General features: G+C 65.3%; 62 protein-coding genes (2 of these 62 running past the window's edge). 55 read left to right on the top strand and 7 right to left on the bottom strand.

Features of this window, described 5'->3' with window-relative positions:
* The 28 genes from J3A75_RS33570 to J3A75_RS33435 all read left to right on the top strand — a co-directional run.
* Positions 1 to 4,245, top strand: partial view of a phage tail protein gene (locus J3A75_RS33570; RefSeq protein WP_209651207.1) — the 3' portion only. The gene continues 1,650 nt to the left of window position 1, outside the view; the window shows 4,245 of its 5,895 coding nt (coding positions 1,651-5,895); its start codon lies beyond the left edge, outside the window; it ends in the stop codon at positions 4,243 to 4,245.
* A complete protein-coding gene (locus J3A75_RS33565; protein ID WP_209651206.1) occupies positions 4,242 to 4,688 on the top strand; it encodes a hypothetical protein in 447 nt (148 codons plus the stop codon). The genes J3A75_RS33570 and J3A75_RS33565 overlap by 4 nt, the downstream gene beginning before the upstream one ends.
* 63 nt (positions 4,689 to 4,751) lie before the next feature.
* Positions 4,752 to 5,219 carry a hypothetical protein gene (locus J3A75_RS33560; RefSeq protein ID WP_209651205.1) on the top strand — a complete coding sequence of 156 codons (468 nt, stop codon included), beginning with the start codon at positions 4,752 to 4,754 and terminating at the stop codon, positions 5,217 to 5,219.
* A 3-nt stretch (positions 5,220 to 5,222) separates the two neighbouring features.
* Entirely contained in the window at positions 5,223 to 5,582 is a 360-nt protein-coding gene (locus tag J3A75_RS33555) for a hypothetical protein (protein ID WP_209651204.1), read from the top strand.
* A gap of 79 nt (positions 5,583 to 5,661) precedes the next feature.
* Positions 5,662 to 6,009 carry a coiled-coil domain-containing protein gene (locus J3A75_RS33550; protein WP_209651203.1) on the top strand — a complete coding sequence of 116 codons (348 nt, stop codon included), beginning with the start codon at positions 5,662 to 5,664 and terminating at the stop codon, positions 6,007 to 6,009.
* A gap of 46 nt (positions 6,010 to 6,055) precedes the next feature.
* Positions 6,056 to 6,361 carry a hypothetical protein gene (locus tag J3A75_RS33545; protein ID WP_209651202.1) on the top strand — a complete coding sequence of 102 codons (306 nt, stop codon included), beginning with the start codon at positions 6,056 to 6,058 and terminating at the stop codon, positions 6,359 to 6,361.
* The gene (locus J3A75_RS33540) at positions 6,358 to 6,822 is read left to right on the top strand and encodes a lysozyme (RefSeq protein WP_209651201.1); all 465 of its coding nucleotides are present in this window, start codon (positions 6,358 to 6,360) and stop codon (positions 6,820 to 6,822) included. Before J3A75_RS33545 ends, J3A75_RS33540 begins: the two co-directional genes overlap by 4 nt.
* On the top strand, positions 6,819 to 7,259 hold the full coding sequence (locus J3A75_RS33535) for a hypothetical protein (protein ID WP_209651200.1): 441 nt from the start codon (positions 6,819 to 6,821) through the stop codon (positions 7,257 to 7,259). Before J3A75_RS33540 ends, J3A75_RS33535 begins: the two co-directional genes overlap by 4 nt.
* A 34-nt stretch (positions 7,260 to 7,293) precedes the next feature.
* Complete coding sequence (locus J3A75_RS33530) at positions 7,294 to 7,491, top strand: hypothetical protein (RefSeq protein ID WP_209651199.1); 198 nt, start codon at positions 7,294 to 7,296, stop codon at positions 7,489 to 7,491.
* Positions 7,492 to 7,689: 198 nt separating this feature from the next.
* Positions 7,690 to 8,085: a hypothetical protein gene (locus tag J3A75_RS33525; RefSeq protein ID WP_209651198.1), complete on the top strand. Its 396-nt coding sequence runs from the start codon at positions 7,690 to 7,692 to the stop codon at positions 8,083 to 8,085.
* 12 nt (positions 8,086 to 8,097) lie between these two features.
* The gene (locus tag J3A75_RS33520) at positions 8,098 to 8,979 is read left to right on the top strand and encodes a hypothetical protein (protein ID WP_209651197.1); all 882 of its coding nucleotides are present in this window, start codon (positions 8,098 to 8,100) and stop codon (positions 8,977 to 8,979) included.
* Positions 8,980 to 9,001: 22 nt separating this feature from the next.
* On the top strand, positions 9,002 to 11,320 hold the full coding sequence (locus J3A75_RS33515) for a hypothetical protein (protein ID WP_209651196.1): 2,319 nt from the start codon (positions 9,002 to 9,004) through the stop codon (positions 11,318 to 11,320).
* A 14-nt stretch (positions 11,321 to 11,334) separates the two neighbouring features.
* Positions 11,335 to 11,931 carry a hypothetical protein gene (locus J3A75_RS33510; RefSeq protein WP_209651195.1) on the top strand — a complete coding sequence of 199 codons (597 nt, stop codon included), beginning with the start codon at positions 11,335 to 11,337 and terminating at the stop codon, positions 11,929 to 11,931.
* Positions 11,931 to 12,131, top strand: a complete 201-nt coding sequence (locus tag J3A75_RS33505; protein WP_209651194.1) for a hypothetical protein — start codon at positions 11,931 to 11,933, stop codon at positions 12,129 to 12,131. The genes J3A75_RS33510 and J3A75_RS33505 overlap by 1 nt, the downstream gene beginning before the upstream one ends.
* Before the next feature lie 75 nt (positions 12,132 to 12,206).
* A complete protein-coding gene (locus tag J3A75_RS33500; RefSeq protein ID WP_209651193.1) occupies positions 12,207 to 13,049 on the top strand; it encodes a PhoH family protein in 843 nt (280 codons plus the stop codon).
* A gap of 84 nt (positions 13,050 to 13,133) precedes the next feature.
* Positions 13,134 to 13,856 (top strand): hypothetical protein, encoded by a 723-nt coding sequence (locus J3A75_RS33495; protein WP_209651192.1) that lies wholly within the window; start codon positions 13,134 to 13,136, stop codon positions 13,854 to 13,856.
* Positions 13,857 to 13,921: 65 nt separating this feature from the next.
* On the top strand, positions 13,922 to 14,182 hold the full coding sequence (locus J3A75_RS33490) for a hypothetical protein (RefSeq protein ID WP_209651191.1): 261 nt from the start codon (positions 13,922 to 13,924) through the stop codon (positions 14,180 to 14,182).
* A 3-nt stretch (positions 14,183 to 14,185) separates the two neighbouring features.
* Positions 14,186 to 15,544, top strand: a complete 1,359-nt coding sequence (locus J3A75_RS33485; protein WP_209651190.1) for a DnaB-like helicase C-terminal domain-containing protein — start codon at positions 14,186 to 14,188, stop codon at positions 15,542 to 15,544.
* Positions 15,544 to 15,858: a hypothetical protein gene (locus J3A75_RS33480; RefSeq protein WP_209651189.1), complete on the top strand. Its 315-nt coding sequence runs from the start codon at positions 15,544 to 15,546 to the stop codon at positions 15,856 to 15,858. Before J3A75_RS33485 ends, J3A75_RS33480 begins: the two co-directional genes overlap by 1 nt.
* Positions 15,855 to 16,049, top strand: coding sequence for a hypothetical protein (locus tag J3A75_RS33475; RefSeq protein ID WP_209651188.1), 195 nt, complete (start codon positions 15,855 to 15,857; stop codon positions 16,047 to 16,049). Before J3A75_RS33480 ends, J3A75_RS33475 begins: the two co-directional genes overlap by 4 nt.
* The gene (locus J3A75_RS33470; protein WP_209651187.1) at positions 16,046 to 16,267 is read left to right on the top strand and encodes a hypothetical protein; all 222 of its coding nucleotides are present in this window, start codon (positions 16,046 to 16,048) and stop codon (positions 16,265 to 16,267) included. The genes J3A75_RS33475 and J3A75_RS33470 overlap by 4 nt, the downstream gene beginning before the upstream one ends.
* Positions 16,264 to 17,397 (top strand): hypothetical protein, encoded by a 1,134-nt coding sequence (locus J3A75_RS33465; RefSeq protein ID WP_209651186.1) that lies wholly within the window; start codon positions 16,264 to 16,266, stop codon positions 17,395 to 17,397. Before J3A75_RS33470 ends, J3A75_RS33465 begins: the two co-directional genes overlap by 4 nt.
* A gap of 90 nt (positions 17,398 to 17,487) precedes the next feature.
* Entirely contained in the window at positions 17,488 to 18,009 is a 522-nt protein-coding gene (locus J3A75_RS33460; protein WP_209651185.1) for a WGR domain-containing protein, read from the top strand.
* A complete protein-coding gene (locus tag J3A75_RS33455) occupies positions 18,010 to 18,714 on the top strand; it encodes a hypothetical protein (RefSeq protein WP_209651184.1) in 705 nt (234 codons plus the stop codon).
* A complete protein-coding gene (locus J3A75_RS33450; protein ID WP_209651183.1) occupies positions 18,711 to 20,069 on the top strand; it encodes a hypothetical protein in 1,359 nt (452 codons plus the stop codon). Before J3A75_RS33455 ends, J3A75_RS33450 begins: the two co-directional genes overlap by 4 nt.
* 31 nt (positions 20,070 to 20,100) lie before the next feature.
* Positions 20,101 to 20,676: a hypothetical protein gene (locus J3A75_RS33445; protein WP_209651182.1), complete on the top strand. Its 576-nt coding sequence runs from the start codon at positions 20,101 to 20,103 to the stop codon at positions 20,674 to 20,676.
* Between the two features lie 309 nt (positions 20,677 to 20,985).
* A complete protein-coding gene (locus J3A75_RS33440; RefSeq protein WP_209651181.1) occupies positions 20,986 to 21,897 on the top strand; it encodes a bifunctional 2-polyprenyl-6-hydroxyphenol methylase/3-demethylubiquinol 3-O-methyltransferase UbiG in 912 nt (303 codons plus the stop codon).
* Between the two features lie 2 nt (positions 21,898 to 21,899).
* A complete protein-coding gene (locus J3A75_RS33435) occupies positions 21,900 to 22,793 on the top strand; it encodes a methyltransferase domain-containing protein (RefSeq protein WP_209651180.1) in 894 nt (297 codons plus the stop codon).
* Between the two features lie 89 nt (positions 22,794 to 22,882).
* Here J3A75_RS33435 and J3A75_RS33430 read toward each other — a convergent pair whose 3' ends face one another.
* From J3A75_RS33430 to J3A75_RS33420, 3 genes are all read right to left on the bottom strand, one after another.
* The gene (locus J3A75_RS33430) at positions 22,883 to 23,068 is read right to left on the bottom strand and encodes a hypothetical protein (protein ID WP_209651179.1); all 186 of its coding nucleotides are present in this window, start codon (positions 23,066 to 23,068) and stop codon (positions 22,883 to 22,885) included.
* Between the two features lie 9 nt (positions 23,069 to 23,077).
* Positions 23,078 to 24,208 (bottom strand): plasmid replication protein RepC, encoded by a 1,131-nt coding sequence (gene repC / locus J3A75_RS37145; protein WP_209651178.1) that lies wholly within the window; start codon positions 24,206 to 24,208, stop codon positions 23,078 to 23,080.
* A gap of 175 nt (positions 24,209 to 24,383) precedes the next feature.
* Positions 24,384 to 24,587: a hypothetical protein gene (locus J3A75_RS33420; protein WP_209651177.1), complete on the bottom strand. Its 204-nt coding sequence runs from the start codon at positions 24,585 to 24,587 to the stop codon at positions 24,384 to 24,386.
* A 1,195-nt stretch (positions 24,588 to 25,782) separates the two neighbouring features.
* Between J3A75_RS33420 and J3A75_RS33415 the strand changes: the two genes are divergently transcribed.
* The 17 genes from J3A75_RS33415 (at position 25,783) to J3A75_RS33335 (ending at position 42,601) form a co-directional block, all read left to right on the top strand.
* Positions 25,783 to 26,238, top strand: coding sequence for a helix-turn-helix domain-containing protein (locus tag J3A75_RS33415; RefSeq protein ID WP_209651176.1), 456 nt, complete (start codon positions 25,783 to 25,785; stop codon positions 26,236 to 26,238).
* A 131-nt stretch (positions 26,239 to 26,369) separates the two neighbouring features.
* Complete coding sequence (locus J3A75_RS33410; protein WP_209651175.1) at positions 26,370 to 26,618, top strand: hypothetical protein; 249 nt, start codon at positions 26,370 to 26,372, stop codon at positions 26,616 to 26,618.
* A gap of 55 nt (positions 26,619 to 26,673) precedes the next feature.
* Positions 26,674 to 29,064, top strand: a complete 2,391-nt coding sequence (locus J3A75_RS33405; protein ID WP_209651174.1) for a cobaltochelatase CobT-related protein — start codon at positions 26,674 to 26,676, stop codon at positions 29,062 to 29,064.
* 126 nt (positions 29,065 to 29,190) lie between these two features.
* On the top strand, positions 29,191 to 30,417 hold the full coding sequence (locus J3A75_RS33400) for a MoxR family ATPase (RefSeq protein ID WP_209651173.1): 1,227 nt from the start codon (positions 29,191 to 29,193) through the stop codon (positions 30,415 to 30,417).
* A gap of 4 nt (positions 30,418 to 30,421) precedes the next feature.
* Positions 30,422 to 31,048, top strand: coding sequence for a sigma factor (locus tag J3A75_RS33395; protein ID WP_209651172.1), 627 nt, complete (start codon positions 30,422 to 30,424; stop codon positions 31,046 to 31,048).
* A 12-nt stretch (positions 31,049 to 31,060) separates the two neighbouring features.
* Entirely contained in the window at positions 31,061 to 31,597 is a 537-nt protein-coding gene (locus J3A75_RS33390; protein WP_209651171.1) for a hypothetical protein, read from the top strand.
* A complete protein-coding gene (locus J3A75_RS33385; protein ID WP_209651170.1) occupies positions 31,594 to 32,088 on the top strand; it encodes a hypothetical protein in 495 nt (164 codons plus the stop codon). Before J3A75_RS33390 ends, J3A75_RS33385 begins: the two co-directional genes overlap by 4 nt.
* Entirely contained in the window at positions 32,073 to 35,480 is a 3,408-nt protein-coding gene (gene dnaE / locus J3A75_RS33380) for a DNA polymerase III subunit alpha (protein WP_209651169.1), read from the top strand. Before J3A75_RS33385 ends, dnaE begins: the two co-directional genes overlap by 16 nt.
* 578 nt (positions 35,481 to 36,058) lie before the next feature.
* Positions 36,059 to 36,307 carry a hypothetical protein gene (locus J3A75_RS33375; RefSeq protein WP_209651168.1) on the top strand — a complete coding sequence of 83 codons (249 nt, stop codon included), beginning with the start codon at positions 36,059 to 36,061 and terminating at the stop codon, positions 36,305 to 36,307.
* Positions 36,308 to 36,310: 3 nt separating this feature from the next.
* Entirely contained in the window at positions 36,311 to 36,901 is a 591-nt protein-coding gene (locus tag J3A75_RS33370; protein WP_209651167.1) for a hypothetical protein, read from the top strand.
* Positions 36,902 to 37,171: 270 nt separating this feature from the next.
* Entirely contained in the window at positions 37,172 to 38,101 is a 930-nt protein-coding gene (locus J3A75_RS33365) for a hypothetical protein (protein ID WP_209651166.1), read from the top strand.
* Positions 38,102 to 38,191: 90 nt separating this feature from the next.
* Entirely contained in the window at positions 38,192 to 38,710 is a 519-nt protein-coding gene (locus J3A75_RS33360; protein WP_209651165.1) for an NUMOD4 domain-containing protein, read from the top strand.
* Entirely contained in the window at positions 38,707 to 39,738 is a 1,032-nt protein-coding gene (locus J3A75_RS33355; protein ID WP_209651164.1) for a 5'-3' exonuclease H3TH domain-containing protein, read from the top strand. The genes J3A75_RS33360 and J3A75_RS33355 overlap by 4 nt, the downstream gene beginning before the upstream one ends.
* Positions 39,735 to 40,247 (top strand): hypothetical protein, encoded by a 513-nt coding sequence (locus J3A75_RS33350; protein ID WP_209651163.1) that lies wholly within the window; start codon positions 39,735 to 39,737, stop codon positions 40,245 to 40,247. The genes J3A75_RS33355 and J3A75_RS33350 overlap by 4 nt, the downstream gene beginning before the upstream one ends.
* Before the next feature lie 5 nt (positions 40,248 to 40,252).
* The gene (locus J3A75_RS33345) at positions 40,253 to 41,359 is read left to right on the top strand and encodes a hypothetical protein (protein ID WP_209651162.1); all 1,107 of its coding nucleotides are present in this window, start codon (positions 40,253 to 40,255) and stop codon (positions 41,357 to 41,359) included.
* Between the two features lie 96 nt (positions 41,360 to 41,455).
* Positions 41,456 to 41,917 (top strand): ASCH domain-containing protein, encoded by a 462-nt coding sequence (locus J3A75_RS33340; protein WP_209651161.1) that lies wholly within the window; start codon positions 41,456 to 41,458, stop codon positions 41,915 to 41,917.
* Positions 41,918 to 42,193: 276 nt separating this feature from the next.
* Positions 42,194 to 42,601, top strand: coding sequence for a hypothetical protein (locus tag J3A75_RS33335; RefSeq protein WP_209651160.1), 408 nt, complete (start codon positions 42,194 to 42,196; stop codon positions 42,599 to 42,601).
* Between the two features lies 1 nt (position 42,602).
* Here the strand turns inward: J3A75_RS33335 and J3A75_RS37310 are convergent, their stop codons facing one another.
* Positions 42,603 to 44,318, bottom strand: a complete 1,716-nt coding sequence (locus tag J3A75_RS37310) for an AIPR family protein (RefSeq protein WP_209651159.1) — start codon at positions 44,316 to 44,318, stop codon at positions 42,603 to 42,605.
* A gap of 156 nt (positions 44,319 to 44,474) precedes the next feature.
* Here J3A75_RS37310 and J3A75_RS33325 point away from each other — a divergent pair, with 156 nt between their 5' ends.
* The 5 genes from J3A75_RS33325 to J3A75_RS33305 all read left to right on the top strand — a co-directional run bounded on the left by J3A75_RS33325 (position 44,475) and on the right by J3A75_RS33305 (position 49,660).
* Entirely contained in the window at positions 44,475 to 45,542 is a 1,068-nt protein-coding gene (locus J3A75_RS33325) for a metallophosphoesterase (protein ID WP_209651158.1), read from the top strand.
* 63 nt (positions 45,543 to 45,605) lie between these two features.
* Positions 45,606 to 46,004, top strand: coding sequence for a hypothetical protein (locus J3A75_RS33320; RefSeq protein ID WP_209651157.1), 399 nt, complete (start codon positions 45,606 to 45,608; stop codon positions 46,002 to 46,004).
* A complete protein-coding gene (locus J3A75_RS33315) occupies positions 46,004 to 46,327 on the top strand; it encodes a hypothetical protein (protein WP_209651156.1) in 324 nt (107 codons plus the stop codon). Before J3A75_RS33320 ends, J3A75_RS33315 begins: the two co-directional genes overlap by 1 nt.
* Entirely contained in the window at positions 46,324 to 48,264 is a 1,941-nt protein-coding gene (locus tag J3A75_RS33310) for an AAA family ATPase (protein WP_209651155.1), read from the top strand. Before J3A75_RS33315 ends, J3A75_RS33310 begins: the two co-directional genes overlap by 4 nt.
* A gap of 118 nt (positions 48,265 to 48,382) precedes the next feature.
* Positions 48,383 to 49,660: a three-Cys-motif partner protein TcmP gene (locus J3A75_RS33305; protein ID WP_209651154.1), complete on the top strand. Its 1,278-nt coding sequence runs from the start codon at positions 48,383 to 48,385 to the stop codon at positions 49,658 to 49,660.
* Here the strand turns inward: J3A75_RS33305 and J3A75_RS33300 are convergent.
* On the bottom strand, positions 49,657 to 50,226 hold the full coding sequence (locus tag J3A75_RS33300; protein ID WP_209651153.1) for a hypothetical protein: 570 nt from the start codon (positions 50,224 to 50,226) through the stop codon (positions 49,657 to 49,659). The two genes, J3A75_RS33305 and J3A75_RS33300, sit on opposite strands and share 4 nt — an antisense overlap.
* A 24-nt stretch (positions 50,227 to 50,250) precedes the next feature.
* On the bottom strand, positions 50,251 to 51,069 hold the full coding sequence (locus tag J3A75_RS33295; RefSeq protein WP_209651152.1) for a DUF5131 family protein: 819 nt from the start codon (positions 51,067 to 51,069) through the stop codon (positions 50,251 to 50,253).
* Positions 51,070 to 51,275: 206 nt separating this feature from the next.
* On the opposite strand from J3A75_RS33295, the gene J3A75_RS33290 reads away from it, so the two are divergent.
* The 5 genes from J3A75_RS33290 (at position 51,276) to J3A75_RS33270 (ending at position 55,686) form a co-directional block, all read left to right on the top strand.
* Positions 51,276 to 51,800, top strand: coding sequence for a hypothetical protein (locus J3A75_RS33290; protein ID WP_209651151.1), 525 nt, complete (start codon positions 51,276 to 51,278; stop codon positions 51,798 to 51,800).
* A 45-nt stretch (positions 51,801 to 51,845) separates the two neighbouring features.
* The gene (locus J3A75_RS33285; RefSeq protein ID WP_209651150.1) at positions 51,846 to 52,406 is read left to right on the top strand and encodes a hypothetical protein; all 561 of its coding nucleotides are present in this window, start codon (positions 51,846 to 51,848) and stop codon (positions 52,404 to 52,406) included.
* 78 nt (positions 52,407 to 52,484) lie between these two features.
* Positions 52,485 to 55,001, top strand: coding sequence for a ribonucleoside-diphosphate reductase (locus tag J3A75_RS33280; RefSeq protein ID WP_209651149.1), 2,517 nt, complete (start codon positions 52,485 to 52,487; stop codon positions 54,999 to 55,001).
* Positions 55,001 to 55,159 (top strand): hypothetical protein, encoded by a 159-nt coding sequence (locus tag J3A75_RS33275; protein WP_209651148.1) that lies wholly within the window; start codon positions 55,001 to 55,003, stop codon positions 55,157 to 55,159. Before J3A75_RS33280 ends, J3A75_RS33275 begins: the two co-directional genes overlap by 1 nt.
* Before the next feature lie 101 nt (positions 55,160 to 55,260).
* Positions 55,261 to 55,686, top strand: a complete 426-nt coding sequence (locus tag J3A75_RS33270) for a hypothetical protein (protein ID WP_209651147.1) — start codon at positions 55,261 to 55,263, stop codon at positions 55,684 to 55,686.
* A 73-nt stretch (positions 55,687 to 55,759) separates the two neighbouring features.
* Here the strand turns inward: J3A75_RS33270 and J3A75_RS33265 are convergent, their stop codons facing one another.
* Positions 55,760 to 56,096: the 3' portion of a hypothetical protein gene (locus J3A75_RS33265; RefSeq protein ID WP_209651146.1), read on the bottom strand. 65 nt of this gene lie beyond the right edge of the window; 337 of the gene's 402 nt are visible here — the last part of the coding sequence; the start codon falls outside the window, past its right edge; the stop codon is at positions 55,760 to 55,762.

Below are 56,096 nucleotides of genomic sequence, written 5' to 3'. Positions count from 1 at the left end.
GTGAACAAGGCCGGCGTCATCGAGACCCGGGGTGTGATCGGCTGGGAGCAGGGCAACGTCACGGCCGTCCTCGACGCCGAGCTCGAGGGCGAGATCGCGCCCGGCGCCATGTGGGCGATCTCGAGCACGGATGTGGCCCCGCGCCAGTATCGCGTGCTCTCGGTCACGGAGCCGAAGAAGAACACCTTCAAGGTCGCGGCCCTGTTCCACGACCCGACGAAGTATGCCCGCATCGAGCAGAACGTCTTCCTCGCGCCGCCGAGCTACGTGCGGCCGTCGACCAAGATCCTGCCGCCGGTGAACCTGAAGGCGACCGAGACCCAGACGTTCCGGGACGGCCTGCCGCACATCGAGGTGCTCCTGTCCTGGACGCCGGCCTCCGACTGGATGAGCAACGCCTACAGCGTGCTCCTGTCCGGCCCGGACGGCGACGTCGACATGGGCGTCACCTCGAACCCCTCGATCACGCTGCCCGACCTCAAGGCTGGCGACTGGACGGCCTCCGTGACCGGCCAGGGCCAGGGGAAGCGCTCGGCGCCGGCCTCGCTCGCCTTCACGGTCGCGGGCTGGGAAGGCCAGCCCGGGCCGGCCGTCGCGAACCTGCGCGTGCGCGGGCAGGACGCCGGCGACGGCGCCTTCGCCGGCAAGGACCTGGTGCTCGACTGGGACGTCACCTGGCCGGACGCCGTGATCCCCTACGCGATCGACTTCGTGGTGCGCATCCTCGACGTCGACACGCAGGAGCTCGTGTCCGACTGGGTCGCGCCCGGCGCCACCTTCACCTACGGCCTCGACGCCAACGCGGCCGACGGCGGCCCGCGCCGCAAGTTCTGGGTCCAGGTCCGGGCCCGGGACGTGCTCGGCCGCGAGAGCGCGCCGGCCACGCTCGTGTGCGAGAACGCCGCCCCGGACGTGATCTCGCCCTCGATCACCACGACGACCGAGAGCCTATTCGTGTCCTTCGACCGGCCGGCCGACCCGGACTTCGCGGGCGTGCTCGTGTGGCTCGAGCAGGCCTCGGGCTTCGACCCCGCGGCGACCAAGCCGGCCTACGACGGCAACTCCACCCTCGTCTCGTTCAAGGTGACGCCCGAGACCTTCTACTTCGTCCGGGTCGCCGCCTACGACCAGTTCGGCAAGCAGGGCCTGAACGTCGGCCCCGAGCAGAAGGTGTGGGTGTCGAACCGGATCATCGACACCGACGTGCCGGGCGCGCCGACGGGGCTGAAGCTCGAGACCGCGGCCGAGACCGCGATCGACGGCACCCTGACGGCCGTGGTGCGCGCGAGCTGGGACAAGAGCGGGTCCGAGAACCTCGCGGGCTACGAGGTCGAGGTCGCGGTCGAGGGCGGCACCTGGGTGCGCGAGCGCGTCACCGACCCGGCCTGGGAGCGGCACGGCCTGGCGCCCGGGCAGACCTACGCGGTGCGGGTGCGGGCCTACAACGGCTCGGACACGGTCGGCACCTGGTCGGACCCGGTCGCGATCGTCGCCGCGGTGAACGAGACCGCCCCGGACCCGGTCACGGGCCTCGCGGTCGTCGCCGCCTTCGAGACGGCCGTGCTGAGCTGGGTCGACCCGGCCCAGGCCGATCTTGCGTATGTCGAGCTGTTCGCGGCTGCTGCCCAGAATGCGCAGCGCGCGTCGCTGGGGCGCGCCGTCGCGGGCGCGCAGACCTTCATCGACAAGACGCTGCCGGCCGGCCAGACGCGCTTCTACTGGGCGCGCACGGTCAACACGTCCGGCACCCAGAGCGAGGTGTTCGCTGGCCCGGTGCAGGCGGTCTCGCCGGTCATCACCAAGGAGCAGATCGCCGGCCAGATCCTGGACCAGACCTCGTTCGCCGACGGGCTGACGGCGATCGGCGTGGTCGACACGCTGCCGGCGCTCGCCGACTACGACGGCCCGCTCGTGCTGCTGCTCAAGACCGACGGCAAGCTCTACCAGATCGAGGACGGCAAATGGGAGCCGGTCGTGGGCAACACCACGGCAGGCGGCATCGTCGGGCAGATCAAGGGCACGCAGATCGAGGACGGCGCCATCTCGACCGAGAAGATGGCCGCCAACTCGATCGACGCCGACCGCCTGGTCGCGAACTCGATCACGGCCGGGCTGATCGCCGCCGGCGCCATCAAGGCCGAGGCCCTGGCCGCGGGCGCGATCACGGCCGACAAGATCGCCGTCGGGCTGTCCTCGGGCAACCTGCTGTTCAACGCCGACTTCCTGGGCGGCGTCTCGGGCTTCGCGCTGCACGGCGCCTCCGACGGCGTGGCCCCGGCGATCACCGCCTCGACCACCTTCGCCCCGCCCGGGATGGGTGCCGCGCTGGTCGCGCGCGCCGACACGCCGGCTGCCGGCGCCTACGCGGACCTGGTGCTGGAGCGCCGGCTCCCGGCCGGCTGGGACGAAGCCTACCCGGTCGCGCCCGGCCAGCGCTACGAGCTGTCGGTCTACGCCTCGATCACCCGCGCGCAGGCGCAGGTCATCCTCCTGTTCCTCGACGCCTCGCGCCAGCCGCTCGCCGCCGCCTCGGGCGACGTGCATGCGGCCGCCCCTGGTGTCGGTCCGCTGGAGACGATGGCGCGCGTGGGCGTGTTCGGGACCGCGCCGGCCGGCGCCGCCTTCGTGGTGCCGGTGCAGCGCGCGATCTGGATCGGACAGGCCGCTCCGCAGGTCGCTTGGACGGGCCTCTACCTGGGCAAGGCGCTGGCGAACCAGACCGCGTTCGCCCCGTGGGTCGCCAACGCCTCGACCGTGATCGACGGCGGCTCGATCGCCACCAACTCGCTGTCGGCCGACCGCATCGTCGCCGGCACGATCACCGCGGACCAGATCAAGGGCGGGACGATCACCGGCGACCGCATCGCCGCCGGGACCATCACGGGCGACAACATCAAGGCCGGCTCGATCCAGGCCGACCGGATCCGCATCGGCGGCGAGGTCTCGCTCGCCTCGTGGCTCGGCGGCCCGGACGCGACGCAGATCGACGGCGGCCACATCGCGGCCAACTCGATCGCCGCCAACACCCTGAAGATCGGCGCGCGCGGGCTCCAGACGGTCGGGCTCGACTTCTCGGCCGACAAGGAGGACGCCACGCTCTCCTGGAGCGCCGGCACGATCCTGTTCACGGGCGACGACGGCCATGCGGTCGCCGCGGCCGTGGCCTCGGGCAGCATCGCCACGGGCGGCAAGCACGCCTTCGCCTGGTGGAGCCGGGCCCAGCAGGGCGTGGTCCAGGCCGGGCTGGAGAACTATGCGGCCATCCTGGCAGACCCAGATGCTGTGCTCCTGTGCTCCTATGACGGCTTCGCCGGCCTCAACCCGATCTACGGCGGCACGATCATCGACGGCTCGCGCATCAACACGGGCTCGATCACGGCCGACCAGATCAAGGCGGGTGCCATCCAGGCGTCGCACATCGCGGCTGGGGCGATCACGGCCGAGAAGATCGCCGCGGGCGAGGTGACGGCCGACAAGCTCGGCGCCGGCACCATCACCGCGGACCTGATCTTCCTCGGCTCGGCCAACTTCCAGCTCGACGCCCGCAACAAGCTCATGCGGATCGTCGCCAACAACGGGGTCGAGCAGGTCTCCATCGGCAACGTCGGCGTCTTCGAGGGCGACGGCAAGACCGAGATCTTCGGCATGGAGGTCCGGGACAAGAACGGCCAGGCCGTCCTGAAGATCACCGACGACGAGACCTCGCTGGACGGCAGCTACATCCGTAAGGCGACCATCGACGGTGCCTCGATCAAGGACGCCTCGATCCAGTCGGCTCAGATCGGGAACGCGGCGATCACCAACGCCAAGATCGGCGATCTTCAGGTCGATACGGTCAAGATCGCCGGCAAGGCGGTCTCCCAGACCGTCGCGAACGCAGACCCGGGCAAGGTCACGTCGGTGCCCATCGCCGCCCGCGAGCTGACCAGCATCTTCCAGATCCTCGCCTACCGGAAGGGCGATGGCGGCACCCCGCACCCGCAGAACGCGTCGACCGGAGCGCTGACGGTCGATTACTCGGCCGACGGCGGCCAGACCTGGACGGTCCTGCGGGGCGTCGTGAACAGCTTTTCCTACCTCTACTCCGTCTCAGCGGGCGGAAGCTTCCAGTTCATGACGCCGACTGTGCTGGTGTTTTCCTGGGAGCCCAAGCAGATCGGCAACCTCATTCTGCGCGTCACCGACAGTAACGGCGAGCCGAATGTTGGCGACGTCTATCTTTCAGTCACGGAGCTTGCACGATGACCGAGAAGCGCGACTACATCACGCCGGCCGAGGCCGTGCCCTACGACGAGACCGGGCGCATCGTCGGCTACCGCTTTCAGGGGGTCGGCTTCACCGAGGACGAGCAGGAGCGTGGCATCCGCATCCTGTTCGGGGACGGCGGCTGGTGCATGCAGACGTTCACCTCCCGACGCTACGTGGATCTCTCGGGCGCCAAGCCAGTGATCCAGGACCGCCCGGAGTTCGAGGGCCGCTTCGACCGCCCGATCCTGCCGGCCGGCGAGGAGGCGACGCTCCCGGATGTTCCGGCCTGCACCATCACATTCGCCGGCCCGGTCTCGGGCACGCACGAGCACGAAGGCGGCGACCTGAAGATCGGGTTCACCGTGCCCGGCACCTACGCGATCCTGTTCGAGGCGTTCCCGGTGCTGCCGGCCGCCCTCACCCTCACCGTCACGGACTAGAGCCGGCGGCAACCAGGCGTCGCCCGCTGTGGGCGCCGTATTCGAGAAGTGGATGATCCTGAAATGACCAGTCCGAATGATTATGTGAGCTATTACACCTACGATCTCACCGGCAAGATCCACGCGACCGGCAGCACGCTACGCTCTCAATACGATGAGATGGTTGCGAGCGGCATGCTCGTTGGGATCGGAGTGCCCAAGCACATCCCTGTTTCGGGCTACTTCCCCAACAACGAGGTTTCGCAGATGGTCGACCTGTCGGGCCCTGAGCCCGTTCTCGTCGATCGCCCGACCTACGACGGTCAGTTCGAGCCCGAGACGCTGAAGCGCGGGGAGACGGCGACCCTTCGTGATGTGCCGCCAGGGTTCGCCACCTATCGGACGGCCGACTACTCCGATTTCGACTACGGCAGCACCTTCGCAGGCGGCGATTACGTCCTCACCGCGCGGGTCGTGGGTCGCTATGCGGTGATCGTCAGCGACACCTTCCCGATCCTGCCATTCGTCCGCTTCGTCGACGTCACGGAGTAAGCCATGATCCACGGACCCGCCCTCCCGGACGCGCGCGAGCGCGCCAAGGCCATCGTCGCCGCCCACTACGAGGGGCTCGCGCATCAGGACGTGCCGGCTGGCCGGCGCGCCATGTATGTCCGCAAGGCCGAGCAGGCGCGCTTGGTCGTTGAGGGCGGGTCCTCGCCACTGATCGAACAGGAGGCTCGACTGCGGCGCATCGACTCGGCGACCCTCGCCCAGTCCATCCTCGACCGCGCGAACGGTGCCGGTGACGCCCTGGAGCTCCAGCGGATCGCCCTCAACGTCGAGATCGAGCAGTGCGAAAGCCACGCTGCCATCGTTCGGCTGCTCGCCCGACACGGAATGGCCTTCGCCTCATAACCGGGGGAGGGGTGTTCAGAACGGGGCGCTTCGGGCATAATAAGTCACTGCTTACTCACCCCGTTCGGGAGATCTCGCAATGCCTGAAATCCCTGACAGCGGGCTAGCCGTGCTGATCGCCAAGATAGAAGTCCTCACCGAGAAGGTGACGGAGGCACGCGACGAGCTGAAGGAGACGAGCCGGGAGCTGACCAAGGTCAAGGAGCAGCTCCAGGCCACCTCCTTCGAGCTCCAGCAGACCAAGAACGAGCTGGCCTCGACCAAGACCGAGCTGACCACGGCGAAGGTCGAGATCGAGGCTCTCAAGAAGATGATCTCGAATTACCGCGCCGGCGCTGCCGCGATCCTGGGCCTGGGTGGGCTCATCGGCTGGCTGCTCGCCACCGTCACGGGCGTCACCGGCATGGTCAAGACCTGGGTCCATTGACCCGGATAGTCAGTCAGCACTGACTTATCACATGAGAGAGGAAGCTATGTCCCTGTCCCCGTCCGCCGTCTGGTCCTGGCTCAAGGCCCAGTTCGCCAAGGTCCCGCTCGCCGTCCAGCTCCGCGACGACTGGGTGAACCTCATCAAGAAGACCTGGAGCGTCCGGTTCTCGCTGCTCGCGTCGCTGCTCGCGGCCGTCCAGCTCGGCATGCAGGCGCTCCTCGAGAACCCGCCGATCGACAACAAGGTCTTCGTCGCCCTCTACATCCTGGTCAGCGCGGCCGCCGGCTACTCGCGCCTCGTGACGCAGGACGGGATCACCCCGTCCTCGGTCTCGGGCGGCGAGCAGTGAGCCGCCTGACGAAGCGCACCGTGCTCGGTGGTCTGGTCGCCACGGCCCTCGGGGTCGCGGCGATCAGCCAGGTGGGCACCGAGGAGGGTCTGCGGCTGCGGACCTACAAGGACACGGTCGGGGTCAACACCTACTGCTACGGTGAGACCAAGGGTGCCGTGTGGGGCGCGACCTACACCAAGGCGCAGTGCGACGCGCTGCTGCTCAAGCGGATCGACGAGTTCGCCAACAAGGTCGAGAGCTGCGTCAAGCAGCCGATGACGGACAAGACGGAGATCGCCTTCGTCTCGTTCGCCTACAACATCGGGCAGGCCGGCTTCTGCAAGTCGACCACCGTCCGGCTCTACAACCAGGGCCGCAAGGTCGAAGCCTGCAACGCCATGATGGCGTGGACGAAGCAGAAGGAGCTGATCGGGCGGCGCACGCGCGAGAAGAACCTCTGCCTCGAGGGGGTGAAATGAGCAGTCTGCTCCTCACCCTCGCCAACGGCTGGACCGCCTTCTCGATCCTCGCGACGCTCTCGGGCATCGCGGGGATCGCGCTCATCGCGCTCGCGGTGTTCGGCACGACCTTCCTGCCGAGCTTCATCAAGCAGCCGCTCATCATCGCCGGCATCTGCCTGATCGTGGGCGGCGCCCTCTACCAGGCCGGGCAGGCGAAGGGTGCGCACCTCGCCTTCGAGCAGGAGGCCAGCCGCGCGCTCGACGCCGAGACCAAGCGGGCCGACCTCGCGGAGGCCCAGAACAAGCAGCAGGCGGCGCAGGCCGCGAAGGACCTCGCCGCCGAGAAGGCGGACAACGCCAAGCTGAAGGAGCTGAACGATGTTCTGGCCAAGGACAAGGACCGTGATCGCGAGTGCGTTGATGGCGACGTCGCTCGGCGCCTGCGTAACCTCTAACGCGCCGGCCCCGCTCACCGGGACCAGCATCCGCGTGACGCTGCCCGCGGCGCCCGACGGCGTCCAGGGCTGCCTCGCGCGGGCCTTCCCCGACATCCCGGACCGGGCCCTCTCCAAGGCCGACGTGGTGCGGATCATCGGGGAGGCGAAGGTCCTCGACCGGGCCAAGACCGCTTGCGGTCAGCGCGCCGTGGACTGGATCAACGCCGTGCGCCGGGATTATGCCCGGTAGCCAAGACTTCCCGGTGCCATCGGCCTGTATTTAGATATTAGTATTAGACTACTACTGATTATCTACATACAGGGCGATGGCGTTGGGCATCCGGGGTAGGAAGCGCTCCCGAGCCTCTGGATCGCCGGCTCCTCCTCGGCTATGATAAGTCACCACTGACTTACCGATGCCGGCTCTGCCCGGCCACAGGAGCCCCGAATGGCCGGCAAGAGCACCTACCTCGAGAACGCCCTCCTCAACTGGCTGCGCGGCACCGCCTTCCCGGCCCCGCCCGCTGGCCTGTTCATCGCCCTGTTCAACGGCGACCCGACCGACGCCGGCACCGGCGGCCAGGAGGTCACGACCGCGGTTCGTCCCGACGGGCGCGTCGCCGCGCCGTTCGGCGAGCCGGCCAACAAGACCATCTCCAACTCGGCCATCGTGGACTTCGGCAACGCCGCGGGCGGCACCGATGTGACCCACTTCGCCGTGTTCTCGGCCGCGGCCGGCGGCACCATGCTGGAGTCGGCCCCGCTGACCGGCGGCAAGCAGACGATCAACCCCGGCAACCCGGTGAGCTTCCCGGTCGGCGCCCTCGCCATCACCGAAGACTAAGGTCTCCGGCTCGTGCTCCCCAGCGCCTACACGGCTGCCGCAAGCCGTCGCTACTACGGTGGCGACCGCTTTGCGCTGTCCGGGTCCGCGCTGGGCCGGGCGAGCCTCACCGGCCGCCTCTCGATCACCAGCCGGGCCGACAACCTCGCGGGCGTCGCCGCCGGCCGCACGAGCATCCGGGCGAACCTCTTGACCATCGCGCCGCTGCACGGGACCGCCTCGGGCCGCAGCACGATCACCGGCCGGCTGCGCTCCTCGCTCAGCGACGACATGCACGGGCAGGCCGCGGGGCGCACGAGCGTCGCCGGCTCCCTCGTCGTCGGCAAGCGCCTGGTCGGCTGGGCTTCGAGCCGGTCGAGCGGGGAGGGGACGCTCCACATCGGCAAGCCGCTCAGCGCCACGAGCGCCGGCAAGAGCCAGGCGGCCGGCGCGCCCAGCATCGGGCGGCTGCTCGCGGGCGAGACCGCCCAGGGCACCGGCTCCGCGACGGGCCGGCTTCTGGTCGAGCAGCTCCTCGCCGGCACGATCGTCGGCACGGGTGCGGCCTCGGGCGAGCTGCGCACCGATACGGCGCTCAAGGGCACGCTGCGCGGCTCCAGCACGGCCGCCGGCGCCCTGGCAGTGGGCAAGCCCCTCGCGGGCGCGACGCACGGCTCTACGAGCCCCGCTGGCGCGCTGCGGGTGGCGAAGGTTCTGGGCGGCCACCCCGCGGGCGCGGGCCGCCTGACGGGCCACGAGATCATCGCGAAGGCGCTGAAGGGCAAGGCCGCCGGCAAGGCGACCGTCACCGGTCAGCTCGGCGCACTGGCGACCTACAGGCTCACCGAGGACGGCGACATCCGCCTGACCGAGGCTGGCGACCTTCAGCAGGTCGAGAACGACGACAGCAACTAGGCTCCAGGCAGAGGATCGAACGGTGGCAAACCGCAAGGCGAGTGAGGAGCCGCAGGCAACCGCCCTGGGCTCGGCGGACTTCTGGGCCGCGGTCCAGAGCGGCCGGGACGTGCAGATCAGCGTGGGCCAGATCCTGGCCTACCTGCGCACGGTCCTGGTCACGGCCGACATCACCGACCTGGCCGGCAAGCTCCAGGCGATCAGCGACACCGCTGCCGGCGACACGGCTGCGGCCAAGGCTGCCATCGAGGCCGAGCTGGGCACGGCCGCGCGTCTCGCCGCCGGCACGGGTGCCGGCCAGGTGCCGGTGCTCGACGCCAACTCGAAGCTCGACGCCTCGATCATCCCGGCTGTCGCGATCACCGACACGTTCCCGGTGGCGTCCGAGGCCGAGATGCTCGCGCTCACGGCCGAGCGCGGCGACATCGCGATCCGCTCCGACCTCAACAAGTGCTTCATCCTGAAGGTCGAGCCGGCGACGACGCTCGCCAACTGGAAGGAGCTGCTGACGCCGACCGACGCCGTGCTCTCGGTGGCTGGGCTCAAGGGGGCGATCACGGCCGCGGCCCTGAAGACGGCGCTCGCCATCGCGGTCGCCGATGTGTCCGGGCTCCAGGCCGCGCTCGACAGCGTGCGCACCGACTTCGCCGCGGCCGACACGGCGATCCGCTCGGACATGGCGACCGCGCTGGCCGGCAAGTTCGACAAGGCCGGCGGCAACGTCACGGGCGCGACCGACTTCGGCACCCGGCCTACCGTCAACGGAAAGGCCGTCTGGGACGCCGGCAACTTCGACCCGACCGCGAAGGCCGGGCTGGGCGGGGCCGCCTTCACAGGCGCGATCAGCGCGCCGTCGGTCTCCTCGGCGTCCGGCGCCTTCGACGCGCTCACGGTCGGCAACAAGGCTGTCTGGCACGCGGGCAACTTCGATCCGTCCACCAAGGCGAGCCTGAACTCCAACGTCAGCTTCTCGGCGCTCACGGTCTCGGGCGCGACCTCGGTCGCCGACCTGTCGGCCTCGGGGACCGGCACGTTCGCGGCCCTGAAGGTCGGCACCAGCGCGGTCTGGCACGCGGGGAACTTCGACCCCTCGACCAAGGCGAACCTGGCGAGCCCGGCCTTCACCGGCGAGGTGACGGCGCCCAAGGTCACGGTGGCCGGCGCCGGCTCTTTCGGCTCGCTCTCGGTCCAGAACCGCCCGAGCTGGGGCGGTCTGACCCCGTGGGACAGCGGCAACTTCGACCCCTCGAGCAAGGCGACGCTCGGCGGCGACGCGAGCTTCGCGTCCGTGGCTGTGGGCGGGAAGGCTGTGTGGCACGCCGGGAACTTCGACCCGGGCACCAAGGCGACCCTGGGTGGCGCGGCGAGCTTCGCCTCGCTCGCCGTCTCCGCGCGCCCGAGCTGGGCGAACCTGACGCCGTGGGACAACGGGAACTTCGACCCGAACGCCAAGGCGAGCCTCGGCGCGGGCGTCAACTTCGCCTCGCTCCAGTTCTCGGGCCGGCAGACCTACCTCTACACGGACGCGGGCACCGAAAACCTGGTCGTGCGCACGGGCGCGGCCAACGCCTACCGCTACTCGGTGTTCGGCGCCGACGGCTCGTTCACGGCTCCGGGCACAGTCCTGAGCCCGCTCCTGCGCGCCACGGGCGCCGCGGCGGCGCTCCAGCTCGACGACCGGGCCGGCGGCACGGCCGCGACGCTCTACCAGAACGCCAACGTGTTCGGTCTCTTCATGGGTGCCGACGTGTTCCGCGTGGGCAAGGACGGCTCGGTGTGGTCGTCGGCGATCGGCGACTTCGCGAGCGCGCTGCGCAACGCCGGCCCGGACATCTCGGGCAAGTTCGACAAGGTCGGCGGCCAGCTCACCGGCGACATCACGCTGGCCAAGGTGAACCCGCGGATCACCTTCGGCTACACGGCCGGCTTCCAGGGTTACTGGCGCCTCGAGGCCGACGGCTACCTCTACTGGCGCAGCGCGGCCGACGACTCGGTCATCTTCTGGATCGGGCAGGGCGGCGACTTCGGCTCGAAGCAGTTCGGCACAGGCCCGGCGTCGGGTGGCCTGAACTCCCGCATCGAGGACCGGGCGACCGCCTGGGCCCGCTACTACAACTCGATCAAGAACGTCCGTCTCGTGAAGGCCGGCGACAAGACCGCGGTCGACCTGCTTAACGCCACCGGCAACGCCAACGGCACGATCTACGAGCCCTTCGCCGGCGCCGTGGTCACGGGTCTCGCCGCCGACAACTCCTGGAAGCTGCTGAGCAACGCCCGCTGGCGCTACGTCCAGGTCACGGACCCGGACCAGAACTGGGTCACGGTCGCCTACATCAACTGATCCCGAGAAGAAGCATGTCCTACTCAGTCATCGACCACGGCGCGTTCGAGATCTACCAGCCGACCGAGCCGCCGGATGGCATGTTCGTGCCGCCCGGCACCCTGTTCAGCCGCCGCATCAGCGATGGCCTCGACTGGTATAGCTTCTCGCGGAAGGCCGAGAACTGGACCGAGGGCACGGTCCGGGCGATCCTGGTGCCGACGCCGGCCGGCGACATGGTGCTGTCCGCGGTGCGCGACGAGCACGCGATGTTCCCGGGCAACGGGCGCGTGGTCGAGATCAGCGGCGTCGACCTCGACATCGTCGACGTGGACGGCCTGTTCGCCAACAAGGTCTGCAACCTGGCGACCGGCGAGTTCGTCGATCCGCCCAAGCCGCCCGTCACGAAGGTCTCGGCCGCCCAGGCGGTGACGGCGCTGTTCAACCGCGGGCTGCTGCCCCTGGTCGAGAGCATCGCGCTCAACCACCCCTACCCGCCGGTGAAGATCTTCTTCCAGCGGGCCAACGACTGGGAGATCGCCAACCCCTACGTGCAGGCGATCGGCCAGGAGCTCGGGATGGACGCCACCCAGCTCCAGGTCCTGTTCGACGACGCGGCGAAGATCGTCTGATGCGCCGGATCATCGACAGCTTCCGCTACACGGGGCAGCCCCCGTCGGCGTGGCCGGCCTGGCTCGTGTTCCGCAACTACGCCCGGAGCACCGACGGCGGCCTGCTCATCATCCACGGCTTCGACTCCGAGCTGCGGGTCCTGCCCGGGCAGACGCTCGCACTGACGGCCACCCAGGAGATCGCGCTCCTGGCCGAATGACCGCTTGCGTCCTGAAGTAAGTCAGTGCTTACTTATGTGCGCTCGCTCTCTTTCCCCACCGACCCTGGAGTCGACATGAGCACCGCGACCAACACCGCCGAGAAGGCGATCCGCCGTAAGCAGCGCCGCGACGCCAAGCGTCAGGGGAAGGGCACTCAGCACGGTCCGCTCCTTCAACTCGTCGCCGAGAACCGGCGCCCGCAGGCGCCGGCCAAGCCCCGGCAGGCGCCCGTAAAGCCGCTCAACGCCGCCCAGGCGCGCTTCGACGTCTCGATGAGCTCCAACACGCTCACGATCGCCCTGGGCTCGGCCGGCACCGGCAAGACCTGGTTCGCCGCCGCCCGCATGGCCGAGCGCCTGCGCGACGGCGAGATCGAGCGGGTGGTCATCACCCGGCCCGCGGTCGAGGCCGGCGAGAGCCTCGGCTTCCTGCCCGGCGAGCTGGACGAGAAGTTCGAGCCCTACTTCCGGCCGGTGCGCGAGGCGTTCGAGGACGTCCTGGGCAAGGGCTTCACCGAATACCTCATCAAGGAAGGGCGGATCGAGGCGCGCCCGCTGGCGCTGCTGCGCGGCTCCACGCTCAAGGACGCCGACGTGCTGCTCGACGAGGCGCAGAACACCACGCCCGGCCAGATGAAGATGTTCCTCACCCGCATCGGCGAGAACACCCGCGTGGTGGTCAACGGCGACCCGGCCCAGAAGGACATCCCGGGCCCGTCGGGGCTCATGGACGCCGTCTCGCGCCTGGAGCGCGTGCGCAGCGTCGGGATCATCCGGTTCGGCCGCGAGGACGTCGTGCGCTCGGGCTTCTGCCAGGACGTGCTGGAGGCCTACGAGACGCCCGTGGCCGTCGAGCCGGTCAACGACGACGAGCCCGACCACGCCGGCCTGCGGCGCTTCATCGGCGCCGAGGTCTAGGTCAGAAGACCCGACGCTGCGCGACTATAGCGTGAGCAGCACAGCAACGCGCCCGGCCTCGGGCAGCTCACGCGAAGGTCGACGATGACACCGGGACAGGACACGGCAGGGGAGGGGGAGAGACACGTCTTCGGGACGGACCTCCCCCTCGAGGCCTGCCACGACATCATGCACGCGCTGCCCGACGAGTGGGTCGAGCCCGAGCGCTGGCTCATGGCCTCGAAGTGGTTCGACTACCGCTTCATGCACCCGGTCCACGCGACCTACCTGTTCACGGACGCCTACCGCCGGGTCTACCGGCAGATGTATGCCTCGACCTTCGACCGGGCCAAGGCCGACTACGTGAAGGGGATCAAGGCCGAGGATCCGTTCGACCTGGCCAAGCGCAACACCGACCGGGCCGGACTGTGGAAGGCGCGCCAGATGGCCGACGGGCTGTGCATGCCCTACGACCTCTACATCGGCATCGCCATGCACTGGTCCCTGCGCAAGTGCCGCAAGGAATACCTGCCGCGGCCGACGCACCTCTACAACTTCGACCTGCTCACGGCCGTGTCCGACACCTGGACCGACCGGCAGAGCGGCATCCTCTACGTGGCCAAGGACGAGCGCTTCAAGAACGAGCGCTACCAGGCCTCGCCGATCCAGGACGCGCACCACGAGTGGCTGCTCGCCCAGGTGTCGAAGCGCTCCAACATCGTCCACGCCCTCAAGGGCCTGATCTACGACGAGCAGGTGCTCCCGGAGGAGAAGGCCCGGGCGCGCTGGGGCGATGTGGTGATGTCGCGGATCGACGACGTCCGCTGAGAAACCCCGACCTGCGCTCGCTATAGACGACGCGACGCAACACAACACGAGCGAGAGAACGCGAGATGAAGCCCCAGACCCGCCCCGTGATCGAGCGTCGTGGTCCGAGCGCGCCTCGGCAGCCGATGAAGCCGCGCACCTGGAACCACCAGGACGACCTGAAGGCGGCGATCGGCCGGCAGATCACCGTGCATTTCGGCGCGACCACCCGGACCGGGCGGCTCGTCGCCGCCGACCAGTTCACCATCAAGGTCGCCCGCGGAGATCAGTCAGCGATGACTTACTTTAAGGGCAACCTGACGGGCTACGAAATCCTCGAGGCCTGATCCATGACCGCGTACGTCACGGTCGAGGAAGACGACGCGGTCCCCGCGAACCCGGGCGCCTTCCAGTTCGACGCCGAGTTTCAGAGCAAGGTCGCCGCGCTCCAGGTGCGCGACCCGGTCTTCGCGCAGCGCACGGACGGGCTGATCCAGCCCTTCTACTTCGTCAACGAGTCCGAAGCCGTCCTGGTCAAGCTGACCGGGGAATACTTCGCCAAGTATAAGATGCTGCCCGACAAGGTCACACTTGTCAGGCTCATCGCCAATGGCATCGCGAACAAGACCATCCGCAAGGACATGGTCGCCGATGTCAAGGAGAAGGTGAAGGAACTCCTCACCGCCGACATCTCGGACCGCGATTTCGTGGTCGACGAGGTCGCGAGCTTCGCCAAGCACCGGGCGCTGGAGGAGGCGATCCTGGCCTCGGTCGGGGACCTCGACCGGGGCGACTTCGCCAAGATCGCCCAGCGCATCTCGGCGGCGCAGCTCGTGGGCGTGGCCGACGACGCCAGCGGCATCAACTACTTCGACCACATCCAGGAGCGCACCGAGCGGCGCAAGATGATCGCGGCCGGGCTCTACAAGCCCGACGGCATCACCACCGGCATCAAGGAGATCGACGACCTCCTCTACCACAAGGGCTGGGGCCGCAAGGAGCTCTCGGCGCTGATGGCGCCGGCCAAGGGCGGCAAGTCGATGGGCTTGGCCGACTTCGGCAAGTATGCGGCCTTCGCCGGCTTCAACGTCCTCTACGTCTCCCTCGAGGTCGCCTCGCGCATCATCGCGGATCGTCTCGACGCGAACGTGTCGGACACCCTGATGAAGGGCCTTAACGACAACCCGTTCAAGGTGCAGGAGGCCGTCGAGCTCGCGGCCAAGAAGTCGGGCCAGTTCTACATCCACGAGTTCCCGACGGGGACGATGAAGGGCAGCCAGCTCCGGCGGCTGATCGAGCGCTACCGGGCGCGCGGGGTCATCTTCGACCTCATCATCGTCGACTACGCGGACATCATGGCCGCGGAGCACCGCAACGACAATCCGATCCAGGAGAGCAAGTCGATCTGGGTCGATCTGCGCGCGATCGCCTTCGAGCAGAACGCCGCGGTGCTCACGGCCACGCAGACGAACCGCGACGGCGCCAAGGCGACCAGCGTCAAGGCGACCGACGTGGCCGAGGACTTCAACAAGATCCGCATCGCCGACGTGGTGATCGCGATCTCGGCGACGTCCGAGGAGAAGCAGGTCTCGGAAGCCCGCATCGAGTTCGTCGCGCACCGCAACGGCGAAGAGGGCGTCGTGATCCGCATCCAGCAGGACCGGGCCCGCATGAAGTTCCTCTCGAAGGTCCTGGGGGTGAGCCGCTGATGGCCAAGATCACCGTGCTCTGGCGCGAATGCCCGCGCCAGAAGATCAAGATGGACCGGCGCTACCAGCCGCCCGAGCCCTACGAGAGCCAGGCCGAGGTGGATCTGCCCGAGTTCGTGCGCGGGTCCGACGTCGCCGAGATGCTGATCGAGGCCAACGTCGAGAACGATCCCGAGAGCTGGGACGCCTTCGACTACGTGGTCGAGATCCTGGCGCCGGCCCGGATCGCCGGCCGCTACGCCGTCGAGGTGGTGATGGAGCCGCGCTGCGTGGCGATCGAGCTCAACGACGAGGACGAGAGGAGGGCGGCATGAGGACGGGTCGTTTCAGGTTCGTCGAGCGGCGCCGGTTCTGGCTGCCGCCGATCCAGGTGCTCGAGGTCGAGGTCCGCTACCCGGCCGACATCTGGGCCAGCTCCTTCATCCGGGCCTGGATCCTGGCCTCCGGCAGCGACGCGCACGCGATCCAGGCGGCCACGCGCGGCGAGATCCGAGGCACCGCATGATCGACCGCTCGGGCAAGGACTGCATGGGCTACCCGCTGGAGCAGCAGCTCGACGGGTTCACCGACGAGGACATCGGCGCGGCGCGCGTGCTGGCGCGCAACGCCAACTTCCAGTGGGACTGCGTGCTCGAGGATCCGAAGGTCACGGGCCGGCGCTTCCTCGAGCAGGCCCGGACCGTGCGCGAGACCCTCGAGTCCCTCGGCTGGAGGCGCCCGTGAGCGATTTTCAGGAGCTGTCCGAGGAGCTCGACCTGGAGCAGTGGTTCGACCGCGAGGGCCTGGCCTACAAGGGGCCCACGCGCGGCTCGTCGGGCATGCAGATCAACGTGAAGGACTGCCCGCAGGACCACTGCCGGGACGGGCGCTACCGGGTCTACCTCAACGCCGAGTCCGGGATCGGCAACTGCTTCGTGTGCGAGACCCGCTTCAACAAGCTGTCCTTCGTCAACGCCTTCCTGCACGGCGACAAGGACGCGAAGAAGTGGGGCGAGACCCTCAAGCACGTCAAGGCGGCCTGCGTGGAGCAGGGCTGGCGCCCGAAGCGCACGATCACGGCCGCCGTCGAGGTGCCCGACGAGATCAAGCTCCCCGACAGCTTCGCGCTGCCGACGGCTGACGGCCAGAACCTGAAATACCTCGAGAGCCGCGGGATCGGCGTGGAGCTCGCGGCCTACTTCCGGCTGCGCTACTGCGACAGCGGCTGGTGGAACTGGACGAAGGACGACGGCAGCCGGGGCGGCCAGAAGTGGGAGCAGCGGCTGCTGATCCCGGTCTACGACCTCGACGGCAAGCTCGTGACCTTCCAGGGCCGGGACATCATCGGCGACCAGGACGCGAAATACCTGTTCCCGCCCGCGCTGCCCGGCACCGGTCGCTTCCTCTACAACGGCCACAACGCCGTGCGGGCGCGCCGGATCGCGATGGGGGAGGGCGCCTTCGACGTGTTCTCGCTCAAGGCGGCGATCGACGGTGAGAGCGAGCTGCGCGACATCGTCCCGGTCGGCTCCTTCGGCAAGCACCTGTCGACCGGCGATCTCGAGGGCCGCGACCAGCTCGGTCAGCTCCTCGTGCTCAAGGGCTACGGGCTCCAGGAGGTCATCATCTGCTGGGACGGGACGCCCGACGCGCTCGCCGCCGCGGTGAAGGCGGCCGAGTCGATCCGCAAGATCGGGCTGAAGGCCCGCATCGCCCTGCTGCCGCTCGACCAGGACCCGAACGAGGCCAAGCCCGAGGTCGTGCGCAAGGCGCTCTGGCAGGCCCAGGAATACAGCCCGCGGCTGGCCGTCGAATGGCGCCTGCGCAACCCCTACACGGCGCTGCGCCGGGCGAAGGCGCCGCTCACTGCCTGACGCAATAAGTCAGTGGTGACACGAAACACCGACGCACGCTCGCTATAGTCAGCGAGCGAGACACAGACACACGCACAGCAGAGAGGAGCCATGCCGGTCTACCCGATCGCCCTGCGCAAGAAGTCGATGCTGCATCGACAGGGCACCAAGGAATATCACCAAGTGCTGATCGTGAACGGCGAGGGCCGCGCGATCGTCATCCAGCGCTGGGGCAAGAAGAACGCCGAAGGCCAGATGCGGGTGGATGCGTTCCACCACTCTGACGCGGCCGTCGCTGAGTTTGAGAGCAAGGACCGCGACAAGAAGCGGAACGGCTACGAGCACGACCCGGCCCGGGACACCATCGTGCAGTGCGATGACGAGGCCGATTTCCGCAAGAAGCTCGGCATCCTCTACCTGTCCAAGCTCGGCCCGGACAACCTCGAGCACATCGCGCCCGGCGCCGACACGACCGGCGTGCGCACTCCCGATCCGCAACCCGAGTTCGACCGCGACGGGAAGATCGTCCGCAAGGGCTACCAGCCCCGGCACAAGTTCACCGACTTCGTGGAGCCGGCCGGGCCGTCCGTCGCCGACGAGGTCGCCCACAACGAGAACTGGGGGACCTGGTAGATGACGCTCATCAAGACCTACTCGCCGAAGAACGAGGCCCTGATCGTCTGCCCGATCTTCGGGGCCGAGACGCGGCTCGCCGACTGCCTGGAGCTCGAGCAGCAGGTGGCTCGCGGCCGCAAGCCCGACGAGCGGCGCGGCTGCCAGGCCTGCCTGATGTCCTCGAAGTGCCCGGTCTACTGGATCAACCGGGCGATCATCCGCACGGGCGAGGATCCCTACTTCTCGGCCGAGCCGAAGGTGCTCCCGCTCAAGGGTGAGATCCTCGAGGCGGTGCGCCCGATCCTGGTGCGCGACGACGCGGTCAACCGCTACGCGGTCGAGGGCGCCGAAGCCGATGCGATCCGGGCGGCGAACGAGGCGGCCAGTGCCGGCAAGCCCCGGGCGGCCAAGAAGACCGCGGGCGTGAAGCTCGCCGCGGTGAAGCGCGAGGAGTCGGCGCCGGCCGCTGACGACGGGCTGAAGGCGGCCGCGCTGTCGGGCGACCTGTCGGCTGCCGTGACCCGCGCCGTCGCCAGGGCCAGCGAGGCGCCAGCTCCCGCGCCCGCGCCCAAGGCTGTCGCACCGGCACCGAAGCCGCCTGCGGCCGCCCCTGCGCAGCCCAAGCCCACCCCGAAGCCCGCACCGGCTCCGGCCGGCAAGGGCATGTCGCTCCTCGAGATGGCCCGCGCCCGGGCCGCAGCACAGAAGGACCAGGCCGCGTGAACTCGATCGACGTCTACCGCCTCCTCCAGGAGATCGGCGCCACCACCTCGCGCAACGCGAAGGAGGACCTGCTCCGGTCCAAGATCGAGGACCCGACCGTCCAGCGCGTCGTGCAGCTCGCCTACGACCCGTTCATCACCTTCGGCATCACGCCGCCCCAGGTGAAGGGCGCCGGCCGGCTCAGCTTCGACCACACCAGCCCGCAGCCCTGGGTGATGCTGCACCAGCTTTCCAAGCGCGAGCTGACCGGCAACGCCGCCAAGGTCGCGGTCGAGCGCATGCTCGTCGACCTGGAGCCGGCCTCCTGCGAGGTCCTGCGCCGGATCCTGGCCAAGGACCTGCGCTGCGGCATCTCCGAGAAGACCATCAACCTGGTCTTGCCGAATACGGTGCCGACCTTCGACCTGATGCTGTCCAAGGCCTACGAGGAGAAGCGCATCAAGACGTTCCCGGTCCCGATCGAGCCCAAGCTCGACGGCTTCCGGGGCATGAGCCTGGTCTCGGCCGGGGTCTCGAAGGCGTTCTCGCGCGTGGGCAACCACTTCCCGCAGCTCGACTGGGCCGGCCCCTACCTGGTCCAGATGGTCGAGAACGCCCGGGCCAAGGTCCAGAACGCCGAGAGCTGCCCGGGGATGACCGACAAGGTGCGCCGCTTCATCTGGGACGTCCTGGGCGGCGACGCTGGTCCGTCGGCGGCGATCGACGGCGAGGCGGTGTCCGGCTCCTACAAGACGACCTCGGGCGATCTGCGCCGCAAGGACGAGGAGGCGACCGATACGATCCTGAACGTGTTCGACATCGTGCCCTACGCCATCATGCGCGACACCGGCCAGATCGAGTGGAAGGTCCCGCTCAAGATCCGGCGCAAGGTGCTGGAGTTCGTGGTGCGCTGCGCGCCCGAGGGCGCCCCGATCCAGGTGACAGACCTACGCGAGGCGAACTCCCACGAGGAGATCCAGGCCATCTACGCCGAGCACCGGGCCAACGGCCTTGAGGGTGCGATGGTGAAGCCCTGGGACGGCCACTACGTGAAGAAGAAGGGCCACCTCTGGATGAAGATCAAGGGGCAGGAAACGGAGGATCTCCGGATCACCGGCCACTACACCGGGAAGGCCGGCACCCGCCTGGAAGGGAAGTTCGCGGGCTTCGTGGTCGACCGGGCCGGGGTCAGCGTCAGCGTGGGCGGCGGTTTCTCGCACGAGCTGCTGGAGACGATCGACAAGGACCCGGACAGCTACATCGGGCGGCTGATCGAGGTGGAGTATCACGAGGTGACACCGGATGGATCGCTTCGTCATCCCCGCTTCGTAAGGTTCCGGGACGATAAGGACTCGGCTCTGAAGGTCGCCGCTTGACGGTAAGTCAGCACTGACCTACGAAGACAGGATGAAACACTGCTCGAAGTGCCAGTGCTCGAAGCCATTGTCCGAGTTCAACTCGGACAAGTCCACCAAGGACGGCTTCGGGCACTGGTGCGCATCCTGTGTGCGCGAGAAAAACCGGACCAACTACCAGAAGAACAGGGCGGCCAGGATCGCGAAGGCGAAGGCTCGGCACCAGGCTGATCCCGAGGCACACAAGGCCGGGTGCAAGGCGCGCTACCGGGAGAACCGCGAGGAGCGGATCGCCCAGGCCATCGCGGTGCAGAAGGCTGACCCGGAGCGGCGCAAGCGCTACGCTCAGCAGACCTACCGCAACAACCCGGGCTACTACGCCGCCAAGTCCATCTGGCGCTGGGACGCCATCAAGCAGGCCACCCCGCCCTGGGCCGACCGCAAGGCGATCGAGGCCGTCTACGCCGAGGCCCGGCGCATGACCGACGTGACGGGGATCCCGCACGAAGTCGACCACATCGAGCCGCTCCAGCACGAGCTGCTCTGCGGGCTCCACGTCCCCTGGAACCTCCAGGTGAAGACCCGCGACGCGAACAGGAGGAAGGGCAACCGCCTCCTCGAGAAATAGGCAAGTCAGCGTTGACTTACCGTTAGGAGACCCGTAGAACCGTCGGGTGGGACCGACGTGTTCGGGTTTCCTTTCTGTGTGTGTGCGGGGCGGCCTCTCCTGGGGTCGCCCCTTTTTGCAACTTCCGGGAGAAAATTCCAAAATCTTGATCGATTTTCCAACATCCCAGGAAATACGCCAAATTTAGTTGTGGTGTTTCATTTTATACCGAGCGATGCCCTAGCACACCTATCGGTTGAGGCGAGACAATAATTTTTTTACGTTTTATCTACTTGTTTGCAGACAAAACGCAGGCAGGAGGATTAAACCATGAGTGGAGACGTGCCGCGCTATGAGACACCGCGCCCGTTTGACCCGACCGCCCGGTGCTACTGGTATCACTCGATGGTCTTCCCGGGCCTCGAGCGCGTCAAAGGTTCCTGGACGATCGATAATTTCGCCACATACATCGGCGGCTATGACCTAAAAAGTAAGTCAGTGCTTGATGTTGGCACGGCCTCTGGCTACCTCGCGTTCCACGCCGAGCTGGCAGGCGCGACGGTCACAGGCCTCGACGCCTCCTCGACCCACGAGTTCCGGCACTTCCCGTTCGCCGATAGCCTCTCCTACAAGGACATTCGCGGCTACCGGGCGATGTGGGAGCGCGAGAACCTCGTGCCCATCAAGAACTCCTGGTGGCACGCCTGGCACAAGTTCGGCAGCCGGGCGCGCTGCGTCTACGCGCCGATGGCCGAGCTCTACGAGTGGCCCGAGCAGATGTTCGACGTCGTGATGGCCGGCGCCATCGTCGAGCACCTGTCTGACCCGGTCTACGCGATCGGCGCCTGGGCCCGGCTCGCCAGGGAGGCGGTGCTCATCCCCTTCACGGACGTCACACCGCTGGACGACCTGACGATGCGGCCGATCACGCCGCTCGACAACCCGCAGATCAACTACGTCTGGTGGCACCTCTCGCGCGGGCTCTACAACAAGATCTTCGACAACCTGGGCTTTGACGTCCACTACACCCTGGCCCACGCCGACCACCACGACGACGCCTCCGGCACCGTGACCGCGACCCGGCCCTCGATCATCGCGATCAGGCGCGGGACCGAGGCCGCGCGCACCTTCGATGCCTCCTCGCTCGTCGACCCCTGGCGCCAGAACTACGCCGCGGATCCTGAGCCGGCAGCACCCACGCCGCGCCCCCAGAGCCTTCTCAGTCGGCTGCGCCGGAGGTGAGCATGGATGGGCACGAGAAATACGAGCGGTTCCGGCGCATCTTCCAGGCGCCGCTCGACGAGCACCCGAGTGGCGCCTTCCCGATCATCGCCGGCGATCGGCACTTCGATCTGAGTCAGTATCAGTCCGAGAGCGCTGGCGCGAACGTCGCTCAGTTCGACCACATGATCCAACAGCACCCGGACGAGCTGTTCCTGGATCTCGGTTGCGGCCTGCGGGAGAAGACCTACGACAACTGCCTCTACCTCGAGGTCTACCCGTCCAACTCGGCCGACCTGATCGTCGACCCGACGGGCTTCTACCCGATCAAGGACCAGTCGCTCTACGGCATCGGTTGTTTCGCGGTCCTCGAGCACGTCCCCGAGCCCTGGCAGGTGATTCAGGAGATGCACCGGATGCTCAAGCCGGGCGGCTGGGTCATGATCGACTGGCCGTTCCTCCAGCCGGTCCACGGCTACCCGAGCCACTTCTTCAATGCGACGCGCGAGGGCCTGACCTCGATCTTTCAGGACAAGGGCTTCGAGGTCGTCGATGCCTTCACCGGAGATCACCAGACGGCGGCATTCACGGTGCGCTGGATCCTCCAGATGCTCCTCTACCGGCTGCCCGAGACCGAGCGTAAGCGCGTCGCCAAGATGAAGATCCACGAGATCGTGTCGCTCGATCCGCAGGGGCCCGAGTGGACTCACATCGTGAAGGCGCTGCCGCCGGCCGCCCAGTCCGAGCTCGCCTGCGGCAACTTCCTGATCGGCCGCAAGCCCGGCGAGATCGCCGAGGCCATGCACCGGGATGATCCGCCGATCCTGCCGGACGTGCCGCTTCCGGAGTCCGAGCAGGCATGGTCGGGCCGGCGCCAAGGTCTCCTCCAGAGGATCAACCGAGTGCTGGGTCGCTGACCCGAACTGATGCGAATCTCAAGGCGGCCCTCGGGCCGCCTTTTTGCTGTCGAACGCTCGCGACTACGACTCCTTGCCGGGCTCCTCGGTCAAGTAGTGCTTGGCCGCGCGATGATGTCGGCGCCGACATCATCGTGTTCCTCAAGAGGCTTGAGCTTCTTGAACGCCTCTTCGATCATCTCGTGGTAGTCCTCTGGCGCCTTCTCACGCAGATGGGTGGCGAGCACCATGACGCTGATCTGGAGCGCCAGATCTTCTTTCTTTCGCTCCTTCATACCTAGCCCTCAAGTCATTTTCCTGCGACGCATCGCCATGAGCTCGGCCTCGAGCCCGTAGCGACCGTTTACGGCTAAACGCACGAGCTGCCGGAAGTAGCCGCCCGGGTTCTTGATGCGAATCTCACCGCGGCGCGTCTCGTCGTCGTGGAGCTGGGCGACGATCAGCACCAGGCAGGCGGCGCGGAACGCGCCGAGAGATTCGCACGCCTCCGACCAGGCCGACGGGTGCGCCCCGATCCCGCCCCGCATCAGGCGCCCGGCCTCGATGACGTCCGCCGCGGTCTTGAGATTCGCAACCATCTCGGCCGCGACAGGGCAGGCGGCCGCGACGAGCTCGGCGTCGGGCAGACGGATCGGCCCAGGCTCCTCTTGAGAGCCGTTTGCACAAGGATCGGTAGGAGCATCGGGGTCTTGTTCTATGTGCCGGCCGGAATTGCCGGCAGAGGCGGCTTGATAGAAGCGTTCCTCTGCCATGACCTGCAGCTCTCCCCAGGCCTCGAGCACCAGGTCCGGGTCGGTGCCGGCCGCTCGCCGCCTGGGTGTGTCGAACTCCAGGGACTCGCGCGCCGCGAGCAGATCGGAGACCTCAATCTGAGGAAATCGCATTAGAAGCCCGTGGAGCGCCTCGGCCACCGCCCGGCGTCGGACGGTCAAAATCTCGAACGAACGCCGCCGGTGGTCATCTCTCACGGTCGCTTCCATGAGAGCATTCGCCCATTCGCCCTTTCGCGCCACGATCGGGGTCAGGTCGAACCCGAAAGCGTCGATGATCGCCCCACCCGGGGCGCGCACAGCGAAGCGCTTCCCGTTCGCGCTGTCGCGGGGCGTGACGAGCTCCAGGGCGACCAGGTCGCGCAGCCCGTAGCGCAGCGCGCGCTCGGACAGGCCTGTCATCCCGCACAGGTGCTCGTTCGAGGGCCACACCACCAGGCGCTCCCACTCCTGCTCGCCCCACACGGCACAGAGCGCCGACAGGATCGCGCGCAGGGCAGGGCGCAGGCGCAAGGCCTTGGCCGCATCCCGGCCGGCGGCCGCGAGCTCCTTGCGGGAGATCGTTCGCCCGTCCTCGAGCGCACGTCTCCGACCGGCGAGCGCGGCGCGCGTGAGCGGCCGGCCACCGGAATGAACCGTCTCCACCTTCCACCTCCTCCTGGAGGCAAAGCGGGATCGTTCACCCGAGAGGGTGTCATTGACGGCGATCTGGGGGAGGGCTACAAAGAGGTGCGAATCACTTTGTGGCGGCCCTTCCCCGGACCGGTATGAAGATCCAAGGCCTCGGAGCTCCCCAGCTCCGGGGCCTTTGCTTTGCCGGTTACATCTGCTTGGTCTCCGAGAACGTCGCTTCGAGCGCGTGGACGATCGCCAGACGCCGGTTCGGGAACTTGCCCGCCTCGACGGCGCGGTCGATCGCCGATCGCAGGTGTGCCGGCACCCACACGTTCGTCTCGACCTCGCCGGAGGCCTTTCGCTGCTCGCGCAAGCGTTTGACCCGGGCTTGAGACGCCATGTTGGGCATCAGCATCCTCCTGTGTGGCGCGACTCGTAGCGCGTTACGAGTCGTGGACCGATTCTCTCGGCTGACGCAAGGGCTACCGGAAAATGGACCGGGGACGCAAGAGAAGTCAGCGGTGATTTATCTACCGGCGCCTTTTGGAACCCCCGGCCGGAGCGGGTGTTCGCGCAGGTGAACGCCATGCCGCAGGCCTGGACAAGCTATGCGGTATCGTGGTTCTCTAAGGCCGTTCGGGCTCTTCGACCGTGCCCAGAACGCTTCAGGAAGGCCGGCTGCGATGGGTGCCCCTCACTCGCAGCCGGCCTTTCGTGTTTCAGGGCCTGCCATTCGCATAAGCTAAATTATGGAACCTAACGCCCCTTCCGCACTGTGTGACTGAGATTGCGATTACAGAGAGCGCCAGGGAATATCGAACCTCTCACCCGGAAAACGGGTTCCATAACGCGAAGCGAACGATTTTTAGGACTGTGTGCCAAGGCGTTAACGTTTCGGTCCGAACTTCGACGGAGGTTTCGGTCTGGGCAGCGGCGGCCATGGTAGTTTCGCCCCACCGGCATCGGGATCCCCTTCCCGCGCAATTAGCGCATGAACCTCGGGGCGGTCGCCCATCTCGGGGTTCCAGTCCAGAATGCAGCCCGGTCCCCATTGTCGACCACGGCCTTCCATGAACCGCACCCCGCGGTCGTTCAGCGCCTTGCCGATCAGTCCGAGGGAATGGTCCGCGACCGGCGGCTGGCCGTCTACTGCTTCACATCGTCGTATGGTCTTTTCGCTGACACCTGAGCACTCGGCCAATTCAGTAAGCGATAACCGCAGCGCGGCGCGCGCCATGCGGATCTGACAACCTTGCAGCCGCAAGCAGATCAACCTTCAGTAAAATTCTAACAACCCCAGGTGGCAATTTGATTCGGGGCCTTCGCTAGGCCACCTTAACACCACCGGGCGCTACGAGTCGCATACCCGAAGCGTCAGGCTAGGGCTACAGATGGCATGACACAGAAATTTTATTAGGCACAACCTAAGTCAGTGTTGACTTATCCGTGAAATTCAGGCTTGTAGACTCCGGCGCGATACCTGCATCGCAACCCGAGCTCGAGCTGCTATATCGAGATCGCAAGAGCATCGAGAAAATCGAAACCGAAGCGATCATACAATGGTGATCAACCGAGCAACCATAGCAGTTCAGGAGACAAAAAATTTGACGACGAAGCCAGTTCAGCGCCCGTATGAAAACACGACGATGGCTGTGTATCTGCGAAATCAGATCGACAGCCTCGGTGATCTTGGCATAAATCAGCGGGAGATCGCACTCGCCGCCGGCTACGACAAGCCGAACATTCTTTCCATGTTTAAGCGCGGCGAAACGAAGGTGCCGCTGAATAAGACCCTCGTGCTGGCCAAGGCGCTACGCTGCGACCCGAGCTTCTTCTTCCGTCTAGCCGCTCAGCAGCCCGATATGCCGATAAGCGCGGCTGAAATCGACAAGATTTTCCCTAACTTGGTCTCGGCCGGGGAGATGAAGGTCGTGAGCGCGATCCGGCAGGCGACCGGCGGCGCGGACGTTGATCCGACCGAGGAGCAGCTCGAGGCCGTCGGAGACCTGTTCCGAGTTAAAGACCGCCGGGGCGTCTCCCCAGTGCCGAAGTCGCTCTAAACCATATACGCAACCGCGCCCGGTCCGGGCGCGACATCGGAATGCCAGCCAGCCGCCCAAAAGGGTGGCTCAATTTTTGACGCGTATAGCAAGTCAGCAATGACTCATGTCCCTGGGAATAGGCGGAAGCGATGAAGACGTCCAACGAGATCCTGAACCTCATCCCGACGCCTCCGGCGATCGAGATCCTGGCCGAGGAGTTCAACCCGGTGATCCACAAAGTGGATCAGATTGACGCCCTCGAGCAGGTTGCACTCCTGCGGGAACAGAATTTCACCAACGTCGGCCAGACCGAACTCCACAGCGGTGTTCATCCAGTCTACGGCCGCTGTATCATCATGATCTCGGACGCATCTGCGTCTATCATTCCATTCGCGTAACCAATTTACGTCGTCTATACAGTAGTAAGTCACTACTGACTTGGAGAGACAACTTATGAATGACGAGGTGCGGATCCTGCGAGAGGTTGTGGTGAAAGTCACCCAGCTCCTCGCCGGGATGGGTCTCAAGGTAACGCAGCGGGGCACCAAGGCGTTCGTCGGCACCAACCGGGCCACCCACAAGCCCGAGGTGGTCAACATCCCCTACCTGCCGGACAACGCGAGCAAGGAGCTGATCCTCGCGATCCAAGGCTTCATCGACCACGAGGTCGCCCACATCCTCGAGACCGACTTCTCGGTGCATGCCGCGATTGACAAGGCGCAGAGGGACTTCCCCCACCTGCGCGCGATCTGGAACACCCTTGAGGACACCTTCATCGAGCGCCAGATGTCCCGGCGCTTCGCGGGCTCGGGCTTTAACCTCCAGCAGCTCCACCGCTTCTTCATCTCCGACATTACCACGCCGGTCTACACGGCAGCGCTCGCCAAGGGCGACGTCGACACCGCGTTCTCGGCGCTGTTCGTTCCCGCCTTCCGCGCCTACTCCGGCCAGCGGCTGTTCCAGGAGTTCATGGAGGCCGGCGCCTTCGAGGCTCACCCGGAGCTCGGGCCGAAGTTCAAGCGCCTCGCGCCGTTCGTCGCCGAGGTCGCCAAGCTCAAGAGCACCTGGGAGTGCTTCGAGCTCGCCAAGCGCATCAGCGAGGCCCTGAAGGCGCCGCCGCCCCCGCCCGCTCCCAAGATGCCCGCGCCGCCCCCTCCCCCGCCCTCGAGCGAGGATGAGGAGCAGCCCGAGGAGCAGCCCGAGAACGAGCCGCAGGGTGGGAACGGCGGCGAGGGTGACACGCCCGAGGACGAGGGTAAGGGTCCGGCCGAGGAGCCGAAGGACGAGCAGTCGGACGCTGGCAAGCCCGGTGAGAGCGACGACGCTGGCGAGGAGGACAAGGACGAGGATGCTGACGCTTCGGGCGATGAGGCTGGTGGAGACGAGGCACCCGAGACCGAGGACGACGAACCCGGCGAAGGGGCGGCTGGCGAAGGCGAGCTCGAGGGCCAGGACGATACCGGCGAGCCGAGCGATGGCGCCGCCGATGATGGCGATGATGCCGATAAGGGCGAGGAACCTGCGTCTGAGGACGATGGTGCCGGTTCGCCCGTGGAAGATGGCGACGATCAGGAAGGAGATCGTGGCGAGGAGGAAGGCGAGGTCGGAGCCTCTGGCGCTTCCGGTGAGCACGATGATGAGGACGATCACGGCGACGATGAGCCTAGTGAGACCGCTGACGCCGACGGCGAGGGCGGCGACGGATCGGACGAGGCTGATGGGGAGGCTGCGGACGGTGAAGGCGATGCAGCGGGCGGCGCTGATGCGGGCGAGGAAGACACGGCCGGCGACCAGGGTCCGGTAGAGCAGCACGACGAGGACGCCGAGGGCGAGGGCAACGACGACCCGAACGCCGGCGGCCCGGTCCTGCTGGTTGGTGGCGCTGTCGACTACGACGACGCGATCGCCGCCAAGATCGGCGAGGAGGCCCGCGACATGACCGCGAGCGCCGCCTACCGTATCTACACCAAGGACTTCGACGTCATCGAGCCATTCCCAACAGACATGGAGAACTACCAGGACGCCTGGCTGACGGCGCTCGACGACCGCACGCGCCAGTCGGTCGGCGTGATGCAGAAGGAGATCCAGCGCATGATGGCCGCGCGCTCTCAGAGCGTGAAGGTCCCGGGCTTCCGCTCGGGCCGCCTGCACACGGCCGGCCTGCACCGCCTGGCCGCGGGCGACGACCGCGTGTTCCGCCGGCTCCACGTCAACGTGAGCAAGGACGTCGCCGTCGGCCTCCTGATCGACAACTCCGGGTCGATGGAAGGCATCAAGGTCCAGACCGCGATGGAGGCGGGCTACGCGCTCTCGACCACCCTCGAGCGGGTCGGGATCCAGCACGAGGTGCTCGGCTTCACCACGAAGTGGCACCCCTGGGGCAAGGAGATCAAGGAGGCGCACGAGGCCGCGATCGCCGCCGGGATCCCCTACACCCGCTACGAGCCGATCTACATGCCCGTCTACAAGGGCTTCGACGAACGGCTGACCTCCGAGATCAAGCGCCGGTTCGCGGCCGCCCCGCACCAGGACTTCATGGGCTCGAACGTCGACGGCGAGAGCCTCGAATACGCCGCCTACCGCCTGCTGCGGCGCAAGGAGACCCGCAAGGTCCTCCTGGTGCTGTCCGACGGCAACCCGGTCGCCGACGGCGACGTGCCCGCGCTGCGCAAGCACCTCAAGGAGACGGTGAAGGCGGTCGAGGCGCGCGGCATCGAGACCGTCGGCATCGGCATCCTGACCGACGCGCCGCGGCACTACTTCCCCAAGTTCGCGCTCCTGAACAACGCGGCCGACCTGCCGAAGTGCGTGATGGGCGAGCTCAAGCGGATCCTGCTGAGCTGACAGCCGGATCGTCGCGGGACCCCGAAATGTAAGTCAGGACTGACTTGTGTCCCTCGACGAGATCAGCGATAACTGACTCGCACACAGAGAGCGCACCCAGCGCACAACCCAGGAGAGTTCCACCCGATGAACACGCCCGCCCCCGCAGCCCTGTCCGACGGCAAGATCGAGTGCCTGCTCGACGGGGCCCGCGTCCATGTCATCCAGGCGCACCTGAAGACGCACCACCCCGAATGGACGGTGGAGCGCTACCGCGCCACCTACCCCGACGCGCCGCTGCTGTCGCCGGCCGCCGAGAAGCGTCAGAAGGAGCGCCTCGTGGAGCAGAAGAAGGCCGCCGAGGACGGCACCGTCACACAGCTCGTGGACAAAATGCCGCTGGCGGCCGTGTTCGAGACCGGCGACGTGCCCGCGACCAAGAACAAGCGCGGCGAGCCGATCCTGATCTCGGTGATGAAGGGCCACGACGCCGAGGCGCTCGCCCTCGTGCCGGACGTCGACCCGAACTACGTGTTCAACCTCGACCTGGTGAAGACGGCGCTCATGGGCCTCGAGATGGGCATGAACGTCTACTTCTGGGGCTTTCACGGCACCGGCAAGACCACCGCCTTCGAGCAAGTCTGCGCCCGCACCAAGCGGCCGTTCATGCGGGTCCAGCACACCGCCAACACCGAAGAGGCGCACATCGTCGGGCAGTATGTCGTCCAGGCGGTCGAGCGCGTCACGAAGAACCAGGCGACCGGCGAGGACATCGCGGTGCTCTCCACCGAGACCGTGTTTCAGCCCGGCCCGCTCACGATCGCCATGCTCAACGGCTACGTCTACTGCGCCGACGAGTATGACTTCGCCCTCCCCTCGGTCCTGTCGGTCTACCAGCCGATCCTCGAGGGCAAGCCGCTGTTCATCAAGGACGCGCCGCCCGACATGCGGGTGATCCGCCCGCACAAGAACTTCCGCTTCGTGGCGACCGGCAACACCAACGGTGGCGGAGACGAAACGGGTCTCTACCAGGGCACCCAGATCCAGAACGCCGCGAACTACTCCCGCATGCACATCGTCGAGGAGGTTCCCTACATGGAGCCCGACGTGGAGACGGCCGTCATCGTCAGCCAGGCGCGCGTGAAGAAGGACGATGCCGCCAAGCTGGTGAAGTTCGCCAACGACATCCGCGAGGCGTTCAAGGGCGGCCGGATCGGCATGACGATCTCGCCCCGCGAGCTCATCACCGCGGGCCGGCTCGGCGTGATGCGCGGCGCCGACTACTCGGCCGGCCTGCGCCAGGGCTTCATGAACCGCATGAGCCGGGTCGACCGCGAGGCCGCCTCCCAGCTCGCGCAGCGCTACTTCGGGTAACGCCATGCGCGACACCCACCCGATCCAATGGGGCGACTGGAGCAAGGTCGTCGAGCGGTCCGCCTACCGCTACCTGAAGCGGGCGCACGCGGCCGGCGCGCGCACCGTGCTCCTGGCCGACTTGGTCTCGGAGCTGTCGCTCGCCTGGGTGATCGCCCGGGACAAGTTCGACCCGACCAAGGGCGTGCCGTTCGGGGCCTACCTCCAGCTCGGCATGCGCAACCACATCAACGCCTGGATCGACCGGCAGATCGGCCACTCCAACGCCCTCGACCTCGACGAGGATCACGGCGACGAGGACGGCTCCGACCTGCACGAGGTGATCGCCGACGGCAGCCCGCTCCAGGACGACGTGCTCGGCGACGCCCAGGAGTTCGAGCGCAACATCGCCCTCCTCTCCCCCGAGGCGCGCCAGTTCGTCGAGCTCCTCGCGAACCCGCCTCCGGCGCTCTACGAGGAGATGACCGCGATCCAGGCCCGGGCCGAGTTCGCCAACGCCCGCGGGATCCGCACCGGCGTGCCCAGCCACATCACCGGCTCGCTCGTCCTCGACCTGATGGGTGCGGACCGGGTCGAACGCAACCGCATCTACGGCGAGGTCAAAGGCCTCGCGCGGCAGATCCTTCGCTGAGGAAGTAAGTCAGTGCTGACTTCGATGCTCCGTCCGGGCTGCTTCGGCTTCGCCCTCGCCTATCGCGCGGAAGCGGCCGAGTGCATCTCGTGCCCGTTCGCCGCTGAGTGCGCGCAGGTCGGCGCCGAGCAGCTCACGCGGCGGCGCGCCGAGCTCGGCATCAAGCCCAAGGAGCCGCGCGCGCAGCGCCCTCCCCGCCCGCGGGGTCCCACGGAAGCGCACGCGACCGGCGTCTTGACCGAGGGCCTGCCCAAGAAGGTCGAGGAGCTGATCGGGCGCATCGAGCGCGCCGGCATCTCGGTGACGGCCGCCCTCTCGCGCGGCGAGAACCCGTTCACGACGAGCCCAGCCTTCCTGCGCGTCACCTGCCACCTGCTGCTGCACATGAAGGCCGGCATCGACCGGGCGACGCTCAAGACCGCCTTCATGCGCAAACTCGAATGGAGCGAGGGCACCGCAGCCGCCCACGCGACCCAGGCCTTCCAGGCGCTCACCGCGCTCGGCGCAGCCATCGAGCAGAACGGCCGCCTCACACTCAGGACGGAATGATGGGCCGGCTGGTCGATCTCACGGGCCAGACCTTCGGGCGCCTCACGGTAGAGGCGCGCGACGGCGTCATGGGTGGCAACGCCGCTTGGAGGTGCCTTTGCACCTGCGGCGGCTCAGCAAGGGCGGCCGGACGGGATCTCCAGTCCGGTCACACGTCGTCCTGCGGCTGCGCCAAGAACGAAGCGACGAGCGCCCGCTCCATCCGGCACGGGCACAGCAAGCGCTCACCCACCTACGTCTGCTGGTCCAACATGATCCAGCGGACGACGAACCCGAACAACGAGTCCTACAAGGATTACGGCGCCCGCGGGATCACCGTGTGCGAGCACTGGAAGACCTTCGAGAATTTCCTCGCCGACATGGGCGAGCGCCCGCGCAATCTGACGATCGAGCGGAAGAACAACGACGGCCCCTACGAGCCAGGCAACTGCGTCTGGGCCACCCGAAAAGTTCAAGCCAACAACCGGAGATCTCCATGCACGCGGTCCTAGCGGCTCGCACCAATTTTTCGATCGGCGAGAGCATCTTGTCGATCGAGAGCCTCGTGGACCGGGCCGTTGGAGCCGGCGCCAAGGCCGTCGGCGTGACGGACACCATGTCGGCGACCAGTCTGATCGAGCTGACCCAGAAGGCGCAGAAGGCCGGGATCAAGCCCGTCATCGGCTGCCGGCTCCGGCTCGTGGACGACGTCACCTGGCGCAAGACCAAGGAGGACAAGAAGGCGCCGCCGGAGTTCTTCGTGACCTGGTATGTTCTCTCCCAGGCCGGGCTGATGGCGCTCTACCGCCTGCTGTCGCTCGCCAACTCCGAGGAGCGCTTCTACAACAACGCCAAGCTCTCCTTCGACGATCTCTATGCAGAGCTTGCGAACGTGACTGCGGCAGACGTCGCAATCGCGACGAGCGACGCGCACAGCGTCGTCGCGCACAAGTCAGCGTCACAGATACTCACGAAGATTTCCGACGCTCTGAGCGCGTCTAATACGTTCTGCACGCTGGTGCCGATCGACACGCCCTACTGGGACACCCAGAACGTCAAGGCGCTCCAGCTCGCCGAGGAGCTCGGCCTGCCGACGCTGGTCGCCGCGCCCGCCCTCTACGAGGAGGGCAGCGCCGACGCGGCCGACATCATGAACGCCGTCACCCGCAACGTGAAGCTCACCGAGCCCTGGGCGTGGTTCAACCCGGTGCGCGACCTGCATCCGAAGACCCTGCAGGAGTTGGTGCGCGACGTGAAGGCGGCCGCCAAGCGGCTCGAGGAGTTCCGGGGCGTGCCGACCAAGGGGCGCTTCTCCGAGGGCATGAAGAACACCGCGCGCCTCGTCGACATGGTCACCTTCGCCTGGGCCAAGTCCGCGCCCTCGCTGCCGATCATGGCGCCCGACGAGTTCAAGGCGGTCGTCGAGGCCTGCACCAAGGGCTGGCACGAGCGCTTCACCGCCCCGGTGTTCGGGCACCGCCCGTCGAACCAGGAGCTCAAGGACGTCTACCAGCCGCGGCTGCGCTACGAGCTGACCGTGCTCAAGAACCTCAGCTTCTCGGGCTACTTCCTCCTGGTGCAGGACGTGGTCGTGTGGGCCAAGAGCCAGGGGATCCTGGTCGGCCCCGGCCGCGGCTCCGTGGGCGGCTCGCTCGTCGCCTACCTGATGGGGATCACCGACTGCGATCCGCTCCGCTTCGAGCTCCTGTTCGAGCGCTTCATCAACCCCGAGCGTATCGACCTTCCCGACGCCGACCTCGACTTCATGTCCGAGCGCCGGCACGAGGTGTTCCAGTATCTCATCCGCAAGTATGGCACCGCCCGCGTGGCCGGCGTCTCGAACTACGGGCGCCTGGGCGCCAGCTCGGCGATCCGGGACGTGAGCCGCGTGTTCGGCCTCAACGAGGAGCTCTATCGCTGCTCCAAGTTCGTGCCGAAGAAGCACGGCCAGCCGGTCAAGCTCGCCGAGGCCGCCGCAGAGGTGACGGAGATCGGCGCGTTCGCGGCCGGCAACCCCGAGATCTGGGACACGGCCAAGAAGCTCGAAGGCTGCCTGCGCAACCTCTCGCAGCACGCGGCCGGCGTCGTCGTCGGCGGCGTCGATCTGGTCGAGCGGGCCGTCATCGAGCGGCGCAAGGCGCCCTCGAAGCCGAAGGAGGGCGAGGAGCCGGTCCCGGATCTGCCGGTGGTGTGCTGGGACAAGCGCATCGTCGAGGACCAGGGCCTGGTGAAGATGGACATCCTGGGCCTCAACACCCTGGACCTGATCGCGCTCACCCTCGACTACATCCGCAAGCGGCGCGGCAAGAAGGTCGACCTACTGCGGATCCCGCTCGACGAGCCGAAGGTGCTCGACAACTTCGCCCGCGCGATCTCCACGGGCATCTTCCAGTTCGAGGGCGGCGGCATGCGGCGCCTGCTCAAGGAGCTGGGCAAGGACGGCACCATCACCTTCGACGACATCACGGCCGCGACCGCGCTCTACCGCCCGGGCCCGATGGAGTCGGGCATGATGGACAGCTACTGGAAGCGCAAGCAGGGCATCGAGAGCGTGGACTATGACCACCCGCTCCTCGAGCCGGTGCTCAGCCCGACCTACGGCGTGTTCGTCTACCAGGAGCAGGTCATGAAGGCCTCTCAGGTGATCGCCGGCTACTCAGGCGCGCAGGCCGACAAGCTCCGCAAGATCATGGGTAAGAAGCTCCCCGAGGAGATGAAGAAGGAGCGCGGCAAGTTCGTCGAGGGCTGTGTCGCGACCGTGGACTGCACGCCCGAGTGGGCCGGTCTGCTGTTCGACAAGATCGAGGGCTTCGCCGGCTACGGCTTCAACAAGAGCCACTCGGTCGAATACACGCTGATCTCCTACCAGGCGATGTATCTCAAGACCCACTACCCGGTGGAGTTCTTCGCGGCGGCGCTCACCCTGATGCCCCAGGACAAGCTGCCGGGCCTGATGAAGGACGCCGAGCGGATGGGGATCGAGGTGGATCTGCCCGACATCAACCACTCGACCAACCAGTTCGAGATCGTGACCGACACGCGGCTGTGCATGCCGTTCAACCGGATCAAGGGCATTTCGGCGCTGACCACCGAGGCCATCCTGAAGGCGCGGGGCGACGGGGCCGGCCCGTTCAAGTCGAAGGAGGACCTGACCGCCCGCGTCGAGCGGCGGCGCTGCAACGTCAAGCACGTCGGGCTCCTCGACCTGGTCGGCGCCTTCGCCGACATCGAGCCAGGCCAGCTACCTCGACGCCACCCGGACCGGATCAAGGACCAGCGCGAGCTGATCCCGGGGCTCATCACGGCCCACGTCCCGATCAGCCGCGAGATGCACCGCGACCGGGACAGCCGGATCAAGATCCTGGAGGTGTTCGCCGACTACTCGGACGGCTGCGCCGAGGACGGCATGCCGGTGAAGATGACCACGGGCAAGAACATGCGCTTCATGGTGATCCTCGACGCGCCCTCGAAGGGCGAGGACACCTCCGGCCGCATGAGCTACGACAACCGCGGCTCCTACTGCGTCAGCGAGTGGGTCCAGGAGGCGCTCGACGCCAACGACCTGTCGCGGGCCGACGCCTACTGGACCGCCCTCATCAAGCGGCCCAAGGCCGGCAAGCAGGTCTCGGCCAGCGAGATCGCCACCTACGGGCCCTACCTCGCCCGCGAGATCGAGATCCTCAAGCCGCCGGTGATCGTGCTGCTCGGCTCGACCACGGTCCGGCAGTTCATCCCCGACTTCAAGGGCAAGGCGTCCGAGGTCGCCGGCGAGGTCGTCTACCACAAGGGCCTCGACGCCAATCTCGTGATCGGCTTCGCCCCGGGCGAGATCTTCCACGACGCCTCCAAGCAGGCGAAGCTCAACGAGGTGTTCGAGGTGGCCGCCGCCCTCATGAGCGACTGATCGCGCCTGTCAAGCCCACACCGGCCGACGCGCCCCGAGAATGCGTCAGTCAATAGGCGCTCTTGGGGATACCGGGGACAAGAGACGGCCGACCCCCGCAAAACGGTGGATGTTGGGGACGAGACGCTCGGCCGGTTTTGTAGACTCGGAGTTGCCTGCTACATTGGCCTCGTTGGGTCTCCTCCCTACGCGACCCCCTTGGACCGAGGGTTAACGGCGAGTGCCGCCGCCGTCTTGAGAAGGCAGGGGAGGAGGTGATGCAATGTGCTGATGATCCCGCTTCTGCGGGTCACGGTTACACGAAACCCGAGCGGTGAGTGGTCTGTGACCATCACGCTCGGGCTCATGTAACGAGTAGCGCTGCCAGCTACCAACACCGAGGGACGCGGGCGGCCACCTGCGTCCCTCACCCCCTAAGATAGCACAAACGTCGATTTTTCAAACCAATTCAGCGCTGACTTATCTTGCTGTGGATGGCCATAGCTACCCACACCAGAAGCCAGCGCGACCCACGCAAAACCCGACGCGCGCTCGCTATAAAAGATCAGTCAGCACTTACTCACTCAGCGGAGGCAGCCATGCCCGCACACCAGCGTCCCAGCGTCGGACGCATCGTCCACTACCACCCCAGGGACGCCGAGCGCGTCTCGATCTCGGATCAGCCCTACGCGGCGATCGTCACCGGCGTGTTCGAGGCCGGCGACGGCGGCGACATCTGCTCGCTGACGGTGTTCGCGCCCGGCCGGAAGCCCGAGCCGCTGCCGGAATGCGTGCTCGAGGGTGGCCCGGATCAGCCGGGCACCTGGTCGTTCCCGCCGCGGGTCTGAGCCATGAGCGACGAAGCCCAGACCGACGAGACATCGGCAACGCCGCCGACGCCCCCTGCCCCGAAGCAGATCCAGGTCCGCAAGGTCCAGGTGAAGGACTTCCTGGCCGAGGAGGACCTCAAGGGGAAGCTCGCCTACTCGCTCAACGACCTGTCGAGCGCGATGGCCGATCAGGCGTCCCTGTTCGCCCACTTCGGCGTGCTGGCGGCCAAGGCCTCGCGCCAGGTCGACAACATCAAGATCCTCATCGAGAACCAGGAAGCCAAGGTGGATCGCGAGATCCGCGAGGCGATGGCCGTCCTCGGCGAGAAGATCACCGAGGGCATCGTCGAGCGGAAGATCGCCCGGCACCCGCAGGTGGTCGCCTTCAAGCGGGCGCTGAACGAGGCCAAGCAGATCGAGAAGGTCGCCAACACGACCCTCGAGGCCTTCCGGCACCGGCGCGACATGCTCGTGCAGGCCGGCGCCACCTCCCGCGAGGAGATGAAGGGCGAGCTGTCGATGGCGGCCAAGCGCGAGCTGGCCGACAACGCCAAGTCGGCCGCTGAGCGCGTCGGCGCCCGGGCCGCCCGCACGATGGCCGAGTCCGAGTGATGGTCGTCGGCGTCGCCCTCCTGGTCCTCGGACCCCTGTTCTGGATCCGCTCCCGGATCAAGAAGCCGCGCCCGGCCCTGCCGGCGCCCCGGCACCGGCCCTTCTGAGGGCACCCATTCCCGTATTCTCCCATTCGAGAATGCGCGAATTAGCGAAAAACCCAACAGGTGATCGCTATAACAGAGCAGCGACAGATGAAAGTCTTAGCAAGCAACCAAGCACCGGCAGCAGCGCTCCGCGCAAATCGCCAAAGACGAAAGCAGCAGAACAATGGCACTCAGCCCCGCAATGATGGCGCTCGTTAAGGGCGCCAAGAACCGCTACACGCGGAACACCTCCAAGTTCGTCAAGCTCAAAGAGGGCAAGACCCGCGTTCGCCTGATCGCGACCGAGGAGAAATTCTGGCAGGACCTCGGCGTCCACTGGATCAAGACCGAGCAGAACGGCAAGCCCGTCGCTGTCGTCGGCTGCCACGATCTGGTGAAGGACGAGGCCTGCCCGATCTGCGCCGCGATCGACAAGGCGATGAAGGCCGCGACCGACGACGACACCGTCAAGCTCGTCAAGGAGTGGACCACCCGCAAGTCGGTGCTGGTGAAGGCGATCATCCACGATGGCGCCGACGCGAGCCCCGATCCGCAGATCCTCGAGCTCACCCCGTCGACCTTCGGCACCATCGTGTCGATGATCGAGGAATACGGCTCCGAGGTGGATCCGCTGTCCCCGACCGAGGGCATGGACTTCGTCATCACTCGCTCGGGCAAGGGTCTAGACACCCGCTACGAGCCGATGCCGGCGCTCAAGTCCCAGCCGCTCACGAAGGACCAGATCACGAAGGCCAAGGAGATCAACCTCCTCGAGGCCATCGAGAAGGAGTTCTTCCGCGGCGACGAGCAGAAGGCGCTCAACGCCATCGGCCAGGCCACCGGCATCTCGCTCGCCATCGCGCCCCCGAAGCGCGCTGCCGGCCTGCTGACCGGCGCGGTCGTCGCCGAGGAGCCCGAGGAGGTCGCCGCCCCGGCGCCCCGCCCTGCCGCGAAGCCCGCTGCCCGCCCGGCCGCGGCCGTCGAGGAGGTCGAGGAGGCCGATGTGGTCGAGGAGAAGCCCGCCCCGAAGGCGGTCTCGACCGGCGCCGAGTTCGGGTCCGACGTGCCGGACGCCGAGCTGGACGGTCTGCTCGACGAGCTGGACGGCGTCTGAGCCTCGCAACGGGAGGGCGCACGCGCCCTCTCCTCCACCTGGGCGGCAGCTTCACCCGGCTGCCGCCCATAACCTGTCAGCGAGGCTCTGATGGCCGAGAATTGGCTTCCTGTTGTTGGCTACGAGGACCTCTACGAGGTCTCGGACATGGGTCGGGTGCGCAAGCCCGCTCGCGTCGATAGCCGCGGCCGGAAGGCAGGCGGTCATTGCCTACGCCAGCAGGTGAGCCCCAAGGGCTACCTCCGGGTCTGCCTCTCGAAGGAAGGCGAGCACCGGCACCACAGCGTTCACACGCTCGTGCTGACCGCGTTCGTCGGACCGAAGCCGGAAGGGCACAAGGGGCTGCACGGCAACCGGGGCAGCGGCTGCAACGAGCTTCCGAACCTCCGCTGGGGCACGCCCTGGGAGAACAACCAGGACCGAAAGCGGATGGGCACGCTGCCGATCGGCGAACGGCATCCGGGCGCGAGCATCACGGATGAGGTCGCCCGCAAGATCAAGGTCCGGCTCGCGGGCCATCCGACATCTCTGAAGGTCGCAAAGGAGTTTGGGGTGACGAAGGCGGTAGTCGACGCGATCCGGCAGGGTCGCACCTGGAGGCACGTATGAAGCACCGGGGCCATCTGCTCATCGACGTGAATAACATCGGTTTTGCTGCCACTTCGACCAAGGTCCTCAAGGTTGGGGAGCAGGAGACGCAGGGGGTTCTAGGGACAATTCGCGCCATCAGGATGATGGTCGCGACCTATCCCCAACTGCGCCCGCTTCTGCTCTGGGACGGCGATAGCTGGCGGAAGAAGGAAATCGAGGGCTACAAGGGCTCGCGCGACGCCAAGCCCGTGACCAAGAACGACGAGAAGGTCGCCCATGTGCGCGCCTCCTGGCGTTCGCAGCGGCCCCTGGTCAACCGGATCATGAAGGCCTGCGGCGTGCCGCAGCTCTCGGCCGCCAACCTCGAGGCCGACGACTTCGCCGGCATCCTGGTGAAGCGCTACACGCCCGACATCGCGGCCGGCGCCAAGATCCTGATGATCTCCGGCGACAAGGACTGGCTCCAGCTCGTCCAACCCGGCGTCGCCTGGCACGCGCCCGTCCAGCAGAAGCGTGTGACCCACTCCAACTTCTCGGAGAAGGTCGGCTACATGAAGCAGAAGCGGACCAAGCAGGCCGACGGCTCCGTCCTGGTCGAGGACATCGAGTGGCGCGGCTGCCCGAGCCCGCAGGCCTATCTCGAGGCGAAGGCCCTGATGGGCGACGTCTCGGACGAGATCCCGGGCGTGGGCGGCATCGGCGAGATCGGCGCCTTCGACCTGGTGCGCAAGTTCGGCACCGTGCGCGGGTTCTTCGAGGCGGTCGAGATCCACAAGGTCGACGTGCCCAAGAAGCTCGCCGACTTCTGCTCCGAGAAGGAGAAGCGGGAGATCTTCTACCGCAACCTGCGCATCATGGACCTGATGCACAACGACATCCCCGCGCCCGTGCGGCCGAAGCTCACCAAGCCCGAGTTCAACCCGGACGCGGTGCGCGAGCAGTGCGAGGCGCTTGTCTTCAACTCCCTCCTCTCGGACCTGGACGGCTGGCTCGAGCCGTTCTGCGCGCTGAGTGGAGTCAGCACTGACTTGAGGGCCGCAGCATGAGCATACCGAAGAAGAAGGCGCCGCGGCCGAATACCCCGCAGCAGAACCTGGAGGCCGGCGTTGGCGCCGTCACCCGCTCGATCACCGCCCTGGTGAAGCTGATCGAGCGCAGCGGCGAGAAGCTGACGGCCGAGGACGTCGTGAAGGCCTTCAGCTTCATCGGCGTCGCCAATGCCGCCGGGCAGACGAAGGCGCTGGCCGCGGTGCAGGCGGCGAGCCTCACGAGCTTCTCCCTCGACCGGGCGATCCCGGCGATCGGCGGCGTGCAGCTCGCCACGGCGCCCGCGCCCGTGGTGCCCGGCGCCCCGATCGGCGCGAGCCCGGCGCCGGCGCGCCCCGCGGGCCGCCCGTCCGTGGATGAGCTCGGCGGCCGGTTCTGCCGCGACGTGCGCGACGCGGCCAAGCGCACCCCGGGCAACGACCGCGGCCTGATCGTGTCGGGCTCGGGCGGCAGTGAAGACGTCGGCTTCGTCGATGACGACGAGGCCTCGGAAACCGAAGAGGAGTGAGCACAATGGCATCGGCAGCAGACATCGCGAAGGCGCTCGAGGGCCTGGTCGGCGGCAACGACGACGAGGCGACCGTCACCCAGTTCCTCGACACCGGCTACGCGCCGCTGAACTACGCCCTGTCCTCGCGCTGGGACGGTGGCTTCCCCGTCGGGCGCCAGGTCGAGGTGGCCGGTCCGTCGACCTCGGGCAAGACGGCCATCGCGACGCGCGCCATGATCGCCGCGCAGCGCGCCGGCGGCTTCGCCGGGTTCATGGACCACGAGCGATCGTTCTCGGGCGTGCTCGCCCAGCGGATCGGCCTCGACACCACGCCCGGCCGGTTCCTCTACAAGAAGCCGCGCACCTTCGAGGACAGCCTCACGATCATGGTGCGGGCGGCCGAGCTGATCCGCGCCAAGAAGCTGATCGCGCCCGAGGCGCCCATCTGCTTCGTGGCCGACTCCCTCGCTTCGATGGTCCCCCAGTCCGCGCTGATCGACATGAAGACCGGCAAGGACAAGGACATGACCGACCGGAACATGAACGACAACACGGCGCTCGCCCGCGCCACGTCGGCTCACCTCCCGGCGTTCAACCTCTACATCGAGGAGCTCGGTGTCTGCGCGATCTTCACCAACCAGATCCGCATGAAGATCGGCGTCATGTATGGTGATCCCCGGAAGACCCCGGGCGGCGAGGCGCCCTACTTCTACGACAGCCAGAAGCTGATGCTCGGCGCCGCGGCCAAGATCCAGAAGGGCAAGGGCGAGGACGCCGAGGTCCTGGGCGTCGAGGTCTCGGGTGTGGTCGCCAAGAACAAGGTCGCCCGGCCGTTCCTGCGCGCCACCTGGCGCTTCATGTTCCAGCCCGACGGCTTCGGGAAGTTCGACGTCGAGCGCTCGCTGATCGAGTTCCTGGTCAAGGAGAAGCTGATGCCCGAGGGCCGGCCTGGCTTCGTGGTCTGGGACGGCAAGCAGATCGCCAAGGAGGCGCTCGCCCGCAAGATCGAGGCGGCCGGTGCCCTCGAGGAGCTGCACGCGCTGCTGCCCAAAGCCTACGAGCCGCCGGTGGTCGGGGAGGTCGAACTCACCGGCGAGACCGAAGCGGCCCCGATCGCCGAAGCCGCATGAGCTCGATGCGGCGCCTCATCGTCGGTTGAGGCGCCCATCGCACTTTCACCCCGACTCGCGCGACGCTACGTTTCTACCCAGAAGGGAAACTGTGTCGTGCGTGTCATCTCCGTTTGGAACCCCTATGCGTCGCTCCTGGTGCATGGGCACAAGCTCGTCGAAACCCGGGGCTTCCCCGCGCCCAAAGCTCTGATCGGTCAGCGGATCGGCATCGCGTCGACCAAGATCGTCCGTCCCGAGCAGCGCGACGCGATGAAGGACCCGGTCTTCGCCCGCTACTACTTCGAGACCAACCTCCCGCGGGACATCGAGGCGCTGCCGAACGGCTACCTCCTCGGCACCGTGCTGCTGCACTCGTGCGAGCCGATCAGCGAGGAGGACCTCGAGGACGTGACGGAGGAGGAGAAGGTCTACGGCTGGTGGACGGAAGGGCGCTACGCCTGGCGCGTCCGTGAGCCCGAAGCCTTCGACGATCCGGTGCCAGTCCGGGGCGCGCAGGGCATTTGGACCCTGCCCGATGCAACTGTCATCCCCTTCTCCCGCGGCATCGCTGCCTGATCGTTACGCCAAAAGCCCAGCAAGCCACATAAGGCCGACGACTGTTCCGCCGATCAATATGATCGCGGCCCATAGCCCTATCACACGCCGGAAATCATATAAAAATGCGCCAGCCGCATAGATTACGGCCATAAAACCTACCGTTATCACTAATGACCAAACCCAGGACTGGAAAAAATTCGGGTTTGTGAATTGGCCGGCGCCTCCGATCCACCAGAAACAAGACGCCGGGAACAAAGCGACAACACAACAGATCAAGAAAAAACGGATCATTCGATGAATTCGTCCCGTGTCACGCTACTGGAGAAGGTCAAGAAGGGCCACAGGCTCTACGGTGGCATCTACCTGATGCCGGACGGGCGCAAGGTCTACCTCGCCTACCGGCACCGCAAGGAGATTTTCCGATCGGGCGAGAGCTATATCTCGGACGCAGTGCGCGAGGGCAACGCCGCCTGGGCGCTCGATGACGCCACCCTCCTGATGCTGCGCGCCCGCAAGATCGAGTTCGCGGGCGTGCTGCTCAAGGACACCGGCGACAAGTGGCTGATCCGCACGGAGATCTTCTTCGACCGGGACAAGGCCAGCGCGAAGAACTACTCCGGCCGCGGCGGCGCGCTCCAGCGCTACCTGCCCATGCAGCACTTCGCGTTCCGCCGCGCGCCCGTGAAAATGCCAAAGCGCTAAATTATTTCTTGGAAGTTCGCGCCCGCAACCGATCTCTCATATCTCTCATCTTAGCAGTTCTTCGGTCCAGCGCGGCATCTTGGTCTTTAAGGTCGACTATCGAAAGCATTATAGCATCCGTGGCTTCATCAAATACCGATTGAGCAAGATCTGCGTTGCTCATCAAATTGTCTATCGCCGAACAATAAGCATGCCCCTTCCTTTTTGAAGGATGTAAATTGCAGATGCGCTCACAGATAAAACGTGCGGCCATTGCAATTTGGAAGCGGAATGGTTTCCAAACCGGAAGCATCCTTTTGGTCCGAAACATAAATTCAAGTCTATATCCTATATATGCAGCCGTATAATATGAGTATATCTCTTCGTTAGGAATAAATATACTTTTGCCGATCAAAGGTATGAGATCTTTGTAATACCTACCAACCTGGTTTGGAGACTCGATAAAAACTGACGCATACAATTTTAACAACGAGTCCTTAGTTACTATTCGAACTTTTTCGATTCCCGAAACTGAATTATATTGGCCGGGCCTGCGCTCATAGAATAGTCGCTGATCTCCAGACTTCGATTCAAATAATATCTCAATGGATTTGTGGATCGGATCGAGACCCCAGAAACTATCCTGCTCAACCTTATTCTGCTGGTTCGACGCAATTATAACCTGCCTGGTAACCTCTTCATCTTCTGTGGCTATAATTTTAACGGGAATGGCTATAGAGTGCTGCTCACTCTCTGCATTGGCCGCTATCACATGGCTAGTTTGACATCCATTTACAACTTGAAAATCTTCTAACGTAAACTGTGACCCGACGCGTTGAAGTTTTCTCGCAACAATGGTGATACCATTGTTGCGAAGAGGGAATTCGATACTGGAGTCCGAATTCAAGGTTTCGGCAATAGATACATTTACAGGCGTATTTCCCTGAAAATCTCTAATGTTGTCGAAGAAAAGCCGCCGCCGAACGGAGCCGTCCTCGTCACAGATCATTTTGAGATATTCACCTATCGTTATTAACCCGATATACGACTCCCTGACGTTCGGTATGTCCGGAAGAGACAGACTCTGCGGAAAATTGATACTCGCCTTGAAGGCATTCTTCGTTCTAAAATACAATTTCTGAACGCGAGATGCGTCTAACGGCGTGAAATTTATTCCTGCAAACATGTGCAGCGCTTCAGCCTGAGCGAGAAACCCATCTCGAATAGCGCACAAGTTTTTATCGTTTTGCCAACTGCCAGTTGTTGCGTAGTATAGACTGATCTTCGGCAAGCCTCGCACGAACTTCGATGCAAACTGATAGATTTTGTTCTTTATACCCTGCAGCTCCAAGATCTTTTCATTTTGCACAAATGATGCGTCAGTTTTGAAAAAATCTAGAACGGCGTGGAAAAATTTCGCCATATCGCCCGAGTCGAAAAACGAGCTACTTTTAGACTGCATGAACAAAAACTGAACTTGCAACACCGCAGAAGCAGCTAATATATCGTCAAGCTGCTCCTCATCATCAACAATTACGTCGTTGACTATGATGGCAATACCATCTAGTCCAAATTCACCTTCGCCGGTTGATACGACATTGAAGTCAAATTCTTCAGGATAGATGTCTGAGACGACGATATAATTAATGAAAGACTCGAATTGAGATGCCTGGTTCTGCTTCTCAATTTTTTGACTTTCAGCAAATTCGCGCAGCAGACTTTGAGTCACTACGTCCACGCTGGACTCCGATTATTTCCGTATGAAGGCTACCCGCGACCGTAGGGTAGTATGAAATTTTTGCCTGAGGGGCATCATCTCCGATCAAAAGCCAACGTCAAGTAGCTATAGTTTGCTGACTAGCGCCCGAATGACGCGCGCAACCTTGGCGTATCAATGACTTACGGCCTCCTCTCCGACATCCACGCGCACGCCTGGTCGGCCTTCTCGACCCGGCTGCCGTGCGGCCGCAACTCGCGGCTCCAGATCATCGTGGACGAGCTGAAGCGCGCGGCCGCGGACACCCGCGACGTCGGCGGCGACCTGCTGGTGTTCGGCGGCGACCTCTTCCACACCCGCGGCTCGCTCGACCCGGAGGTGTTCAACCCCGTCACGGAGGGGATCAAGGAGCTGCTCGCCGACGGCTTCCGCATCGTCGCGATCCCGGGCAACCACGACCTCAAGTCGAACGAGACCACGGAGCTCGGCAACGCCTTCCAGTCGCTCAAGGGCACGCAGGGCTTCGGCATCATCACGCAGCCGAAGCTCCTGGACAGCCTGCCGCTGGCGATGGTGCCGTGGATCCCGAAGCTCGACGACCTCAAGGCCGTGCTCGAGGCGCTCGCGGATGAGGCGGTGCGTCGCGGCAGCCTGGGGCAGACCGACCTGGTGATGCACGCGGGCATCGACGGTGTCCTGTCGGGCATGCCGGCGCACGGGCTGACGCCCGACTTCCTGGCCAAGCTCGGCTTCCGGCGCGTGTTCGCCGGCCACTACCATCACCACTGCTCGTTCGAGGACGGCAAGGTCTGGTCGATCGGCGCGACGACGCACCAGACGGCCAGCGACATCGGCACCAAGGCCGGCTTCCTGCTGGTGGACGATGCCGGCGTCGCCTACCGCGCCAGCCGGGCGCCCGAGTTCGTCGAGGTCTCAGACGAGACCGACCCGGACGAGATCCCGAACGTGGTCGACGGCAACTACGTCCGGGTGCGCGGGCTCAAGCTCTCCGAGGCCGACGAGGTCAATCTGCGCGAGGAGCTGATCCGGCTCGGCGCCAAGGGCGTCGTCATGAACGTGGAGCGGCAGACCGCGAGCGCCCGGGCCTCGACGTCGTCGGTGAAGGCCAAGAGCCTCGAGGCTTCGGTGGCCGACTACATCGAGCGCCAGGCCTCGCCGCACATGGACGCCGTGAAGACCCGGGCCGCGGCGATCATCTCGGCTGTGCGCGCCGCCACTGAATAAGCCGCGAACAACCCGAGATCGTCTCGCTATATTCGTCTGAGCAACAACGAGCGCGAGGGCAAAATGAGCCAGTATTTCAAGATCACTTACGTCCGCAAGCAAGTCATCACTGACTATTTGCCCGGCGGCGCGACCCGCGAGGTCACGCGCGAGATCGAGGAGACGATCGGCGGCCTGCCCGGCTCAACGGTCGCGAACTACCGCCGGGTGCTGGGCGACCAAATCCGTCGCGTCGAGGCCGAGGCGATGGAGCCGAGCGTGGCGCACAAGGGCCGGCGTCCGTCCGCAGGCGACCGGCAGGCGTTCGGCTTAGGGACGGCGCCCGAGGGCTACGCTCCGAGCCCGGAGCGCGGCACGTCCATCCACACCGGCAAGGTGCCGGCGGCCGCCGAGACCGAGAACGACCCCTTCGGCGTCTCCTACGCCGACATCGTCAATGCGATGGTCGAGAAGGCAGCCTGATGTTCCTCGTCACGGACCTCACGATCAAGCCCGAGGCCGACGACGTCGAGCGTGGATGGATTGGCGTCGAGTCCGTCGTCCACCTGGGCGCCGAGGCTGCCATCGCAGACCTGATCGGGCGCGTCCGCTTCTCCCTCGGCTACGAGCTCGACACGGAGCTCGGCCAGGGCGAGCCGGCGCTCGCGGTCCAGGCTGAGCGGATGATCGCGCTCTGGAAGAAGCACCAGCTCAGCAACGGTCATGGCGCGGCAACCCTGCGCATCGACACCCGCGACTTCCAGCACCTCCTGATCCCCGTCGCGCACCCGAGGGCGGCCTCATGAAAATCCTCGACGTCGAGATCGAGAACTTCCTCACCCTGGCGAGCGCCCGGGTCGGCATGTCCGACCGGGGCTTGGTGCTCGTGCAGGGCGAGAACCAGGCCGACACGTCGGCCGACTCCAACGGCGCCGGCAAGAGCTCCTTCGCCGACGCCGTCTTCTGGTGCCTCTACGGCGAGACCAGCCGTGGCATCTCGGGCGACGACGTCATCAACTGGGCTGCCAAGAAGGGCACCCGGGTCGCGACCCGGATCCAGGAAGGCGACCTCACCTACACGATCGCCCGGCACCGCAAGCACAAGGCCGGCAAGAACGCCCTGCGCGTCCTGCTGCTCGACGCGGCCGGCGACACCCACGACCTGACGAAGGGCACCGACAAGCTCACGCAGGCCCTGGTGATCGAGATCCTCGGCGCCTCGCGCGAGGTGTTCATCTCGGCCGTTCTCGCGGGTCAGGACCAGATGCCGGACCTGCCCGGCATGACCGACAAGAACCTGAAGGTGATCGTCGAGGAGGCCGCCGGCACGACCGTGCTGGAGAAGGGCCACAAGGTCGCCCTGACCCAGTTCCGGGGAGCGGAGACCGCCTGCGCGTCGGCGAACCTCGTGCTGACCGGCGCCGGCTCGCTGCTCGACGGCGCGCGTGCCCAGGTGGTGGCGTGCGACGGTGAGCTGACCGAATGGGAGCATGCGCGTAAGCTCGAAATCGCCCAGATGACCGACAAAGTCCGCACGATCGTCGCGGAGGTGAAGGCGGCCCGGGCCGAGCTCACCAAGACCGACAAGGCGGCCCTGGGGGCGCAGCTCGCCGACGCCTTCGCCCGGCTCAACGGCCTGGCCGGCGAGCAGACCGAGGAGCGCCGGCTGGTGCAGGAGCTCGCCCAGGCCCAGCGCCTGGTGGACGCGCATCAGCACTCCATCGAGACGATCTCGGCCCGGGCGCGCCGGCTCAAGGCGGCGCACGACGAGATGGATCACCAGGTCGGCTGCCCGTGCGGCACCTGCGCCAAGCCCTACACGGCCGACGACATCGCCCCGGCCAAGGAGAAGGCCGCGGCCGACCTGCGCGCTGAGCTGCTGACGCTGCGCGACGTGAAGCGCGATCACGCGAGCGCATCAGAAGCGCTCACAGTCGCGCGCACAGCGCTGGAAACGCATCGCGCGAGCATGACTGACGCGAGCGCGACGAACACGCTCAGCGCTCAGCTACGCGCATCCATCGCGGCCTACGACCGGGAGGCCGACCGCATCGACGCCCAGGCCGCACAGGCGCGCCAGGAGTCCGACCGGATCAAGGCGCTCATGGCGAAGCCCAACCCGCACGCGGCGTCGAAGGCCCGGGCAGAGGCGCGGGTCGTCGAGTGCGAGACGGCCGTGCTCGAGGCCCAGAAGAAGCACGCGGCGGCGATCAGCGAGTGCGAGATCGCCGAGGAGGTCTGCAAGGTGTTCGCGCCGGCCGGCGCCCGGGCCGAGATGCTCGACGAGGTGACGCCCTACCTCAACGCCCAGACGGCGAAGTATCTGGGAACGCTCTCGGACGGCAACATCCAGGCGACCTGGTCGACGCTCACCCGCAACAAGGCCGGCGAGCTGAAGGAGAAGTTCGCCATCGAGGTGGACCACGCGCTGGGCGGGACCCGGTTCGCGGCGATCTCGGGCGGCGAGCAGCGCAAGGTCCGCATCGCGGCAGCTCTCGCGCTCCAGGACCTGGTCGCGTCCCGGGCCTCGAAGCCGATCCCGCTATTCGTGGGCGACGAGATCGACAACGCCCTCGATCCAGCCGGCGTCGAGAGGCTCACCATGATCCTTCAGGAGAAGGCCCGCGAGCGCGGAACCGTCTTCATTATCAGCCACAGCGACCTGAAGGATTGGGTGCCACAGGTGATGAAGGTCACGAAGACCGGGCGCGGGACGTCCACCATCGAGGAGATTTTCGCCTGAGCAACAAGAAAGTTGGTTAGCGCGGGGCTTAAATACCTTAGCTATGTCAGCTAAGGTGGCGAATTGCCGTCAGATCCCATTTCAGGCAACCCAAGACGCAGCGTAGCAGGCATAGCGCATGAGCAGTCATTATGGCTGGAAGGTCGGTCAACCACTACCAAAACTTGGCGCACACAGCTTGGCCAAGCATCAGGTTTTTGCAGATTATACCCGCAAATATCTGCACATATTGTCGCCGATGCTCCAGAAAACGGAACTGCGGCTAACAATAGTCGATGGTTTTTGCGGCGGCGGCGCTTATGATTTAAACGGAACGGTCACCGCCGGGTCGCCACTAATTTTACTTCGAGCAGTCAAAGCAGCAGAGATCGAACTTGCCAACGCCAGACAGCACGGATTTACTATTCATTGCGATTTCTATTTCGTGGATAGAAAAGTAAATCACACCGCTTTCCTGATGGAAGAGATCCAAAAATCTGAGTTCTCAGAGCGCATAGGCCGAGATATACATATAATCACGGGTGATTTTGATGAAAAAGCCCCTGAAATTGTCGCGGCAATCAAAGCTAAGGGGCGCAGTCAAAGGTCTCTGTTTTTTCTGGATCAATATGGGTGGAGCGCAGTTTCGTTCGAAACGGTGCGCGGGTTATTCAGAGAACTCGCCAATCCAGAGGTATTGATCACCTTTTCCGTCGACACGCTCATCAACTATCTGACCGATCAGACTTCAAAAATGCGAGCTGGTCAGCGTATCGAACTAAGCCCTTTGCTGGGTGAAGCTCTCAAGGACATGCGCACAGAGAGAGCACAGAGAGCGGTGATTCAAGGATTTCTGTATAAACACATCATAGATCGCACCGGTGCCGCCTTTTATACCCCGTTTTTTATAAGATCGCCGCAGAGCCGATGGTCTTATTGGCTGATACATCTATCTATGCATGCCCGCGCTCGGGATGAGATGGCGCGTCGACATTGGGATTTATCCAATACTTTTTCGCACCCGGGTAAATCTGGATTCAATGCCCTAGGATACGATCCAAGTATAGACAATAATCAGCTCAGTTTGGAATTCGATTTTGGCACAAATGCACGGATCGACTCTGTTAACGCTGCCGTCGAGCAACTTCCCCGGATGATCAACGACGGTTCTGCAGGAGACAGCACGCCCGTGTCGCTCTCTGAACTTTTCGTTGCACACTGCAACGAAACGCCGCTAACGATGAGCTTAGTCTCCGAAGCCGTCGTGCGCCTCCGAGACGAATATAACGAGATAGAAATATTTGACTCAGAGGGCCGCCTACGCCCACGAGCGACAAAACTCAGCAATCTTGACCGTGTTCGCGCAAAGAAACAGCAGAACTTTCTAAGAACTCTGTATCGACCGCGAAATATTTAGCAATCAGAACTTTGTTTGTCCGAAATCGTGAGTCCCTCCTTAAGTGTGGAGAGGAGGCGCTCCCGTGCAAGAAGCGCTTTTTCATGCCCCGAAGCTGCCGCATCGAACCAAATCCAAAGCGTTTCGGTTTCCAGTAATTCTTGAAATTTAAAATGAGTGGGGCACAGCGCAAAAGCTACTTTCCACGTATCTTGACCTGCCTGTGCTCTTAGTTTTGATTCCGCCGTCTTCGCGATAGCAAACAATCCGGCTCGGTTCGGTGGTGCAAGCGGGAGTTGTGCGATTTGGATATACCCCCCTGCCCAATGTCGACGGCTTAATCTCTCACCGCCGCGCTTATGAGAACCAAGATCGCACCCAACGCTCATCAATTGCGAAGCTTCGCTGGCAAGCATCGCCAGGATTTCGCGCAATCCTTGGCTTTCTAACGCCTCCGGAATTCGATTAATTTGTTCTGGCTTGCCACGAAGATCCGTAAACCCGTGATTGCGGCGCACATCATCAAACAACGGCGGATAAGGAACGGTGTTCCCACGTTCGCTGGGATAGCTGACAATCAAGGGCATTGCTGAAAATTGCTGCCGCTCTAGCTATGCTACTGCGCGAGGAAGGCCGTCCCATGTTTGACCTTCCAACGTTCGGCCAGCGACCTTTTTGCCTACTCTCAACATAGTAGTCCCATCATCGGCACGCGCGCTACGCACCCGCGCCAAACTGATACCCTGACCTGGGGCCCAGTCACCCCACTGTTTGAAATGAAATGGAATATCTGCCGCCATGCAGAGATTCATCAGGTCCCTAAACCATGACGGGCTAGAGGGCCGCGCGTGTGGCCCACTTTCGCCGCCAGTTATCACCCAATCGATGCTATCTTTCCAAGCCGTCAGATCTAGCGGTCCGAGTAGCGGCTCAGCAGAAATAAACCGCACTGCCGCCGGAATTTTTGCGAGCTCAGGCATCCGCTTGTCAGCCCAGGTTTGGTTTTCGACAGTAGTCCCAAGCCAAACATGAGATGGCCATTCGCTAGCCCACGGAACTTTTTTAAGCACCAGATCGGGTCGCTTAGTTAGTAGCAACCAGTTCAGACTTGGTGTTGCTTCAATCAGCCGCCACAGTCGTTCGCGCCAGGCATCTAGATCGTCTCGATCCTCAAATACGTCCGCCATCGAGGCGCAGAAAACGCGAGCTCGGACTCCGGTCCGCAAAGCTTCGGCGTTCCACCTAAGCGGCTCGTCCCAGTGCTTATCTCCAAAAAATCGGCGCGGTGTTTCTATACCCCAGACACCGGCCCCTAATCGCTTCGCCCAAGCCTCTGCATAGCAATGCTTGCACGCTGGAGACATTTTCACACATCCCCACCATGGGTTGAAGGTGTGTGTGGTCCATTCGATACGAGAATTTTTGGCCATCCGGCGCTCTGAGTCCCACAAGCCGCGCATCCGTTCCGGATCCGTTCACGTTAGCATAACCTTGCTAGATGAGGAAGTTAGGGCTCAGACGCCCTCAGATCGGCAGGATCGCAGTCAGAGCCTCGGATCAGCCTCGCATTTCTTCATCAAAGACCGGGCATCAAGCGCTATAGAGTGTATGTCAGCACTTACTTCACGGATCGGAGATGTCTCAGCAACCCGATACGACCGATGGCCATCTGCTCAAGGCCATCGCCAACGCCTGCGACGGCCGGATCATCCAGATCCCGGCGCCGATGGCTGTCGCGGCCATCTACCCGGACCGCTCGCCGCCCTTCAAGACGATCAAGCTCAAGGGCACCGAGGAGTTCTTGCTCGCCGGCGCCCGGATCGGGAACCGGCAGCCGGTCATCCTCAAGCTGACCCCGATGGACGCGGTCGACTACGAGGCGATTGAGCTGGAGAGCAACAAGGTCACGCAGTTCGAGGCGCTCGATAAGCACCTGGTCGATCACCTCGGCGGCTACTTCAACCTGCTGCTGGACGAGGCTGGCGCTGACGGGCTCGACGCCCCGTTCATCTCCTCGGGTCACTCGTTCAACGGCGCGATCGTCATCTTCCGGCGCGAGGTCGAGCCGCTGCTGGGACGCATCAAGGCGAACCGCCTGGCCGAGGCCGAGCGGGACGCGGCGCTCGCCTACGCCGACAACGACGACTGGGGGACTTGGTAGCCCCCTCCCCTTCCACCAACGGAGGCCCCGCGTGGGCATGTGAGCATGAAGATCCCGATCCTGACGAACGACCCGAGCTTCACGTCCTGGGGCATGGCCCGGATGCTGCTCGACACCGACACGCTGGAGCTCGAGCTCCAGGAGCTGGTGCTCGTGAAGACGAAGAAGACCACGGAGAAGCGCGTCCGGGTGTCCTCGGACAAGCTGGAGCGGGCCGAGACCCTGTCCCGGGCCTTCCTCAAGATGGCGCAGGGCGTGAACGCGATCTTCTCCGAGGTGCCCTCGGGCGCGCAGGACGCGAACTCGGCCAACGCCTTCGGCATCGTCGTCGGCATCCTGGCCGCGGCCCCGATCCCGATCACGCAGGTGATGCCGCTCGAGACCAAGGAGGCCACGGGGCTCGGCAAGAACGCCACCAAGGCCGAGATCATCGAGTGGGCCTTCGCCAAGTATCCGCACCCGACCTGGCTCCGGGCCCGAGGCAAGGCGGACGGGCCGCTGGTCGCCGACAACGAACACCTCGCCGACGCCATCGCGGTGGCCGAAGCCGGGGTGCTCACCGACGAATTTCGCCGTTCCCTGTCACTTATGCGCCGAGCTTCATAAGCGGCTTCGCTTGTCCAGTCTGATAAGTCAGCACTGACTTCCCTACACTCTCCAACCCCGCAATCGAGATCGACGAAAATGGCAGGCCTTTTCCCCGAGTCGCTGACCCCGGCTCGCTCCTACTTCCCCGGCATGGGGCAGGCGGTCGCCGACCGCACCGTGAACCGCAAGATCCAGAAGCCCTACACGGCGGAAGCCGTCGTCACCTTCAAGATCCCCCGCGACGACAGCACCTCGCTCGACAGCCAGGTCGCTGCCTACGCCAAGAGCCAGGGTTACGGGCTCGCCGACTACCACGTCGACCAGGGTGACGACGTCACCGTGTCCGGCTGGTTCATCCCGCCCTACACGATCCAGACCGAGGAATGGGCGGACGTCGCCTACCGGGTCGCCGTCGGCAACGCCTCGCTTGATCCGCGCCTGCGCCCGGCCGGCATGGATCCGGTCGACGCGATGTTCGACGCCGGCACCAACAAGGTGTTCACCGACGAGTTCGGCCGCATGCACCATCACCTGCGGCAGGCCTCGCTGCTCATGAGCGGCCGGCACCTCCAGCACGGCGACGCCACCCAGCGCGACCGCAACATGGAGGTGTTCACGAACTGCTCGACCAGCGCGACCACGTTCCTGCTGTTCTACCTGCTGCTCAACGGCTCCGGCGTCGGCCGCGACTACTCGGACGCCATGATCCGGGCCGACCTCAACCAGATGCCCATCGTGGTGCCGGTCATCGACTGGAACCATGCGGACGTCGGCAAGGGCCTGATCCAGGGCTACCTGACGGAGCGCGACGCGCGCCACCTCTACGCCGGGCGCACGATCACCACCTTCAAGGTGCCGGACTCCCGTGAGGGCTGGGCCAAGGCCGTCGAGATCATCGAGCGCTTCGCGTTCGAGGGACGCCGGGAAGAGGTCCTGATCCTGGACTTCACCGACGTGCGCCCGAACGGCGCGCCGATCGCCGGCATGCAGGGCCGGCCGGCCTCTGGCCCGGGCCCGCTGATGGGCGCCATCAAGTCGATCGCCCAGGTTCGCGACGCCGGTATGGCCCCGTGGCGCGCGGCCCTCTACGCCGACCACTACGCCGCTGAGTGCGTGCTCGTGGGCGGCGCCCGGCGCGCGGCGCGCATGGCCACGAAGTTCTGGAAGGACCGCACGGTCCTGGACTTCATCGCGGTCAAGCGCGGCGGCTTCCTCTGGAGCTCGAACAACTCGGTCACGATCGACGAGGAGTTCCGGTCTGCGGTGCGCAAGCTGCACCAGCTCGCCGGCGGCTACGAGGGCGAGGGTCTCAACCTGCGCCTCAACCTGCTTCAGCTCTCGGGGCAGATCACCGACGACGAGGCGCACGCCTACCGGGTGCTGCGCGCGGCCGCCCACGCCGCCTACCATGACGGCACGGGTGAGCCGGGCTTCATCAACCAGGACAAGCTGACCTCGAAGCCGGAAGGCCTGGACGCCTACCTCGACGGCCTGATCGCCGAGAGCGCCAAGTTCAAGCTCGACGTCGAGACCCTGCCGCTGATGAAGTCGCTGGTCGAGGCCTGCGCGGCGCTCGGCTGGCCGATGATTACGAACCCGTGCGGGGAGATCTGCCTCCTGATGCTCGGGGCCTACTGCGTGATCGCGGACGTGGTGCCCTTCCACGCATCGAGCGACGACGACGCCGAGGACGCCTTCCGCACGGCCGTGCGGGCGCTGATCCGGACGAACACGATGGACAGCCTCTACTCGCGCGAGGTGAAGCGGACCAACCGCATCGGCGTCGGCATGACGGGCTTCCACGAGTGGGCCTACGACCGCTTCGGCTTCACCTGGCACGACCTGGTCGACGAGGAGAAGTCCAAGGCGCTGTGGCTGACGGTGAGCCGGTTCAAGCGGGCCGTGGTCGACGAGGCGCGCCGGTTCTCGGAGCTGCTCGGCGTCACCGTCCCGCACACGGACACGACGTTCAAGCCGGCCGGCACCACCTCGAAGCTGTTCGGGCTCACGGAAGGGGCGCACCTGCCCTCGATGCGCGAGTTCCTGCGCTGGGTGCAGTTCCGCAACGACGACCCGCTGGTGAAGGTCTACGAGGAGAAGGGCTACCCGGTCCGGCGCCTCAAGAGCTACTCCGGCACGACCATCGTCGGGTTCCCGACCAAGCCCGCGATCTGCGAGCTGGGCGACGGGCAGTGGGTGGTCACGGCCGCCGAGGCGACGCCCGAGGAGCAGTATCAGTTCCTGCGGCTCCTCGAGAAGTATTGGCTCACGGGTGTCGAGGAAGACGGCGTCACCCCGCTGTCGACCGAGAGCGGCAACCAGATCTCCTACACGCTCAAGTATGATCCGAAGGAGGTCTCCTACGGCCAGTTCCTCGAGACGCTGATCGAGGGCCAGTTCTCGATCCGCTGCTGCTCGGTGATGCCCCAGAGCGATGTCACAGCATACGAATATCAACCCGAACAGCCGCTCCCCAAGGTCGAGTTCGAGAAGATCGTGGCTGCCCTCAAGCTCGCCGGCAACGACAACGTCAAGGAGGAGATCGGCTTCGAGCACGTCGACTGCAGCACGGGCGGCTGCCCGGTCGACTTCAACGAGGAGAAGGCCGCCTGATGGCGACGATGGAGTGCCGCCTGCGGATCCGCCAGCGATGGTGGGTCCGCCCCTACATCGCCCTGGCGCGTTTCAACGCGAGCCTCGGCATCCCGGTGGACCCCGACCGCCTGGTCGAGACCATCCTCAAGCACGGGATCAGCTACGAACTGGTTTGAAACCAGAGTCTCACGGTCCAAGCCGTGAGGCTTAATTTCGACACTCGTTTGTTGCCGATGCTGCCAAATCTGATCGCCTCGTCTGATTGGACGGAAAAACAATGAGCTATGTTCCGGCAATTTTATTCGCATTCACAATCATCGCGCTTCTAATTATCCGCCTATACACACCGCTAAGGCAAGCGAGTGTTTTTGATATCGCAATTGTTAAAGCATCATGGAACACATCGGAGGTTTCAGGCGCGCCCAAAAACCCGCCGCCTGACACCATTGAAACCAACATCGACGGCACCGAATATGTATATCACCTGGAAGACAAGAAGCCTCCTGCAAAGACGAAGCGGCCCTCGCGCGATGATGTAAAATTCAACGCAACGTTTGTAAAAAATGTAATGCAGCCGCTGGTTAGTCTTATCGTGCTAGCCGTGGCCTTCTGGATCATACTATCAGATATTTATGACGCAGAACACAAACAGTGGGCCTACGGTGCGATTGGCACCGTAGTTGGATTTTGGATCAAGGGCTGAATTGCAAGCACGGGATCAGCTACGAGCTGGTCTGACGATAGAGGCTCCGCAGAGATGCGGGGCCTTTTTCGTATCATCTCTTGTGGCTTGGATAGATTTCGACAGTGTAAGGACCTTTCATGTAGCCCTTTGTGGGCAGACCGGTTCCTGAGATTCGCAGTCGTCCGGTTCCTTCGTCAAATTCATAGACCTGATAAAGCGGGTTGAAGAGCAAATGATAATCATTCGTCCTTAACTGACCGGATCCAATCAACTCAACCTCCTGATCGGGGTTGATTTTGACATCGGTCAAAAAATCGCGTGGCTCGCCTCCACACGAGATGCCAACTTCGGCTTCAAATAGCTCGAAGCGTTCTACCTGCTGGCTTCCGCGCTCGCTGGTTTCCCAATAATTACAGAATGCTTTAACC

The sequence above is a fragment of the Methylobacterium sp. PvP105 genome, from assembly GCF_017876975.1.
In the GTDB taxonomy this organism is placed as follows: domain Bacteria; phylum Pseudomonadota; class Alphaproteobacteria; order Rhizobiales; family Beijerinckiaceae; genus Methylobacterium; species Methylobacterium radiotolerans.
This window is presented reverse-complemented; position numbering and strand designations above follow the sequence as displayed.

Bases quoted from the DNA above. Each gene is read 5' to 3' on its own strand.
- J3A75_RS33565 (WP_209651206.1), top strand. From the start codon at position 4,242: ATGACCGAGAAGCGCGACTACATCACGCCGGCCGAGGCCGTGCCCTAC.
- J3A75_RS33560 (WP_209651205.1), top strand. From the start codon at position 4,752: ATGACCAGTCCGAATGATTATGTGAGCTATTACACCTACGATCTCACC.
- J3A75_RS33555 (WP_209651204.1), top strand. From the start codon at position 5,223: ATGATCCACGGACCCGCCCTCCCGGACGCGCGCGAGCGCGCCAAGGCC.
- J3A75_RS33550 (WP_209651203.1), top strand. From the start codon at position 5,662: ATGCCTGAAATCCCTGACAGCGGGCTAGCCGTGCTGATCGCCAAGATA.
- J3A75_RS33545 (WP_209651202.1), top strand. From the start codon at position 6,056: ATGTCCCTGTCCCCGTCCGCCGTCTGGTCCTGGCTCAAGGCCCAGTTC.
- J3A75_RS33535 (WP_209651200.1), top strand. From the start codon at position 6,819: ATGAGCAGTCTGCTCCTCACCCTCGCCAACGGCTGGACCGCCTTCTCG.
- J3A75_RS33525 (WP_209651198.1), top strand. From the start codon at position 7,690: ATGGCCGGCAAGAGCACCTACCTCGAGAACGCCCTCCTCAACTGGCTG.
- J3A75_RS33510 (WP_209651195.1), top strand. From the start codon at position 11,335: ATGTCCTACTCAGTCATCGACCACGGCGCGTTCGAGATCTACCAGCCG.
- J3A75_RS33505 (WP_209651194.1), top strand. From the start codon at position 11,931: ATGCGCCGGATCATCGACAGCTTCCGCTACACGGGGCAGCCCCCGTCG.
- J3A75_RS33500 (WP_209651193.1), top strand. From the start codon at position 12,207: ATGAGCACCGCGACCAACACCGCCGAGAAGGCGATCCGCCGTAAGCAG.
- J3A75_RS33495 (WP_209651192.1), top strand. From the start codon at position 13,134: ATGACACCGGGACAGGACACGGCAGGGGAGGGGGAGAGACACGTCTTC.
- J3A75_RS33490 (WP_209651191.1), top strand. From the start codon at position 13,922: ATGAAGCCCCAGACCCGCCCCGTGATCGAGCGTCGTGGTCCGAGCGCG.
- J3A75_RS33485 (WP_209651190.1), top strand. From the start codon at position 14,186: ATGACCGCGTACGTCACGGTCGAGGAAGACGACGCGGTCCCCGCGAAC.
- J3A75_RS33480 (WP_209651189.1), top strand. From the start codon at position 15,544: ATGGCCAAGATCACCGTGCTCTGGCGCGAATGCCCGCGCCAGAAGATC.
- J3A75_RS33475 (WP_209651188.1), top strand. From the start codon at position 15,855: ATGAGGACGGGTCGTTTCAGGTTCGTCGAGCGGCGCCGGTTCTGGCTG.
- J3A75_RS33470 (WP_209651187.1), top strand. From the start codon at position 16,046: ATGATCGACCGCTCGGGCAAGGACTGCATGGGCTACCCGCTGGAGCAG.
- J3A75_RS33460 (WP_209651185.1), top strand. From the start codon at position 17,488: ATGCCGGTCTACCCGATCGCCCTGCGCAAGAAGTCGATGCTGCATCGA.
- J3A75_RS33455 (WP_209651184.1), top strand. From the start codon at position 18,010: ATGACGCTCATCAAGACCTACTCGCCGAAGAACGAGGCCCTGATCGTC.
- J3A75_RS33445 (WP_209651182.1), top strand. From the start codon at position 20,101: ATGAAACACTGCTCGAAGTGCCAGTGCTCGAAGCCATTGTCCGAGTTC.
- J3A75_RS33440 (WP_209651181.1), top strand. From the start codon at position 20,986: ATGAGTGGAGACGTGCCGCGCTATGAGACACCGCGCCCGTTTGACCCG.
- J3A75_RS33435 (WP_209651180.1), top strand. From the start codon at position 21,900: ATGGATGGGCACGAGAAATACGAGCGGTTCCGGCGCATCTTCCAGGCG.
- J3A75_RS33430 (WP_209651179.1), bottom strand. From the start codon at position 23,068: ATGAAGGAGCGAAAGAAAGAAGATCTGGCGCTCCAGATCAGCGTCATG.
- J3A75_RS33420 (WP_209651177.1), bottom strand. From the start codon at position 24,587: ATGCCCAACATGGCGTCTCAAGCCCGGGTCAAACGCTTGCGCGAGCAG.
- J3A75_RS33410 (WP_209651175.1), top strand. From the start codon at position 26,370: ATGAAGACGTCCAACGAGATCCTGAACCTCATCCCGACGCCTCCGGCG.
- J3A75_RS33405 (WP_209651174.1), top strand. From the start codon at position 26,674: ATGAATGACGAGGTGCGGATCCTGCGAGAGGTTGTGGTGAAAGTCACC.
- J3A75_RS33400 (WP_209651173.1), top strand. From the start codon at position 29,191: ATGAACACGCCCGCCCCCGCAGCCCTGTCCGACGGCAAGATCGAGTGC.
- J3A75_RS33395 (WP_209651172.1), top strand. From the start codon at position 30,422: ATGCGCGACACCCACCCGATCCAATGGGGCGACTGGAGCAAGGTCGTC.
- J3A75_RS33385 (WP_209651170.1), top strand. From the start codon at position 31,594: ATGATGGGCCGGCTGGTCGATCTCACGGGCCAGACCTTCGGGCGCCTC.
- dnaE (WP_209651169.1), top strand. From the start codon at position 32,073: ATGCACGCGGTCCTAGCGGCTCGCACCAATTTTTCGATCGGCGAGAGC.
- J3A75_RS33375 (WP_209651168.1), top strand. From the start codon at position 36,059: ATGCCCGCACACCAGCGTCCCAGCGTCGGACGCATCGTCCACTACCAC.
- J3A75_RS33370 (WP_209651167.1), top strand. From the start codon at position 36,311: ATGAGCGACGAAGCCCAGACCGACGAGACATCGGCAACGCCGCCGACG.
- J3A75_RS33365 (WP_209651166.1), top strand. From the start codon at position 37,172: ATGGCACTCAGCCCCGCAATGATGGCGCTCGTTAAGGGCGCCAAGAAC.
- J3A75_RS33360 (WP_209651165.1), top strand. From the start codon at position 38,192: ATGGCCGAGAATTGGCTTCCTGTTGTTGGCTACGAGGACCTCTACGAG.
- J3A75_RS33355 (WP_209651164.1), top strand. From the start codon at position 38,707: ATGAAGCACCGGGGCCATCTGCTCATCGACGTGAATAACATCGGTTTT.
- J3A75_RS33350 (WP_209651163.1), top strand. From the start codon at position 39,735: ATGAGCATACCGAAGAAGAAGGCGCCGCGGCCGAATACCCCGCAGCAG.
- J3A75_RS33345 (WP_209651162.1), top strand. From the start codon at position 40,253: ATGGCATCGGCAGCAGACATCGCGAAGGCGCTCGAGGGCCTGGTCGGC.
- J3A75_RS33335 (WP_209651160.1), top strand. From the start codon at position 42,194: ATGAATTCGTCCCGTGTCACGCTACTGGAGAAGGTCAAGAAGGGCCAC.
- J3A75_RS33325 (WP_209651158.1), top strand. From the start codon at position 44,475: ATGACTTACGGCCTCCTCTCCGACATCCACGCGCACGCCTGGTCGGCC.
- J3A75_RS33320 (WP_209651157.1), top strand. From the start codon at position 45,606: ATGAGCCAGTATTTCAAGATCACTTACGTCCGCAAGCAAGTCATCACT.
- J3A75_RS33315 (WP_209651156.1), top strand. From the start codon at position 46,004: ATGTTCCTCGTCACGGACCTCACGATCAAGCCCGAGGCCGACGACGTC.
- J3A75_RS33310 (WP_209651155.1), top strand. From the start codon at position 46,324: ATGAAAATCCTCGACGTCGAGATCGAGAACTTCCTCACCCTGGCGAGC.
- J3A75_RS33305 (WP_209651154.1), top strand. From the start codon at position 48,383: ATGAGCAGTCATTATGGCTGGAAGGTCGGTCAACCACTACCAAAACTT.
- J3A75_RS33300 (WP_209651153.1), bottom strand. From the start codon at position 50,226: ATGCCCTTGATTGTCAGCTATCCCAGCGAACGTGGGAACACCGTTCCT.
- J3A75_RS33295 (WP_209651152.1), bottom strand. From the start codon at position 51,069: ATGGCCAAAAATTCTCGTATCGAATGGACCACACACACCTTCAACCCA.
- J3A75_RS33290 (WP_209651151.1), top strand. From the start codon at position 51,276: ATGTCTCAGCAACCCGATACGACCGATGGCCATCTGCTCAAGGCCATC.
- J3A75_RS33285 (WP_209651150.1), top strand. From the start codon at position 51,846: ATGAAGATCCCGATCCTGACGAACGACCCGAGCTTCACGTCCTGGGGC.
- J3A75_RS33280 (WP_209651149.1), top strand. From the start codon at position 52,485: ATGGCAGGCCTTTTCCCCGAGTCGCTGACCCCGGCTCGCTCCTACTTC.
- J3A75_RS33275 (WP_209651148.1), top strand. From the start codon at position 55,001: ATGGCGACGATGGAGTGCCGCCTGCGGATCCGCCAGCGATGGTGGGTC.
- J3A75_RS33270 (WP_209651147.1), top strand. From the start codon at position 55,261: ATGAGCTATGTTCCGGCAATTTTATTCGCATTCACAATCATCGCGCTT.